Genomic DNA, 56167 nt, shown 5'->3' on the forward strand with positions numbered 1-56167 from the left:
CGAGGACCGTCTGACCGAGCGCCGGAGCAGGATGCGGAAGGCGCGAGGCAGTCGATAGGAGGGCCACACGGATGTGGCCCGACGAATGTGTCCGAGTCCGACGGTGAGCGGCATCCGTCACAGTCTAGTGAGTTTAAGAAGCAGACGCACGTCGCACTGGGGAGAGCCGTCGACTGGCTTCTTTACCAGCAAAACGAGGAGGGGTGGTGGAGCGGCGAGCTCGAGACCAACGTGACGATGACCGCCGAGCACGTGCTGCTCTTTAAATTCCTGGGCCTGCCGATCGACGAGTTCCGTACCGGCGCGATCGCGCACATCTTCAACCATCAGCGCAGCGACGGTTCGTGGGCGCTGTACTACGACGGACCCGCGGATCTGAGCACGACGATCGAAGCGTACGTTGCGCTCAAAGTGCTCGGCGTCGATCCCTCGCGCGACGAGATGCGCCGCGCTCTCGAGGTGATTCTCAAAGCGGGCGGTGCCGTGAAGGCGCGGGTCTTCACAAAAATTTGGCTCGCGCTCTTCGGCATCTATCCGTGGTCGGGCGTGCCTTCGCTGCCGCCCGAGATCGTGTACTTTCCGCTGTGGATGCCGTTCAATCTCTACGATTTCTCGTGCTGGGCTCGCGGAACGGTTGCGCCGCTGACAATCGTCGTTTCGCTGCGGCCGATTCGCCCGCTCGGAACCGACGTGAGCGAGATCATTGCGCCGGGCACCGAGAAGGAGCTCGGGCGCGTCACCGGACCGCGCCACTGGCTGATGGCCGTCGAGCGCCTGCAGAAGCTCTACGAACGCCTGGCTCGCCAGCCGGGGCGCACCGAGGCGCGCAAACGCGTCGCGCAGTGGATCGTCGAGCGCCAAGAAGCCGACGGAAGCTGGGGCGGGATTCAGCCGCCGTGGGTCTATTCGCTGATCGCACTCAATTTGATGGGCTACGAGCTCGACGATCCGGTGATGCGCAAAGGGATCGCCGGCATGAAGCGCTTTACCATCAACGATCGGGAAGGCTGGCGCTTTCTGGCGTGCATGTCGCCGGTCTGGGACACCGCGTGGGCGGTGCGCGTGCTGGCGCTCGCGGGTTTTGAGCGTACGCATCCGGCGATGCAGCGCGCGGTGCGCTGGATACTGCGCGAGCAGATTCCCGACGACGCTCCCGGCGACTGGCGGATGAAGTGTAAGGAGACCGGCGGCAACGGCTGGGCCTTCGAGTTCGATAACGACGCCTATCCCGATATCGACGACACCACCATCGTCGTGCTCTCGCTGATCGAGGGCGGCGATCGCACAGCGGTGGCCGATGCGGTCGAACGCGCCCGGCGCTGGACGCTCGCGATGGACTCGCGCAACGGCGCGTGGGGCGCCTTCGATCGCGACAACGACCGCCAGCTGCTCTATCGCATGCCGTTCTCGGATTTCGGAGCGATGATCGATCCGCCAACCGAAGACGTCACCGCGCACGTGCTCGAGATGCTGGCCGCACTCGGTGAAGGCTTCGATCATCCCGCGGTAGCGCGCGGCATGGCGTACTTGCGCGAGACGCAGAAGCCGTCGGGCTCCTGGTTCGGGCGCTGGGGCGTCAATCACATCTACGGAACCTGGTGCGTCATCTCGGCGCTGCGCGCGCTAGAGACCGGGCAAGAGATGATGGACCGCGCGGCCGCGTGGCTGCTTTCGGTGCAAAATCCCGACGGCGGCTGGGGCGAAAGCTGCCACTCGTACGTCGACGAGTCGTTTGCCGGGATCGGCGCGAGCACGGCCTCGCAGACCGCGTGGGCGATTCTGGGGCTGCAGCTTGCCGGCCACGCGCAACACCCGGCGGTCGCGGCGGGTCTGGAGTACCTGTGCAAGCGCCAGCGAAGCGACGGTACCTGGGACGAGCGGGAGTGCACCGGCACCGGCTTTCCGCGTGATTTCTATATCAACTACCATCTGTACCGGCATCTCTTTCCGACGATGGCCCTTGCGATGAGCGCGAAAAGCTGCCATTCTGACCGAGAGACCGACAAGGAGCCAGCAACCAACCTATGAGCATGCCCCTCCAGCAGAAGATCGCCGTCGCCAAGTACGTTGCCGGCAAGCGGCTGCGCGGCGAGAAGAAGTATCCGCTCGTCCTCGAGCTCGAACCGCTGCTGCAGTGCAACCTGGCTTGCGCCGGCTGCGGCAAGATCCAGCACCCCGATGAGATCCTTCGCCAACGCTTGAGCGTCGAAGAGTGCATCGCCGCGGTCGAAGAGTGCGGCGCCCCGATGGTCTCGATCGCCGGCGGCGAACCGCTGGTCCACGAGCAGATGCCGCAGATCGTCGAGGAACTGGTCAAGCGAAAGAAGTTCGTGTTTCTTTGCACCAACGCGCTGCTGCTCGAGAAGAAGATCCATCTCTTCAAGCCGTCGGTCTACTTCGTCTGGATGATCCACCTCGACGGCATGCGCGAGCGCCACGACGAATCGGTTTGCCGCAAAGGCGTCTTCGATAAAGCCATCGCCGCCACCAAGGTGGCTAAGGAGCGAGGCTTCCGCGTCTTCACCAACACGACGTTCTTCGATCAGGACGGCCCCGAATCGGTCCGCGAGGTGCTCGATTATCTCAACGACGATCTGAAGGTCGACATGATGCAGATCTCGCCGGCCTACGCATACGAGAAAGCCCCCGATCAAGGGCACTTTTTGGGCGTAAGCCGCACGCGCGAGGTCTTCAAGGAAGCCTTCGCGGGCGGTAAGCGCAAGAAATGGCGCCTGAATCACAGCCCGCTCTATCTCGACTTTCTCGAAGGGAAGGTCGACTTCGAGTGCACGCCGTGGGGCATCCCGTGCTACACGGTTTTCGGCTGGCAGCGCCCTTGCTACCTGATGAGCAAAGAGGGCTACGCCCGCACGTACAAAGAGCTGCTCGACGAGACCGACTGGTCGAAGTACGGCCGCGGCAAGCATGAGTCGTGCAATAACTGCATGGCGCACTGCGGCTACGAGCCGACGGCGGTGATTCGCACGACGGCCTCGCTGCGTGAATCGGTTCGCGCGGCCTTCAGCGGCTAAAGTTCGTCCGTTCCATGAGGCGCGGCGCGATCGGGCTGCTGGTTGCGTCGTTTGCACTTGCGGCTTGCGGCGGCCACGATAGCGGGCCCGTAACGCCGCTTCCCGGAGCGCTGGCCGTTGCGCCCGGAGCCGTCGCGCGCCCGATGTCCGGGCGTGAACTTCCGGAGCCGCCCCTGGTCAAGTCGGTCAGCGGCGTCGCTAAGGTCGATCTCGAAGCCGCGCAAAATTATGCCGACGGCATGCCGACCTTCGACTACCAAGGCGCCAACGACGTCGCGCCGACGATCGAGGTGCAGCCGGGCGACACGATCGTCCTCAATCTCCAAAACAATCTTCCCGACGTTCCGCCGCCGGCGGCGGTGCAGGGCGGCATGCAGATGGAAGGCATGAAACCGGATACGGGGGCGCAGGAAGATATGAACCTGCACTTTCACGGACTCGGCAGTTCACCGAAAAAGCCGGGCGACGACGTGCTGACGATGCTCGCGAAGCCGGGGCAGTCGCTGCATTACGTCGTGCACGTGCCGGCCAATCAGGAACCCGGACTCTACTGGTATCACCCGCACGTTCACGGCGAGACCAACTTCCAGGTTGGCGAGAGCGGGATGTCGGGCGCGATCGTCGTCGACGGCCTCGAGCGGCATCTGCCGGGCCTGCGCAAGATGAAGCAGCGGGTGATCATCGTGCGCGCCACCGGCCTCGGCGGGGACGACGCGCGCCCCGACGGCAGCAACAGCGCGCCCTGCGTAACCAAAGACGGCGTGACGACCTCGCTCAACAACGCCGTCAAGCCGACGATCACGATCGCGCCCGGCGAGAAACAGTTCTTCCGGCTCGTCAACGCGACCGGGCATCGGACGCTGAAGCTGAAGATCCCGGGCGAGCGGCTCGAGCTCGTCGCGATCGACGGCTTTGCGCTCGATACATATCCCGGAACGCCGGCCACGAAGATGGTTTCCTCGATCACGATTCCGCCGGCGGCCCGCGCGGAGTTCGTGGTCACCGGACCGTCCGGCGGCCACGCGCTTTTCCGTTCGCTCTGCTACAACACCGGGCCCAACGGCGACCCCGATCCGCCGCTGGTCCTGGGAGATCTGCGCGCGCCCAGGCACGGCGGTCACATCGCGCACATCGCATCGCCCTTACGCGTCGGCGAGCCGCTGCCGCGCAACGTCTACACGACCCCGCTGCCGCCGCCTTCGGTCAAGCGAGTCGTGATCATGAGCGAGAACGGCAAACCGCGATTCTTTATCAACGGTAAGGCTTATTCGGTTCACGCTCCGCCAATGTTCGTGGTGCATACCGGCACGACTGAAGAATGGCAGATCCAGAACGTCACCGAGGAGATTCACGACTTCCACATCCATCAAACGCACTTCGTCGTCGAGAAGATCGACGGGGTCGCCGTCGAGCATCCGCACTGGGCGGATAGCGTCGTCGTGCCGCACCGGCGCACCGTCGGCGGCAAGACCGTTCCCGGCACGCTCACGCTGCTGATGGACTTCCGCGACCCCACGATCAGGGGCGAGTTCTTGTTTCACTGCCACATCCTCGATCACGAAGATCTGGGGATGATGGCAAAGATCGAAGCCATTTAACGCCATAACGGTATTGAGGGGTTTGCATGAGTATGGGAGCACCCGAGGCTAGCGTCACGGCGATCGACATCGCTCTGGAACCGGGCACCGCGATGATCGAGCACGCGAACGCAGCCAACGCCGAGCTGCTCGGAGTCTTCCCCAAAGGCTTTGCTCTCGACGCAACGCACCGGCCGCACATTACCGTCGTCCAACGGTTTGTTCCCGCGGCAGCGCTCCCCGAAATCGGTGCTAGTGTCGGCAAGGTATTACATTCCAGCCGGGCCGATCGGGCTTGGGGGCATCGTCGTCCGCCCGACGCCCGAGTTGCTCGAACTGCAGCAGCAAATCATCGCCGCCGTCTCGCCGTTTACGCTCGCTACGGGGACCGATGCAGCCTTCTACGAGCTGGCCGGCTCGGGCGACCCGAAGCTAAACGCCTTCATGATCGACTACGTCGCGACGTTCGTTCCAAAGGCCAGCGGCGACCATTTCAATCCCCACGTCACCATCGGCGTTGGTCCATCTGCCTACCTGGATAAAATGCTCGCCGAACCGTTTGAGGCGTTTACGTTTTCTCCGGTTGGGGCGTCCATCTATCAACTCGGCGAATTCGGAACCGCGCGCAAAAAGCTTGCCGCTTGGGAGCTCGGGGCGTCGCACGCGTAAGCTCGGCCCCCTCTTTTTGCTGCCAGCTTTTGCGGAGTACGACCGTCCTTTGACAAGCTCAGGATGACACCGAGGTGGGGTTAGCCGAGCGCAGACGCGGTTAGCCGCCGCCGGGGTATTTATACCTCAAGACTTTGTCGAGGTTCTTCCCGCGAATAATGCCGTGGGAATGGTACGTGAGCCCCCACGAATCGATCGACGACATATCCGGGAAGATGCAGGCCTCGAGCGTTTCATCGATCGCGCCCTTGAGGTACCAGCCGCCGCCGGCGCCGGTCGACCCGCCGAACTGGTCGGAACCGCCGAGCTGCGAGCAGTAGCACGACGCCGGATTGCCTTGGCACGTACCCGTCGGATAGGGTGCGAGGATGTAGGCCAGCGCCGCGAGCGTCGGCTTCTTCGTGTAGAGCGTGTTCAGCAAGACGTGAATGCGCGAGCCGCTGGGCCCCTTTTGCGTATACTGGCAAAAGTTCGCCGTACGGGCGAGGAAAAGCAACGATGTGCCGTTGCTGCCGTACACGGCTTGGCGATGCTCGACTATGCCGTGAGTCCGCGTGCAATACGCAGCAGCGGCATTTTCGGATGCATCCGGTGAGACGGCCGCTCCAGCTGCCGTCGAGGCTGCTCCGGCGGGCGCATTGGCGACGGGTACCGACGAGGCCGTCGATCCCGCACTGCAACCGGCAAGGAGGGTTGTGAGGGCGGCAATTGCCGCAACGGAAAACTTCATACTCTCGAAGTACCGTGCGCCTGCCGGATAGCCCTGGTGCGGCAGGCAGAATCGTATCGCCGCTCGCAATGTGCTCCATGGCTAGCGGCGAGCGTGTTTTTCTCACCGGCGCGACCGGCTTCGTGGGCTCGCACATTCTGCGCGAGTTGCTCGATTCGGGCTACGCCGTACGCGCCTTGGTGCGTGACGGGAAGCGCGTCGACGACCGAGCGGAGCACGTCGTCGGCGATCTTCGCAACGTCGGTGCGTTTGCATCGGCCTTGCGCGGCTGCCGATATCTCGTGCACTGCGCGGCGCTCTACACGTTCTCGCCGCGGGCGGCGCACGAGATCGCCGCGGTCAACGTCGAGGGCACGGCGAGTTTGCTGCTCGCCGCACATCTCGGCGGCGCCGAACGCGCCGTGCTGACCTCGAGCTCGGCAACGCTCGGGCACGCCGAAGGACGCTACCATCGCTCGAAGCTCGATCAAGAACGCACGGCCTTTGCCGCGCGCATTCCAACCGTCGCGCTGCTCCCCACCGCGCCGGTGGGGCCAGGCGATGCCAAGCCGACTCCCACGGGAAAGCTCGTGCGCGACTTCGCGCGCGGGAAGATCCTCGCGAAAGCGCCGGGCAGCGGCGGGATGAACCTGGTCGCCGTCGAGGACGTCGCACGCGCGCACGTCGCCGCGCTGCAGCAAGGACGCGCCGGCGCGCGCTATCCGATCGGCGGCGAGAATCTGAGCATGGACGAGATCTGGGCGATGCTTGCAGAGATCACCGGCAAGCCGATGCCGGCGTGGCGCGCGCCCTACGCGCTCGCATACGTGGCGGGATGCGCCGATGAGTTGCGCTCCCGGATCAGCGGCGCCGAGCCCGACGTTCCGCTCGAGGGAGTGCGCCTTTCCCGCGAGCGGATGTACGCCGATTCGTCAAGCGCGCAGCGCGATCTCGACTACCGCCCGACGCCGGTGCGCGATGCGCTGGTGCGCGCGGTCGCGTGGTTTCGCGAAAACGGCTACGTCGACGGATCGATGCAGCGTGACGATGCCGCTGCCGGCTAATCCGGGCGTCGTGCTGATTGGCGCGACGGCGCTGGAGTGTAAGGCGCTGCGAAGCGCGATGCCGCGCGCGCGCATCGTGCAGACTGGAATCGCGCTGGCCGGTCTAAAGGAACCACTCGGCGATACGGTCGTGAGCTGCGGCCTCGCGGGCGGGCTGCGCCGCGGCTTGCCCACCGGGACGGTCGTGATTCCGCGCGAGGTGCGCCGCCCCGACGGCAGCGTGCTGCACTGCGACGAAGAGCTGACCGGTGCGTTGATTCGGGCCGCACTGGGATTGCGCATCGAGCCGGTCGTCGATCCGCTCCTGACCGCGGAGGCCATCGTCAACGGAGCGGCCCGCGGGCGCTGGGCGGCGCTGGGCTACGCGGCTGTGGATATGGAGACAGGGCGTTTGCGCGCCGAGCGCGTGGCGGCGGTTCGGGTGATCCTCGATACGCCCGAAAACGAGCTATCGGGCGACTGGACCAATCCCGTGCGCGCGATGCTGCGCCCCAGAAACTGGCGGCAAGCGCGCTGGCTTGCAAAAACCGCGCCGCGCGCCGCGGCCCTCTGCGCCCGCATCGTTGCGGCAACGCAGGGCATCGGCGCGTAGCTTCGTATAACCGCGCCAATGATCATCGAGCGGATCGACTCACCGGCCGACGTCAAACGTCTCAAACGCAGCGAAATCGATGTCCTGGCAAGTGAGATTCGCGACCTGCTCGTCCGCACGTGCGCCGTCAACGGCGGCCACCTCGCGCCGAATTTGGGCGTCGTCGAGTTGACCATTGCGCTGCATAAAGTCCTCGATCTGCCGACCGATAAGCTCGTGTGGGACGTCAGCCATCAGACCTACGTCCACAAGATTCTCACGGGCCGGCGCGACCGTTTCTCGACGATTCGCAAGGGCGGCGGCCTCTCGGGCTTCGCGATGCGCAGCGAATCGCCGTACGATCCGTTCGGGGCGGGCCACGCCAGCACGTCGGTCGCGGCGGCGCTGGGCATGGCGCTGGCGCGCGATCTGGTCGGCAGCGACGAGTGCGTCGTCGCCGTACTCGGTGATGGCGCGCTGACCGGCGGCCTGGCCTACGAGGCGCTCAACAACGCCGGAGCGCTGCGGACGCCGTTTATCGTGATCCTCAACGACAACGAGATGTCGATCGCGCCCAACGTCGGCTCGATCGCCACCTATCTCTCGATGCTGCGCACCAAGCCGTTTGCGAACTTCGTGCGCCGCACCGGCCGGGAGGTGCTCAAGCGCATCCCGCTGGGCGGCGCAGCAAAGCGCGCGATCGAGGGCGCGGAGATCGGCGCGATGCACTTCATCGGCCCCGCGGAGAAGACGGCGGTGATCTTCGAGGAGCTCGGTTTTCGCTATATCGGCCCGGTGGACGGCCACAACTACGACGTACTGCTCGATGCGCTGCAGACGGCGAAGGACTTCGACCGCCCGGTGCTGCTGCACGTGCGTACCGTCAAGGGCAAGGGCTACGAGCCCGCCGAGCGCGATTCGCGCACGTTCCACGGCATCGGCGCCAACGCGTTCGAACCTAGCAACGGCAGCAAGAAAACCTCGGCCGGCGGGCGCCCGAAGTTCCAGGACGTCTTCGGCGACGCGATGATCGCCGTTGCGCAGAAGGATCCGCGCGTCGTCGGCATCACCGCGGCGATGCCCGACGGCACCGGCCTCGCGAAGTTCGGCAAACGCTTTCCCGAGCGCTATTTCGATGTCGGCATCGCCGAGGCGCACGCGGTCTGCTTTGCGGCGGGTCTAGCGTCGAGCGGCCTGCGGCCGGTCTGCGCGATCTACTCGACCTTCCTGCAGCGAGCGTACGATCAGATCGTGCACGACGTCGTCGTGCAGAATCTTCCCGTCGTCTTCTGCATGGATCGCGCCGGCTTCGTCGGCGACGACGGCCCGACGCACATGGGGCTCTACGATATCGCCTACCTGCGCACGCTGCCCAACTTCACGCTAATGGCGCCGCGCAACGAGGCCGAGCTGCTGCCGATGCTCGAGCACGCGCTGACGCTCAACGGGCCGACGGGGATTCGCTACCCGCGCGGCTCGACCAGCGGCCGCCACGACGAGCCGCTCGCGCCGCTGATTCACGGGAAGGCCGAAGTGCTGCGCCGCGGCCGCAAGGTGGCGATCCTTGCCTACGGCACGTCGGTCGACATCGCGCTCGACGCTGCGGCGCTGCTCGGCACGAGTCCGGAGAGCAGCCCGGTCACGATCGTGAACGCGCGCTTCGCCAAGCCGCTCGACGAGGCGCTGCTGCTCGATCTGGAACGCGACCACTCGCACGTCATTACTCTGGAAGAACACTCGCTGGCCGGCGGATTCGGCACCGCCGTGGCGGAGTTCGTCTCCGACCGCGGCCTCAATTTGCGCGTCGAGCGGATGGGCGTTCCAAACGTGCTGGTTCAGCACGATTCGCAGGATAAGCAGCGCGCGCTCTTCGGGCTCAACGGCGAGGCGCTGGCAGCCCGCGTCCGTCAGATCAGTGAATCGAAATCGGAGAAGTCGGTAGTCCGAGCTCGCTGAGGCCGCGCAGCTCGAGCAGCCAGCGCATATAGGCGATGAACGTTACATAGTAAAGGTACACCACCCCGAGAAACGCGATCGGGCTGAGGACGACTGCGCCCGACGGGAAGACCCACGCCAGCGCGAGCGGCAGGCCAAGCAGCACGAGTTCGATGAGCCCCACGAAGATCGAGAGCACCACCATGAAGCCGAGCGTCTGCCAGAAGTGCCCGGTCGTGAGCGCCCACGACTCGCGAAACGGATTCGTCCCTGGGTCGAGCAGATAGGCGTAGGTTGCAAAGCTGAGCTTGACCGCGACCCAGATGCCGGGCCAGATCAGCAGCACGAAGCCGATCTCGGTGGCGATTCCGACCACCAACCCGATGCCGATGATGGCCAGCACCAGGATGAAGGTCATCTTGAAGGCCGGCCGGACGAGGCGGATCACCTCGGGCAAAATGAAGAACATCGCGATCGCGGCGAAGGCCGCGACCGGCTGCGCAGCGATCTCGAGGTGCACCGCCTGCTGGTCGGACGGGCCGGCGAACTCTCCCAGCCACATTCCGAAAACGACGCCGAGCGCGGTCAGGGCGGCCAGGATCCAATAGACGAACATGCGCCGCTCCATCAGCGGCCAGGCGGCTCGGAAGGCCGAGCCGATGATCCCCATGATGTCCGGCTGCGCTGTCGTCACCGAGGCAAGCATTCAAGTGTCGCCTAGCTGACCCCCGCCGCCGCGCAAGCGGCGCCCGCCTGCTCCCTCCGAGGAAGGTTTCCTTGACGCTCGTGGCGACGGGTGATAAACTCGTTTCCTATGCCCCGGGGCGCATGACAGTCGCCAAAAGAGAAGGGCGAGACACCTCCGGTAAACGGAGCCCGTGTTTCGTCTTTTTGGTGTGCCCGGAAGGCTGTAGTGCCCCACGAAATTATTAACTAAATATTTTCAACCGTACAGAAAGAGAGTAATGGCGAAGACGACGGCTCCGAAGTCCCCCGCGAAAGCCTCAGGGGACGCCAAGAGCAAGCCGAAGCGATCTGCTGCCTCAAAGATCGCATTGGCAGGAAACGGCGCTTCCAGTGTAATGCCGTCCACGTTCCCGATGCCCACCGGCGCGTTCACCATCGAGCAGCGCCCGGAGCCGGGCCCCAAACGGGATCGGTTTTCCTTTGCCAAGATTCCGCACGTGCTCGAGATTCCCAACCTCATCGAGCTCCAGAAAGCCAGCTTCAATTGGTTCAAGACCGAGGGCCTCGCTGAAGCCTTCGCCTCGATCTCGCCGATCAAAGACTTCACCGGCAACCTGATCCTGGAGTTCGGCGAGCACTCGCTGGGAGAGCCGAAGTACTCGATCGAGGAGTGCCGCGAGCGCGACATGACCTACAGCGCGCCGCTGCGCGTCCGGGTTCGTCTGATCACGGCGGAGTCGGGTGAAATCAAAGGCATCCCCGACCAAGAGATCTTCATGGGCGATTTCCCGCTCATGACCGACAAGGGCACCTTCATGATCAACGGCGCCGAGCGCGTGATCGTGAGCCAGCTCGTGCGCTCGCCGGGCGTCTACTACAGCCAGGACGTGGATACGAACTCGCGCCCCACGTACAACGCGACGATCATTCCGAACCGCGGCGCCTGGATCGAGTTCGAGACCGACAACGGCACGAAGAACGACGAGACCGAGGGAACGATCGGCGTCCGCATCGACAAAAATCGCAAGATCTACGTCTCGACCTTCATCCGCGCGCTCTCGCGCCCGGATCTCGGCTGCGACTGGGAGAGCGACGAGGCGATCCTCAAGCTGTTCGACGACAGCCCGCTGGTCCGCAACTCGATCGAGAAAGACCGCGACATCAAGACGCGCGAAGACGCGCTCAAAGAGATCTATAAGAAGCTGCGTCCGGGCGAGCCCGAGAACGCCGAGAACGCCGAGAAGCTCCTCGAGTCGCTGTTTTTCGACGAAAAGCGTTACGATCTCGCCGGCGTCGGCCGCTACAAGCTCAACGCGAAGTTCCATTACCGGATCGAGAACCCGGACGTCGACGCGCGGGTCGATCACCCGTACGTCGTCATCGACGAGTACGCCGATGCCGGGCTCGAGATGCCGCCGATCGGCGCGAAGTGCCTGAACCGCTCCGACATGGTCGCGGTCATCCGCCGCTTGATCAAAGTCGCGACGCGGATCGTGCCCAAGGACGACATCGACCACCTCGGCAACCGCCGCGTCCGCTCGGTCGGAGAGCTGCTGCAGAATCAGTTCCGCGTCGGCCTGCTCCGCTTGGAGCGCGTCGTCCGCGAGCGCATGACCGTTCAGGATATCGAGACGGTCACGCCGCAGGCGCTGATCAACATTCGCCCCGTCGTCGCGGCGATCAAAGAGTTCTTCGGCTCCTCGCAGCTCTCGCAGTTCATGGATCAAACCAACTCGCTCGCGGAGCTCACGCATAAGCGGCGTCTCTCGGCGCTGGGGCCGGGCGGCCTCTCGCGCGAGCGCGCCGGCTTCGAAGTGCGCGACGTTCACCACTCGCACTACGGACGGATCTGCCCGATCGAGACGCCGGAAGGCCCGAACATCGGCCTGATCGGTTCGCTCGCGACCTACGCGCGCGTCAATAAGTTCGGCTTCATCGAGACGCCGTACCGCGTGGTGCGCGACGGCATCGTGACCGACGAGATCGTCTACCTCACGGCCGATCGCGAAGACGAGTACATCATCGCGCAAGCGAACACGCCGGTCGACGCCCCGAGCGGAAAGATCACCGCCGACTCGGTGGTCTGCCGTTATGCGGAAGAGTACATCGAAGAACCCGCCGCGCGCGTGCAGTTGATGGACGTCTCGCCCAAGCAGATCGTCTCGGTGGCGACCGCGCTGATCCCCTTCCTCGAGCACGACGATGCGAACCGCGCTCTGATGGGCGCGAACATGCAGCGTCAGGCCGTGCCGCTGCTCCGTCCGGACGCGCCGATCGTCGGCACCGGCATGGAGTATCGCGCCGCCAAGGATTCGGGCAGCCTGGTCGTGGCCGACGAAGCCGGCGACGTTACCGCCGTCGACGCCAAGGGCGTCACGGTGCGCAATACCGACGGCGTCGAGAAGACCTACGAACTGCTGAAGTTCGTTCGCAGTAACGCCGGCACGTGCATCAATCAGCGTCCGATCGTTGCGGTCGGCGATCGCGTGGGCGCGGGTCAGGTGATCGTCGACGGACCGTCGTCGGAACAAGGCGAGCTCGCGCTGGGACAAAACGTCCTGGTCGCGTTCATGCCGTGGGAAGGCTACAACTACGAAGACGCGATCCTGATCAGCGAGCGCATGGTCAAAGAAGACCGCTTCACCTCGATTCACATCGAGGAGTACGAGTGCGAAGCGCGCGACACGAAGCTTGGGCCCGAAGAGATCACGCGCGACATTCCCAACGTCGGTGAGGACGCGCTCAAAGATCTCGACGAGCGCGGCATTATCCGCGTCGGCGCCGAAGTGCGCCCGGAAGACATCCTCGTCGGCAAGGTCACGCCCAAGGGCGAGACCGAGCTGACCGCTGAGGAACGGCTGCTGCGCGCGATCTTCGGCGAGAAGTCGCGCGAAGTGCGCGACACGAGCCTCAAAGTGCCGCACGGCGAGAAGGGCAAGATCATCGACGTCAAGGTCTTCTCGCGCGAGAACGGCGACGAGCTCTCGCCGGGTGTCAATCATCTCGTGCGCGTCTACGTCGCGCAGAAGCGTAAGATTCTGCAGGGCGATAAGATGGCCGGGCGCCACGGCAACAAGGGCGTCATCGCCAAGGTGCTCCCGGAAGAGGATATGCCGTACCTGGAAGATGGTTCGCCGGTCGACATCGTCCTCAATCCGCTGGGCGTGCCGTCGCGCATGAACCTCGGACAGATCATGGAGACACACCTCGGTTGGGCGGCGCGCATGCTCGGCATGAGCGTGGCAACGCCGGTCTTCGACGGTGCGCACGCCGAGGATATCGCGGAATGGCTGCAAGACGCCGGCCTGCCGGCCGACGGCAAGACGTGGCTTCGCGACGGCCGCACGGGCGATCGCTTCTCGCGGCCGATTACCGTCGGTTTGATCTACATGCTCAAACTGGCGCACTTGGTCGACGACAAGATCCACGCGCGTTCGACCGGCCCGTACTCGATGATCACGCAGCAGCCGCTGGGCGGCAAAGCACAGTTCGGCGGCCAGCGCTTCGGCGAAATGGAAGTCTGGGCGCTCGAAGCCTACGGCGCGGCGTACACGCTGCAAGAGCTGCTGACCGTGAAATCGGACGACGTCGTCGGACGCGTGAAGACGTACGAAGCGATCGTCAAGGGCGAGAACGTCATGGAACCCGGCGTTCCGGAATCGTTCAAGGTGCTCATCAAGGAGCTGCAGTCGCTCGCACTCGACGTAAAGGTCCTCACCGAGAACCGCGAAGAGGTCGAGATCCGGACGCCTGAAGACGAGATGGGCGAGACGGAGCGCCGTGAGTACGGACTCTTGATGGGCGACGAGCAGAACGTGGTATCGCAGACCGCGGTCGCCACGCGGGAGGCTGCGGCCGAGGTACCGGCCGAAGCCGCCGAGAGCCCGAGCGAGGTCGAGGAAGAGGAAGAGGAAGAGATCGACGACAGCAAACCGCTTGACGCCGTCACGCCGATTCCCGCTCCGCCGGCACCACCGCGCGCCGCCGAGATCGATGCCGAGGAGATCTTCGAAGCAGAGGAAGATACCGCGGACGAAGAGGTGGAAGGCCCGCAAGGCTACGAGCTCGAGGAAGAGGACGAAGAGTCCAACTACGAGGACGAAAAACCCGCCTACGAAGGCGACGAAGAAGAACCGTCGTCGTTCACCGAGAGCAACCAGGAAGAAGAAGGCTACTAACTCTACGCCGGCAGCCGAAAGCGAAAAGCGCGAGAACGATTCGTTCTCGCGCTTCTCTTTTAGCGGGAAGAGCCGGGGATTAGTTCTTGGTGCAAACGGTCGACACACTAACGTGGCGTCCGGTCTTGGTTTCGGTAAAGGACGACGTCGACGTGAGCTTCGTGGGGCTCACCTTTGTCGTCGTCGTATCGGTCTGCGCGCTGATGTCGGGTCCCGGTGCAAACGAAACGTCGTGCCAAACGATCTGGTCGCCGACCCAGCCCTTTGAAAACGCGAGGCCGTAGGCGCCGCCGTCACCCCACGAAACGTCGACCCAGCGTTTGCTGTCCGAATCGTAGGTGATGCGATCCATCGTCGTGAGCTGCTTGGAGACCCACGAGGTCTTCGCCGTCGTGGAGGTTTGGTTGATCCAATAACCCGTCGGGTCGAGGGTGTAGGTCGACGTCGTTACGTAGACCGCCGGGCGCCGCGCGCTTTTGGTTTTGCAGGTCCAGTTACCGAGCAAGAACTCCTCCGATGAGAAGTTCGGTTTGTTTGGGGCCGGGATCGGCGTGCTCTCAACTTGTGCCGAGGCGAAGGTCCTCAGACTCGCCCCGATCAGCACCACCGCGGCGGCCAATGTTCGCTTGAAATGCAATTTGAGATCTCCTATATGGAGTAGCGTGAGAGATATTAAGGGAAGTGAGGCGGCCGTTAAGCGGTGTAAAGGGATGATAGCGTACTTCCCCATTCTAGTTCGGCCGCTTGGGGTGTTTGCCGGCAGGCTGCTGCTCGCCTCCTTGCAGGTTCGCTGGGCCGAGAGCAAGCATAGTCTCCGTCCCTGATATGAGCACGCTGCAAAAGGTCGGCATCGTCGGGACCGGGCGGATGGGTTCGAACATCGCCAAGCGCCTCAACGACGCCGGCTATCCGATCGTGGCCCTCTACGATCTCAACCCCGAATCGGCCCACGCGACCGCCGCCGAGACGGGCGGCGAGGTGACCGCCTCGCTGCCGCGCGTCACGGCGCTCGCCGACGTCGTCGTCACGGTCGTCACCGACGACGCCGCGATGTACGAGATCTTTGCGCCGCCGGAGGATTCGCTGCTCACCGGGGCCGCGGGGAAAGTCTTCGTTAACTGCGCGACCGTTTCGCCGCACGTGCACGTCGACATCGAAAAGCTTGCACGGGCAGCGGGCGCCGACGCGCTGGAAGCCTGCATGGCCAGCTCGATTCCGCAGGCGCGCAACGGCACGCTCTACTTGATGATCGGCGGCCGGCGCGCGACCTACGAAAAGCTCGAGCCGATGTTTGAAAAGATGAGCGCATCGCTGCGGTACATCGGCGAGGCGGGGCGCGCGGCCCAGGTCAAAGCGCTCGTGAACATGGTGATGAACATTAACACCGCGGGGCTTGCCGAAGGGCTTGGCCTCGGCGACGCGCTCGGCCTCGATCTCGATATGCTGCGCGAAGTCTTTTCGCAGACGGGTGCAAACTCGCGCGTGCTTGAGACCGACGGCGCGGACATGCAGAACCGCGACCACGACGTCTACTTTTCGGCCGCGCACGCTGCTAAAGATAGCGGCATCGCGCTGGCACTCGCAAAGCAAGCCGGGCTGGAGCTGCCGCTCGCAGCGGCAACCTTCGAACAGTACGAACGGATGAAGACTCTCGGATTGGGAGAACTCGATAAGTCCGGCATTTCCGAACTCACTTTCAAGTCTAGGAGGACTCGCAATGGCGTCTGATTCTCAAACCACCGTCGTTCCATTGGTCAGCTCGGGGACCGCGGGTCCGCTGGGAGCGATCCATCTCCCCCGTCTGTGGCTGAAGCTCTCGCTCGCGGCGCGCGACGCTTTGCCGGCGGGCTACGACGAATGCGGCGCCGGCTTCGACGCGATGACGCTCGGCGCGCTGGGGCTCGACCGCGACAAGACGATCGAGTTCGTGCGCACCGCCAAGCCGCGCTACATGGAGTTCGAAAAGTGGGTCATCGCCAACGGCAAGACCGACAAGGCGACGATCGAGGCGCACAACGCGGCAGTCCGCGGCTACAACCACGGCGACGAGCTGGCCGGCTCGATGCGGGCCTCCTGCGGGGTGGACAACTCGGCCGTGAAGGATGCGGTGACGCTCAACACGGTGGAAGATCTCGACGAGATCTACACGCGCTCGCTGCACTAAGAACTCATCCACTTTTAACGGCTCTCTAACTAAGCGCCCGCTAACTGATTGCGGATGGATTAGAATCGCCCGTGTAACTCCGTTTGCAGAGTTACACAAGTTGACGGTCGCTGCGTAGACTCCGACAATTGTTGCATACCGCAATCTTGCGGTTCTTTGCCTTTGAGGAGTTTATGATGCGCAAAGCGCTCGTTACTTTGAGCATTCTGCTTGCCGCTTCGCTCCAGATAGCGCGAGCCGATTCCCCGACAAGCGCCGCGCCGGCAGATGAATACTTCGGTCCATCTAGCCAGAGCGTGCTCGAAATTAGAAACCGGTTAGACGACTACGACAAACGCGACGTTCGCGACATGCTCAACCCCGACACCTCGACTTCGTTGAATCACCTGGAGCTGGCGATTCTCGACTGGCAGCACCGTTATCCGCGCGATCCGTGGCTGCCGCGGACGATGTCCCACCTGATGCGCGAGTACTGGCGCTGCGGCCAGTCCTCGAGTGCAGCCGGCGTCGCGACCATCTCGGTGCTGCGGTCGGCCTATCCGGACTCGCCGTGGACGACGGCGGCCGTGACGATGGTCTACGGCTCGAACGGAACGCTGAACGAGGTCGCCCGCGACAAGGCGCCCTACGAAGAAGAAGCGCCGGCCCCGGTTCCGGACCAAGCGGCCTACTACTATCCCGCCCCGGCGGACCAGGGAATCCCGAGCTATGCGACGCCGATCGCCGCCGCGGCGCTCCCGCAGGGCAACGCCGGCCCGACCGTCGCCGCCTTCGACGTCGCCCCGCCGGCCGATGAAGCTGCGCAGGGCGAGCAACCTCAGGCTCAGGACGATCAGTCCCAACAGAACGATCAGCCGCAGCAGAACGATCAGCCGCAACAGAACGATCAGACCCAGACTCAGCAGGACGACCAGACACTGCAGGCCGACGCGGCGCCGCAGGAACAGCAGCTCGATCCGCAAGAGGCTCCCACGCCTCCGCCTGCCAGGTAACCCCGCGCGCGCGATGCCGAATGAAGATGGGAACGCTCGATTTGCCCGAGCGCTCCCGCCTTCGGTGGTATCATACGGCGATGACGACCAAAAGCGCGATACAAGACCCGACGATTCACGAGTACATCGTCAAGACGATGGCGCCCGAGCATCCGGTGCTTAAGGACCTGCGTGATGAGACGTCCAGGCTCTCCGACTCGCGGATGCAGATCGGCCCCGAGCAGGGCCGTCTAATGCAGGTGCTGGCCCACGCGATCGGTGCGCGCCGCTACCTCGAAATCGGCGTCTTTACCGGTTACAGCTCGCTGGCGATGGCTTTGGCGCTGCCGGCGGACGGCTATGTTCTTGCCCTCGACGTCAATGCCGAGACGACGGCCCTCGCGCGGCGCTACTGGCAGTCGGCGGGCGTGGCCGAGCGCATCGACCTGCGCATCGGTCCGGCTTTGGAGACGCTCGAAAGCGTGCGCTCGCAGGGCATCGAGCCGTTCGACATGGCCTTCATCGATGCGGACAAGCAGCGGGTCAACGAATACTACGAGCTTGCGCTCGAGCTCGTGCGCCCGGGCGGATTCGTGCTGGTCGATAACGTGCTGTGGGACGGCGCGGTCGCCGATCCTGCAAACGACGATCCCAGCACGCGGGCGCTTCGCCTCGTGAGCAAACGAGCGGGGCGCGACGATCGCGTCGACGCGGCGCTTATTCCGATCTGCGACGGTTTGCTCGTCGCTTTGAAACGCTAGCGTACTAGAGCGGCGGGCGCAGTGAGTTAAAGCGCGACCACGCCCCGCCGTTGCTCGGCGGCTGCTGCGCCTGCGCCTGCGGCGGTGCTGCCGCCCAGCCCGGCGAGTACTGCGCGACATCGAAACAGATGCGCTTGCGCGGGTAGTCGACGGCCATCGCGTGGACGCTCGAAAGATTCGTTTCGATGATCCCGTTGTAACCGTCGGGACGCCGCGGTTCGGTGCAGATCGGCATCGATGTTTCGGGCGCACCCGCCGCGTACCGGATCCACGCCGAAGCGCCGCAGGCAAAGCCGTTGCGAACCGCGGACTGATTCGTCGTGTAGTCGGCACTCGCAATCAGCGGCCGGCTCAAGCGCGAGCGCACGCCATCCCACAGTGCACCGCCGCCCGCCATTCCCGAATCGAGCACGACGTCGTCGAGCCACGTGCCGTTGATTTCAACGGTCGCCAGCGGTACGCGCGGGGCGAGCGCAACCGGCAGACAGTGCAGGTGCGCGACCTTCGACGCGGACGGGAAGAGCGTGACCGTGCGGTGGTAGCGGTCGATCAGGGTCGGGAAGTGCGCAAAAAAATCGTAGCCGCAGAGCGCGCTCGAGCCGCTGAGATTCGCGGAGATCAAAGCCGGGACGTTGCGCATTACGCTGCCGGCGACCGTGAAGCGGCCGACGACGGTCTGACGGTCGGCATAGGTGCGGCCGTCCGGCGCAATCTCGAAGGTTCCGCCTTGGCTCTGCAGCCCGGCCTCGCGGGCCAGCGCCGGCGAGACGAGCATCACCGAACTGCCGGTGTCGAGAACGCACGAGGCGCGCACCCCCTCGACGGTCACGGGAATCGTCGTGCGCGTCTCGTTGAAGCCGCTCGCCAGCGTCACGGAAGCGGCGGCCTGCACGGGTCGCGCGCCGGCGCCGAAAACCAGGAGCACGGCGAACGAGAATAGACAGAGGGCCAGCGCAGTAGATCTCATCGCGTCGAGGCCAGCGTACCATAGGGGGCGGGATTCGTCTGCGGCTCTCACCAAAGTGTAAGCAGGTGCGCGTGACCTGTATCGGCGGTGGACCCGCCGGCTTATATCTCGGAATACTGCTCAAAGCGCGCTTTCCCGCGTGGCCCGTCCAACTCTACGAGCGCAATCGCCCTCTCGATACCTTCGGCTGGGGCGTCGTCTTTTCCGATGCGACGCTGGAGAACTTGCGAGCGGCCGACGAACCGACGCAGCGCGAGATCACGCAGGCCTTCGCCCACTGGGACGACATCGAGATCCACTTCGAGGGACATACGATTCGCTCCGGCGGCCACGGGTTCTGTGGTATATCGCGCAAGACACTGCTCGCTATCCTGCAGCGGCGAGCGGCGGAGCTCGGCGTGGAGCTGCACTTCGAGCAGGAGATCGGCGACGTCGAGAAGCTGCGCGAGAACTGCGATCTTCTCGTCGGAGCCGACGGGGGGAACAGCCGCGTGCGCCAGACCTACGCGGGCACCTTTCAACCGGTGCTGCAGAAGGGGCGCTGCCGTTTTGTGTGGCTGGGCACCACGCTTCCGCTCGACGCCTTCACCTTTATCTTCGAGCGCACCGAGCACGGCTGGTTCACGGTGCACGCGTATCGTTTCGACGACGATTGCAGCACCTTCATCGTCGAGTGCCGCGAGGAGACCTGGCTCGCGCACGGCCTCGACGGCGCCGGCACCGAGCAGACGATCGCGTTCTGCGAGCGGCTCTTCGAGCCGTATCTGCACGGGCATCGCCTGATGGCCAACAGCGCGCACCTGCGGGGTCGCGACTGGCTCAACTTCACGCGCGTCGGCAACGAACACTGGACAGACGGTAACGTCGTACTCGTCGGCGACGCGGCGCACACCGCGCACTTCTCGGTGGGTTCGGGTACGAAGCTGGCGATGGAGGACGCGATCGGGCTGGTCGACGCGCTCGTCACCCTCGAAGGCGATCTCTCGCGGGCGCTGCCGCAGTACGAGGCAGCGCGAAAGATCGAATTTCTCAAGCTGCAGAACGCCGCCCGCAACTCGACGGAGTGGTTCGAGAACGTCGCGCGTTATGCGACGCTGCCCCCCGAGCAGTTCGCCTACAGCCTGCTCACCCGCAGCCAGCGCATCGGCCACGAAAATCTTCGCCTGCGCGACACGACCTACGTCGGGCGCGTCGAACGCTGGTTCGGCGGCGCGCCGATTCCCCCGATGTTCGTTCCTTTTCGCTTACGCGAACTGGAGCTGCGCAATCGCATCGTCGTCTCGCCGATGGATATGTACAGCGCCGTCGACGGAACGCCCAACGATTTCCACCTCGTGCACCTAGGCTCGCGCGCGCTCGGCGGCGCCGGTTTAGTCTTTACCGAGATGACCTGCGTGACGCGTGAGGGACGCATCTCGCCCGGCTGCACCGGAATGTATCTCGACGAGCACGTCGTCGCGTGGAAACGGATCGTCGATTTCGTCCACGAGCGTTCGGGTGCGAAGGTGTGCTTGCAGCTGGGGCATTCGGGGCCGAAGGGCTCGACGAAGCTGATGTGGGAGGGCAGCGACGAGCCGCTCGACGACGGAAACTGGCCGCTGCTCGCGCCGTCGGCAATTCCCTACGCGCCCCGGAATCAAGTGCCCGAGGAGCTCACGCGCGCGCAGATGGATGAGATTCGCGAAGCGTTCGTGCGGGCCGCGCGGATGGGCCTCGAGGCCGGCTTCGATATGCTCGAACTGCACTGCGCCCACGGCTATCTGCTCTCGTCCTTCATTACGCCGCTGCGCAATCAGCGCACCGACGAGTACGGCGGTTCGCTGGAGAATCGCTTGCGCTATCCGCTGGAAGTCTTTCGCGCGATGCGCGCCGTATGGCCGCAGGAGCGTCCGATGTCGGTGCGGATCTCGGCCACGGATTGGGTGGCGGGCGGAGTCGACGGCGACGCAGCGGTCGAGATCGCGCGCGCCTTCAAAGGCGCCGGCGCCGATCTCATCGACGTCTCGGCCGGGCAGACCTCGCCCGATGCGGCTCCCGTCTACGGGCGGATGTTTCAAACGCCGTACTCGGACAAGATTCGCAACGAGGTCGGCATCGCGACGATGGCGGTCGGGAACATCACCGATACCGATCAAGTCAACGCAATCGTCGCGGGCGCGCGCGCGGATCTCGTCGCGTTGGGGCGCCCGCATCTGGCCGATCCCTTCTGGACGCTGCACGCCGCGGCGCAGCTCGGCTACGAAGATGCTCAGTGGCCGGTGCAGTACGTCGCCGGGAAGGAGCAGCTCGAACGTTTGATCGCGCGAGCCCGGGAAACCGCGTGAGCGCCGCAGGCAAACACGCCGTCGTCACCGGCGCTTCGCGCGGCATCGGCCTCGCGGCCGCCACACAACTGGCGCAGGCGGGGGCGCGTGTAAGCATCATCAGCCGCTCGGCGGTCGCCGAAACACCGTTCTTTCACGCGCGCGCCGACGTCGCAAAAGAAGACGAGGTGCGCCGCGCCTTCGCGCAGTGCCGCGAGGCCAACGGCGAGGTCGCGATCCTCGTCAACAACGCCGGCGTTGCCGAGACGGCGACGCTCTCGCGCACGACGACGGCGATGTGGGAACGCATCCTTGCAACCAACCTCACCGGCACGTTCCTCTGCACCCGCGAAGTCTTTGCCGAGATGGCGGCGGCCGGCTGGGGACGGATCGTCAACATCGCCAGCACCGCGGGACTGGCGGGAGCGCCGTACATCGCCGCGTACTGCGCGAGCAAGCACGGCGTCATCGGCTTAACGCGCGCGCTCGCCGCCGAGTCGGCCGGCAGCGGCGTTACCGTCAATGCGATCTGCCCCGGCTACACCGAGACGGCGATCCTGCACGGCGCGATTGCAAATATCGTCGCCAAAACCGGACGAAGCGAGGACGAGACACGTGCGCTGCTCGCGCAGGGCAATCCGCAAGGGCGCTTCGCGACCGTAGAGGAGGTGGCGCAGGCGGTCGTCGATCTCGTCAACGGCTCGCGCACCGGCGTCGCGCTGACGATCCCCGGCTTCGCTGAAGCGTAGCCTTTGAGCCGGCGGCCGAGCCGGCAAGGTACGCTGCGCGCAAGTCGTCGAACGTAAATCGGGCCGGCCGATACGGAAGCGATGGGGTTGGCTCGGCGGTGAAGGAGCGGTACATGAGAGTTGGAAGCGTCCGTTTTCGTAGTTGCGCTCTGGTGCTTTCGGCAGCATTGGCGGGATGCGGCGGGGCGGGAAGTCTGCCGGCGCAAAACGGCGCGCCGGATGGCAGCCAGATCGCGAGGAGCCACGGCCGCTCCTACATGTCCCAGCATTTCGCGCGGCAGTGGCTGCTCTACGTTTCCAATAGCAACGGTATCGTGAACGTGTATGAATACTGGCAGCACGCCTTGGTGGGCGTGCTGACGAACTTCGAGCAGCCTGCCGGCGCGTGCACCGGGAACTCCGGCGAGGTCTACGTCGTCGACTATCAAGCCAAAACGATCAGTGAGTTTGCGCATGGCGGCACGAAGCCGCTCGAGGTTATCCAAGATTCATACCAGCCGCTTGCGTGTTCGGTCGATCTGACCACCGGAGACCTCGCCGTCGCAAACTACGGCGAGACGTACGCCAATGGCGGACCTGCGTACGAGGGGGACGGCAACCTCGCGATCTACATTCACGGCAAGGGCAAGCCGACGTATTACGGCACTCGCGACGATCATTTCTCGGCGTGCGCCTACGACGACCGGGGCGACTTATTAGCGGCCAGCAGTAACGGCTACAGCGGCTATTACTACGGCGACTTCGCCTATCTCCCGAAAAAGAGCAAGAGCATCATCGCCATGAATCTCCCCGGGCCGAACTCGACCTCGAGTTGGAACTGGGGCTTCGTCGACGGAATCGCGTACGACGGCAAGGACTGGATCGTAGACGATCACGTTCTGTATCGGTATAAAATAAATATCAAGGCGGAGTACGTCGACACGATCAAGCTCACGGTAGGCTCCGGCGCCGGCGGGATTGCCGTTTATCGGCGAACGCCGAAGTCACCCGTCACCCAGTTCGTCGGCGCGATCGGCGACTACAGCGAAACGACCGACGTGGGCTATTGGAAGTACCCGGCGGGCGGCGCACCATACTACGAGATCACCAGCAATCTCGATCAGCCCGACGGCGTCGCAATCAGCCGGCGACAGAAATGATGAGCCCCTCAGTGCGTGCGGGCCTCGTCCTCGCGATCGCCTCTGCGCTGTGCGCGTGCAGCGGTGGTCTTTCCACGGCGCCCTCTGCCGCGGCGATCCCCGGACGTGCGTCGACCTCGGTCGCGCGATGGTCCAACCTCGCCCATCCCGACCGGCGTCCGTCGTGGATCTCGCCGGAAATAGCCGCCGCGAAATCTCCCTTGCTCTTCGTTTCGGACGCCGGGACCGCCGACGTCTACATCTATCGTATGCCCGGGCTCAAGCTGCTGGCGCGGATTACGGGTTTTTCGCAGCCGCAGGGCGAGTGTTCGGATAACAAGGGAAACGTCTGGGTGACCGACACCAACGCCGACGCCGTCTACGAGCTCTCCCACAGCGGCCGTCTGGAAAACGTGTTGAAGAGCACCGCCGGCCATCCCGACGCGTGCGCGTGGGACTCGACGACGGGAAACCTCGCCGTCATGACGCTGTTCAGCGGCAGCGGCAGCAGCGGAGCGGTGGTCGTCTACCGAAAAGGCTCCGGAACGCCCGATCAATATGCCAACCCCAAGCAAGTGTACTACAACTTCGGCGGATACCAAGACGGAAATCTCTTTTTTGACGGGCGCGATGCACACGGAAAGTTTATGCTCTCCGAGTTGCCCAAGGGCGCGAAGGCCGCACATACGATCGTGCTGAGCGGAGGGACGATTTACTTTCCGGGAATGGTCCAGTGGGACGCAAACGCAAACGACCTGATCGTTGGGGATCAGGCCTGCGGTCAGACGTATACGAGCTGCCTGTATCAGGTGAACACGGCTTCGAAGACCGGCACGATCGCGGGAACCACGGATCTCGAAAGCTCCTCCGGCGGTGAGGTTTGCGATCTGGTTCAGGGGGTGGAGTACGACGGTGAAATTGCGGGGTCGGATAACGACTTTTGCGGATCGGCGGCCGGCACGACGTACCTGTGGGCGTACCCGGCCGGAGGAGCGCCGACGAACGAGAACGATCACGTGGATACTACTCCCGTTGGGGCGACGATCAGCCAATGAAAATGCAAAAGTTCATCGCGGCGTCATGCTGCCTGATGGCGGCGAGTTTAGTCTCGTGCGGCGGCGGAGCGCCGGTTGCCGGCAGCGCCCTGGGCGCCATGACCGAGACACAGCCGCATGCTGCCGGCGGTCGGAGCAAACAAGACTTAATCTACGTTGCCAACGGCAACAATGAAGTGACGGTCTACAGTTACTCGTCGCAGCAGCTTGTGGGCGTTTTGACCCAGTTTACCAAGCCGGAAGGCGAGTGCGTCGACGGCGAAGGGAACGTCTATATCACCGACGCCTCCGCGAACCGGATCCTCGAGTTTGCGCACGGCGGAGCGAAGCCGATTAAAACCTACGATGATTCTCCCGACTCACCCTACGCCTGCGCGATCGATCCCGTTTCCGGCAACCTTGCGGTGGCCAACGACGACGGATCGTCGGGAAACATTGCGATCTGGTCGAAGAGCAGCGGCCAGCGGACGACCTACAGCGACTCCGCACTCGGTGTTTTTCAGGGCTGCGCCTACGATTCCAACGGAAACCTCTTGGTCACCAACGGCTATCTCGGCTATGCCAATCCGTCGCTCTTTGCGTGGCTTCCGGAGGGAGGTACCCGGCTGACGAACGTCAAGGTTCCGGGCCCCAATGGGAGTCGGACGTGGCACTACATTTTAGGGATCCAATGGGACGGCAAGTTTTTCGTACTGGACGACGGCCAGACGATTTATCGGGTACTGCTGATCCACGGTCAAGCGTACTACGTCGGCGATACCGAGTTATACTACGGGAGCGGCCAGTTCGGATTCTACAGCAGCAAGAAGGGCTTTCAAGCGACAGTCGTCGTCGGCCCAGGGGATTCCGAGAGTTCCAGTTCGGTTTACTATTGGAACTATCCGGCGGGCGGCCAACCCGTTACCGAGATATCCCACGGCGTCGACTGGCCGGTAGCCGTGGTCGTGAGCCTAGCCGCGAAGTAGCGCGCTGCAACCCGTTAGGCGCCGTACCAGCGCAGGCTCGGCCAGATCGCGTCGAGCGGTGCGACGGGATCGCGGCAGAGGTAGATCGGCGACGGGCCTTCGACGATCCATTTGAGCGGTTCGCTCGAAATCCGCACGAGCCTGACGCTGCGGTAGTAGCGGCGCAAGAGAGCGATGCGCGTCGCCCCGATCGCGATCAGTTCGCGTCCGTCGTAGCCGCGCGTTCCCCAAAGGTAGTAGTTGTTCTGGCTCGAGATCGCCGGCGGCAATCCGTAGCGCGGCCCGAAAAAGTCGATCGCGCCGGCGTCGGCGTAGGTGTCGGCGTAGATCGCGGTGCGCGCGCGGACGTTCGGCGGCAGCGCACCGTAAACCGCGGCGACGTCGCTCGCCAAGCGATCCCAGCCAAACTCTTCGGCGAAGACCGGCTGAATCAGATGCGCGGGCGCGCCGTTGCGTCCGGTCAACCCGAGCGCTTGCGTGTACGAGATTAACGTTTGCACCGGCAGCACCGGCAGCGAGAGCGGCAGCGAGACGAGCGCGACCGCACCCAGCGCGAGCGAGAGCGCCGTGCGCAGCCACGCTGCGGCGCGTTCGAGCGCGACCGACCCGGCGGCGAGCAGCGCTGCGTAGATGCCGACGATGTAGTAGCCTTTGGCGGCGAGCGCCACGGCGACGATGAAGACGACGGCGTACGCCACGCCGGCAAAGCGCATCTCTCTGAGCGATCCGAGCCTGAACGGCGCGATCGCGCCCGCGAGCCAGAGCGGTGCGGCGAGCGGATTCGTGTAGATCAGCTGCTCGAGGGCAAAGGCTTTCGCGTTGCTCGCGAGGTCGTAGTACTCGAGCGCGAAACCGTTGGCGAACGCCGGTCGATGCGCCGCATCGCCGCGGATCACCTCAAGGAAGGGCCAGCCGTGCAGCCCCTGCCACAGCAAATTCGGTAGCAGCAACAGCGCCGCCAGCGCTGCGGCCCCCAGCGCGTACTTCGAGAGCAGCACGTCGCGCCGTCCGGTGAGCAGCAGGCCGGCGATCGAGGCAACGACGAGCAGCAGCATCGAATACTTTGCATAGGTCCCCAGCGCCACCGTCATCGCCAGCGCGAGCCAAAGAGCAGGCAGCATTCTCGGCGACGCGCGAAGTATCCGCACGGTGAGATAGATCGTTAGCGTCCAAAAGAAGGGCTCGAACGAAGTCGTCGTCAGCGTCGAGCCGAGCAGCAAGTACGCCGGCAGCAGCATCGTCGCGACGCCTGCTAGCAACTGCGCGAAGCGCCCACCGCCGAGTTCTTTGGCCAGCAGCGCGCTGAGATAGACGGTTCCGGCGGCGGCCAGGACCGGCAGCGCGCGCAGCGCGAGCAGTTGATATCCGGCGGGCGCGGAGAGCCAGGCGGCGAGCGCGACGAGCGGCGGCTGATCGACGTAACCCCAGGCCAGGTGCTTCGAACACGCGATGAAGTAGAGCTCATCGCGGAAGTAGCCGTAGCGCCAGGCGGCCGCGCAGTGCAGCAGCAGCGCCGCACAGAGCAGGCCCGCCGGAATCATGCCGGGCGGCGAGCGAGAATCAGCAGGCTGAGGGCAAACCCGCAGACGCCCGACCAGATCCACGAGCCGAGCGCGATGTTCCAATCCCACCAAATTCCGCCGTACGCGGCCGTTCCCAGCAGATAGACGCCGATGTACGTCATCGGAATGGCGGCGGCGAACCAGCGAAAGGCTCGAGTCTTTCCGCGAACCGGGTGCGGATCGTAGAGGCGCACGAGCGTGTCGGCAAAGAGTCCCGTAATCAAAGACTGCGCGAGCGTGACGGCCAGCAGCGGCGTTTGATTGGTAAAGGCCGCCGCTGCGGGCAGGTTGCCGAGCAAGAGGATCGCCGTGAACATCCCGGGGCTCGGGTGCATGCGCGAGACCAGCCAGAGCGCGAAACCGGCAATGAGCGTGCTCTGGAAGATCACGATCAAGACGCCGCTGGCGATCTTGTAGTAGCCGATCGAGAGCGCCGTGAGATAGTCGGGCGTGAAGGGCGCGATCGGCGGCGGCGCGTTGGTTTTTCCAGCGGCCGGATCGAAGCCGTACGCGGTGCCGAAGTGCGCCAGGACCAGCCACGTGGCCAGCCCGAGCGCGAGCGGCAGCTGGCGCCCCAGCGTCAGCGCGCCGCGATCGGCGAGCACCGAGCGGATCGGGGCGCTGGCCAGAAAGAAGATGCCCAGCCCGAGGAACTGATGCGTCGGGCTCAAGAGCGCGTCGACGCCCTCCTCGATGCCGTAGAGGTGATGCCAGAGCATGTCGCCGAGCCCCGCCCCAACGAAGACCGGGATGCCGACGAGCGCCAAGCGATAGGGCCGTGGGAAGCTCTCCGCCCAAGCGTAGCCGCGCGCGTGCGCTTGCAGAGCAAAACCGACGAGGATCAGCGCCAAGGCGAGCATTCCGGAGTAGAAAACGGCGTGGTATGGCGTGAAGAACGTGTCGACCAAAACGTGCCCGTGGGCCCAGGCGTCGAGAAAGAAGCCGGAGGATATCCAGATGCCGCAGATGCCGACCGCGTAATCGAGCGCGAGGCTTCGCGGGACCGCGTTCTGCATTCCCCGAGCCTTACGAGCCGATGCTTCGAGGTGCCTTCCGTCGAGAGCAGGTGGCGTCGCGAACGAGTCCGTACGACCTCAAGCGTGCTTCATCGCATCGGCGCGTGGTCGTTGACAGTGCTGCTCGTTGGATGTGGGTCGCGGGTACCGGAGACGCCCGCAAACGTCACCGTCGGCAGCGCGACGATGCCGACGCCGCCGATCGAGCGCGACGGCGCGCCCCCGAAGATCCTGGCGATGCGATTCTCTTCGCTCGACGTTCGCCGCGGCGAACGCTGGTCGGGATCGTTCGTGACCGGGACCAACGTCGCGAGCATCGAGGTTCGAACCAACCTCTTTTCAATCAACGTGCCGCACATCAAGCCCGGGCGCTTCGCCTTTACGATCCACCTGCTCGATACGCCGCCGATCTTCGTGCGCGCGTACCGCCTGCGCGTGATCGCCCGCAACAGTCCCGGCAACGCCTATGAAGAGGATCTGCCATTCCGTATCAGATGAGCGCCGCGCGAGCGCAGCTCGAAGAGCGCGTGCTGACGATCACGCTCGACCGGCCCGCTCGAAAGAACGCGCTGACCTTTGCGCTCTACGGCGAGCTGCGCGAACTCTTTACCTCGCTGCGCGCCGACGCGAGCGTCAAAACGATCGTGCTGTCGGGGGCGGGCGGCGACTTTTGCTCGGGCGGCGACGTCAACGAAATTATTGGGCCGCTGACGCAATCGACACCCGCGCAGCTCTTGGAGTTCACGCAGATGACCGGCGACGTCGTGAAAGCGATGCGTGCCTGCCCCCAGCCCATCGTCGCGGCGATCGACGGCACGTGCGCGGGGGCAGGCGCGATCTTGGCGATGGCGAGCGACCTGCGCCTGGGCACCGAACGTTCGCGGATCGCGTTTCTCTTCGTGCGCGTGGGGCTGGCGGGATGCGATATGGGCGCCTGCGCGATGCTGCCGCGCATCATCGGGCTCGGACGCGCGAGCGAGCTCCTGTACACCGGGCGAACGCTGCAAGGCGCGCAAGCCTACGACTGGGGATTCCTCAACGAACTCTGCACGCCCGACGGATTGGCGGATCGTGCGCGAAAGGTCGCGCAATCGTTGGCCGACGGGCCTACGCTGGCGCACGCGATGACAAAACGGATGCTGCGCGAGGAGTGGTCGCTGCCCCTGGACGACGCGATCGACGCCGAGGCGCGCGCGCAGGCGACCTGCATGGAGAGCAACGATTTCCGCCGCGCCTACGATGCGTTTTCCGCCAAGCGTCCCGTGCGTTTCGAAGGCGACTAGACGTGCTCGAGCTGCCGCTCTTCGACGAAGAGCACCGCGCCTTTTGCGCCGGACTCGAACGCTGGCTGGCAACGGCGCCGGTTCGTGAAAACGAGGCGGACGCGGCGCAGAGCTGCCGCGACTGGGTTGGCGCGCTGGCCGGCGGCGGATGGCTGCGCGCGTGCGTGCCGGGTGCTTACGGCGGCATCCGCGCGGAGCTCGACGTGCGAACGCTCTGTTTGGCGCGCGAACGGCTCGCCTATCACAGTGCGCTGGCCGATTTCGCGTTTGCGATGCAAGGCTTGGGCGGCGGTCCGGTGGCGCTCTTCGGCAATGCCTCGCTCAAGAAACGCTATCTCCCGGAGATCGTCGCCGGCCGCTGCATCGCCGCCTTCGCGCTTTCGGAGTTGGAGGCCGGCTCCGACGTCGCCGCGCTTGCAACGACCGCGACCCGGCGCGCCGGCGAGTACATTCTGGACGGGAAGAAGACGTGGATCTCCAACGCCGGCATCGCCGATCTCTACATCGTCTTCGCGCGCACCGGCGAACGCGGCGCCAGAGGCCTCAGCGCGTTTGCGGTCGACGCGGCCGCCGCCGGCGTTCGCGCCGAGGGAAGCATCGAAACGATCTCGCCGCATCCGCTCGGCACGCTGGAGCTCGAGCGCGTCGTCGTTTCGGAATCTGCCCGCATCGGTGCCGAGGGCGAAGGTTTTAAGGTTGCAATGAGCGTGCTCGACGTCTTTCGCAGCACGGTTGGAGCGGCGGCCAACGGTTTCGCGCGCCGCGCGCTGGACGAATCGGTGGCGCACGTCAAGCGGCGGCAGCTCTTCGGCGCGCCGCTGAGCGCGCTGCAGCTGACGCAAGCGGCGCTGGCGACGATGGCAACCGATCTCGACGCCGCAACGCTGCTCGTCTATCGTGCGGCCTGGAGCAAAGATCGCGGCCGCGCTCGCGTGACCCGCGAGGCTGCGATGGCGAAGTGGTTCGCAACCGAAGCGGCGGGACGAATCTGCGACCGCGCCGTGCAGCTCTTCGGCGGACGCGGCGTTACGCGCGGCGAGATCGTCGAACGGCTCTACCGCGACGTTCGCGCGCTGCGGATCTACGAAGGCGCCAGTGAAATTCAGCAAGTCGTGATCGCCAAAGCGGTCTTGGAAGGGTAAGGTCTTGCGCTTCACCGGCCACACGGATACGTTCGCCGAGGACCGGCTGCCGGCGAGTGCCGAGATGCCCGAGCTGCGCTTCGAGCTGCCCGAACTGCGATATCCCCAGCTGCTCAACGCGGCCACGAACTTATTGGACGAACGCGTCGCCGGGCACGAAGACGCTCGCTGCCTCCTGGCTCCCGGCGGCCTTTGCTGGAGCTACGGCGAACTGCTGGCGACCGCGAACCGCATCGCGGGCGTGCTTGTCGACGAGATGGGCCTCGAGCCGGGGAATCGCGTGCTGCTGCGCGCCCCGAACACGCCGATGCTCGCGGCCTGCTGGTACGCAGTGCTCAAGGCCGGCGGAATCGCCGTCACGACGATGCCGCTCTATCGCGCGAACGAGCTGCGTTTCATGATGGAAAAGGCGCAGGTCAAACACGCGCTCTGCGACGTGCGGCTGCGCGCCGACTTGGAGAGCGCCTGCAGCAGCTACGGCGGCGTGCGAACCCTCTACTTCGGCGAGGGCGTGCACCCCATCGCGTCGCTCGAGCAGCGGATGCGCACGAAGCCGGCCACGTTTGCCAACGTCGAGACGGCGGCCCAAGACGTCGCGATCATCGCCTTCACTTCGGGAACGACGGGCACGCCGAAGGCCGCGATGCACTATCATCGCGACTTGGTGGCCTGCTGCGACGGTTACGGAACGCGCGTGCTGCAGCCGCGCGCGAGCGATCTCTTTTGCGGAAGCCCGCCGCTGGCGTTCACGTTCGGGCTCGGCGGCATACTGCTCTTTCCGGTCTACGCCGGCGCGGCGGCGCTTTTGCTCGAAAAGGCCGGCCCGGCCGAACTGCTCGAGGCGATCTCGACGCACGGCGTAACGACGCTCTTTACCGCGCCGGTCGCGTACCGTGCGATGGCGGCTCGAGCGCACGAGTTCGATCTCTCGAGCCTGCGAACGTGCGTCTCCGCCGGCGAAACGCTGCCGCGCGCCGTGTGGGAGCAGTGGCACGAACAGACGGGCATCGCGATCCTCGACGGCATCGGCAGCACCGAGATGCTGCACATCTTCGTCGGCTGCTCGCAAGACGAGGTTCGCGCCGGATCGACGGGGCGCGCCGTCCCGGGTTACGTTGCCGAGATCCACGACGAGGATGGAAACCCGGTGCCGGATGGGACGATCGGCCGGCTCGCCGTTAAAGGCCCCACGGGCTGCAAGTATCTGCAAGACGAGCGCCAGCAGATCTACGTTCAGCACGGCTGGAACTATCCGGGCGACGCCTACCGCCGCGATGCCGACGGATACTTCTGGTACGTCGCGCGCACCGACGACATGATCGTTTCCTCAGGCTACAATATCTCCGGCCCCGAGGTCGAACAGGCGCTCATCGCGCACGCCCACGTCAAGGAGATCGCCGTCGTCGCCAAGCGCGATCCGGCCCGAGAGACTAACGTCGTCAAAGCGTTCATCGTCCTCGTCGACGGATGCCCGCCTACCGACGCCAAGGCCGACGAGCTTCGCGAGTTCTGCAAAATGCAGATTGCGCCGTTTAAGGCGCCGCGCGAGATCGAGTTCGTCAGCGAGCTTCCGCGCACCGAGACTGGGAAGCTGCAGCGCTACAAACTGCGTAGCTGAGCCTCACTAGCGTAGCAGCGCCGCGGAACGCTTCGCCATCGAACCGCTCGTCGCTCCGCATCCTGCTCCGCTCCTGCTGCTCGGCCTCCTCGCTCCGCCATCCATGGCTGCGCTCGTCGGTCCGAGCTTCTCCGGCAAAGCGTTCCGCGGCGCCGCTACGTACGGTGACTCGCTCGCACGCGCTTGTAGGCGCTGCGCGCGAGGATGAAGAGCGCGGCTGCGAAGCAGAGCGCGAGAAATGCGGCGATGAACGGTGCGAAGAACGCGAGAATCGTTGCGACGATCGAGCCGCCGTCTTCGACGGTGCTGATTGCCGGATTGGCGATGCCGGCGGTCGTGAGCGTCGACGCGCCGCGTACTGAGGCGACCGCTGCGTGAATGCCGAGCGCGTTGAGCGCGCCGAGCACCATGAGCCCGGTGAGGACTTGCGGCGACTGCGCGTGCACCGATCCTCCAACTAAAACGGCGGCCGCGGCCGGTTTTACCGCGACGCCGATGACGTGCATTAGGCTGTCGACGATCGGCACTTTATCGGCGATGAGTTCGAGCACGGCGATGCCGATCAGCGGCCACGTCACCTTGGCTCCGCCAAGCCACGCAAATCCCGGCGGCGAGTGTAGGAAGCCGAGATGGATCACGACGGCGAAGGCGGCCAGCGGAAGAAGGGCGCGTACGCCGGCGGTCGTCGTTAGCGCATACGCGAGCGCGTATTGGCTTGCCGCATCCACGCCGGAAGCTTCCTTGCCTTGCCAAGCCTGTCCCCCGCTTGCGGCGCCTTTTGAAGCAGGTCGGACCTCGCGTCGTCTCGGGGTACTGCTACGAGCGGATCGGTTTACCCGCAACCTGAGCGTCGTTCGTCGGCGCAACCCAAAGATTCAGCGAATCATTGGCAAATAGGGAACGCCAGACATGAACAACGACCACCCTGATATCCAGACCGAGCCGGCCTCGGTGGCGCCTCTACCGCCTCCGCCCTGGCGCTGGCAATGAGAATTAAGTTCCCGAACTACACGCGCGCAGTTACACTTGCACTCGCCTTTGTCTTTGTGCTGTGCGCCTCGGCGCAACAAGCTGATGCGGTTGAGCGTAGCGGCGTCTTTGTCGTTGGCTTGGAAACGGACAGGTCGACCTATGCGCTGGGACAACCAATAAAGCTTCGATTCACAATCCGCAATGTAACCGATGGCCCAATCTTTGCTACGACCAATGTTCCCTGGGCGATGTTTAGCCTATCGGTCGTGGATTCCGGAAACCAGCCACTCTCTACAGAGGGAACCGAGGGTTATCGCATCTCGTCAGCCGATCACCGAAGGTACGCGTCAGGCACGACTATCACCGTCCACTACACCGATCGAAACACCGGCCTAACCACGGCATGGGTTCCCATTAGCTTCTGGGGCTACAACTTCACAACCCCTGGCAGATACGTGATAACGGCTACTCCGCATCTTTTGGGAATCCCGGAAGGCCCTGCCCCGCAGCAGTGGTTTACGACGTCGAGCGACGATCGGTCTAATCCTGTCGTGATTACGATAAGTCGCTAGCTCGTCAAGCACTACGCCTTCCATGGGCCGATCGTTTGGGTCTTTAAGATGTGGGCGGCTTCGCACACTGTAGCCTTGAGGGCGCGTTTACGAAGCCGGCGGCAAAATCGCCGTGGCCTCGATTTCGACCTTTGCACCGTCTTCGAGCAGGTCGGCCACGACGACGAGCGCCATTGCGGGATAGACCGCGCCGATGATCTCGCGATAGGCGCTCCCGAGCGCGGAGAGGCTCGCGCGATACTCATCTTTGTTGGTGACATACCAGGTAAGCCGCACGAGGTGCGCGGGTTCGCCGCCGGCGGCGCGCAGCACCGCGACGATGTTGCGCAGTGCTTGGCTCGCCTGTTCTGCAAAATCGCCCGAAACGAGCTCGTTGCGTTCGTTCCAGCCGATCTGTCCCGCGATCGCGAGATAGCGGCCTTCGCTTAAGACGCCGTTGGCGTAGCCGCTCGGGCGCGGCCACCCTTCTGGATCGATCCTGTTGCTCACGTTGTGCCTCGCTTGAGAAGAAGTGTGAGTACGGCGCTCACCGCCAGGTTGAGCGCCAGGGAGTAGAGCGCGATGAAACCGGTTAGCGCACCGCCGAACGCGTGCAGCGCGTAGTTCGCGCTAAAGCCGCTCGCGTAGGCCATCGCGCAGCTGGCGATAAGACCGCAGGCCCAACCGGCGAGCAGCGCCTTGGGGTGAAACCAGCGCGTCCATAGGCCGAGCACGAAGGCGGGAAAGATCTGCAGCATCAGCGCGCCGCCCAAAAGCTGAAAGTCGATCGCGTACGGAACGGGGACGAAGAAGATGAAGAGCAGCGCGACCGCGCAGATAGCCAGCGTCAGCCGCTTCGCGATGACGGTCTCGACCTGCGAGCGCTGCAGCGAAAATTCGCGAAAGACGTTGCTTGCGAAGAGATTGGCGGCGCCGATGCTCATGATCGCTGCGGGGACGAGCGCGCCGATCGCGATCGCGGCGTCGGCCACGCCCACGAACCAGTTGGGAAAGAAGCGCGCGAAGAGCTGCGGTACGACGCTCGTCGTGTCTTTCGTCGAGATGCCGGCGGCCAGCGCGCAGTAGCCCAGCAGCGCGAGCAGTCCGAGCAGCAGCGAATAGATCGGCAGCAACGCCGCGTTGCGCCGAATCACCTCGCGGCTGCGCGCGGCGAGTACGCTCGTGATCGAGTGCGGGTAGATGAAGAGCGAGAGCGCCGAGCCGAACGCCATCGTCGCATAGGTGAAGTACTGCGGCGGCCCGAGGAAGATCGACGACGGTTTCGGACGGGCGGCCAATGCCGCCGCCGAGAGCGAGAATATGTGCCCCCAGCCCCCGAGCCGTGCGGGGATGACCGTGATCGCGGCGATGACGGTCACGTAGATCAGTATGTCCTTCACGAAGGCGATCATCGCCGGTGCGCGCAGGCCGCTCGTGTACGTGTAGGCGGCCAGCAGAACAAAGGCGACGGTCAGCGCGGGGAACGCGTGCATTGCTCCCAGCGTGCTGAACTGGCTGAAGACTGCCCGCATGCCGACGAGCTGTAAGGCGATGTAGGGGAGTGCCGCGACTACTCCGGTAAGCGCAATCGCGATCTCGAGCGCGCGGTCGTTGTAGCGATCGCGCACGAAGTCCGCGGTCGTCACGTAACCGCGATCTCGCGCGATGGTCCAGAACTTCGAAAGCACGATCAGCGCGATGGGATACGCGACCGTCGCGTAGGGCACGGCAAAGAATCCGAGCGCACCGACGCCGTAGACGAGCGCCGGAACGGCGACGAACGTGTAGGCGGTGTAGAGATCGCCGCCGAGCAAGAACCAGGAAACGATCGTTCCGAAGCTGCGCCCGCCCAGTGCCCACTGTTCGAGGTCGCGCAGGTTTGCGCCGCCCCATCGCGCTGCGACGAAGCCGAGCGCCGTTACGCCCGTTACCGAGACGCCGAGGATCAGCGCCGCGCTAGACACGCCCGTCTCTGGTCATCAGCACGACGATTCCGAGAAGGCCGGCGGTCACGAGGACCCACGCCAACTGATACCAGTAGAAGAAGGGCATCCCGAAGAGCGCGGGGGCCGCATGGTTATACAGCGGCGGGATGAGCGTCCCGATAAACGGCAAGACCAGCAGCAGGTACCAGCCGCGACGGCGCATCGGGCGCCTTTCTGCGTGAAGGTCGAACGTCCCGGCGAAGCAAAGCAAGGCCTGCAAGCTCGCAGATGCGTTCCAATGAGAAAGGGTCAGCCTACATGTCCGTAACCCCTCCAGCAAAAGATACTCCGTTCGGGTTAGAGCCGAACGTAGCGGCGGGACTCGCGTATCTTTTCTGCCTGCTCGGCGGCATCGTTATGCTCGTCGGCGGTGGAACCAACAAGTTTGTGAAGTGGGCCGCAGCTCAATCGATCACGATGTGGGCTCTCTACTTCGTCCTCTGGGTCATTTTGGGGTTCATTCACCTTCGGATCCTGTACCCGATCATCTGGCTTCTCTGGATCGTGCTCTGGGTCTGGACCACCGTGACAGGCTTCCAGGGTAAAGAGGTTCGCGTTCCCGGAATCGCCGAGCTCACGACCAGCATCTTCAAGGCTGCACTCTAACCGGATTGCGCGCCCCTCGCGGGCCGCGTATCCGCAGCAGAGGCCGTTCGAAACAGTAGGTCGTTACCGTCGCGAATGCGATGGTCGCCGCAAAGGCAAGTTCGGTATATCGGACTTGCCATTGCGTGTCGTAGTGCGGGTCCCCCCGATACGAGGGGATCTGATGCCATATCATCTCCCGGGCAATCATTTGATGGTAGAGGTAGAGATTGTACGAGATCGTCGCGAGAAAACGCAGCGGCGGATTGTCGAGCAGCACTTGCCACCACTTCGGGCTGAACAGCGACCCCAGCGCGATTAACGCAAAGGCGAGGCCGAAGAGCGCCCGCCCGTGGATCTGCCAGACGCCGGCCCACTGGTCGGCAAAGCGAAAGTCGAAGACGCTCTCCAGCAACATCCAGAGCATCGCGAACCCGCCGAGCGCGACAAGCGGCGCGAGGTTACGCCGCAGCGCCGGCTTCGAGCGGGCGCTGAGCCCGACGAAGAGCTGCGCGCTGAGCATTCCGAAGGCGAAGATATCGAGATAGCCCGGCAGGTTCTCTTCGTACGTGGGAAAGAGCGTTGAAAAACAGCAGTGCGCCATCCAGACGCGCCACGCCCAGGCGATCGCGATCATCGCGCCGGCCGTAACGTACGGACGCCGAGCGAAGCACCACCAGATCAACGGGAAGACGCAATAAAATTCGACCTCGACGGCGAGCGTCCAGAGCACCCCGTTGATCGTTCCGAACCGTTCGGGAAACCAAGTGTGCACGAAGAGAAGGTGCGTCACCAGATCGGGCAGCGGCGCCGCTGAAGGTTGTACTTGCGCGTACCCGACGCAATAGGCGACCGCAATCGAGAGCACGTACGACGGCACGATCTTCATGAAGCGCCGCCAAGCGAAGTGCGCCCACGAGGGCCGCGGTGCGCCGCTGGCCCGCGATCGTACGAACGGATACGAGATAACGAAACCACTCAAAAAGAAGAAGAGCGTAACGCCGGCGAAGCCGGTCGCCGGCAGAAAGGCCAGCGACGGCGGCGGGCTGAGCCAGGAAAACTCCCAGACGTGGTACCAGAGCACGAGCAGAACCGCGAGGCCGCGCAACCCGTCTAAGACGCCGAGTCGCGCCTCCTCGCGAAGGGTTCCGCTTGCGGCCATGCCGCGAAATACGGTCGAACCTCCGGTCGGTCATTCTCAGCACCGTGTCATCCTGAGCCTGTCGAAGGATTGTCGAAGGACGCGTTTTGAACCAATGGGTTGACACAAAGCCGGCCTTTGTATTAGGGTGATGGTACAATGATTCCGCCACACCACCACCACCCCGAGCTCATCCGCCTCACCATGGGACTGGCAATGGCTGCGACCGGCGTCGCCGCGTTGCGCTGGCCGCGATGCTTTGCCGGCATCGCCGGCACGTTCACCTGTTGGGCTGAGATGGGCGACGCGCAGCGCGAGCGGCTCGACCGTGTCGTGGCGGCGCGAGAACAGGCCGAAGGGGTCTCCCGCAATTACGGCCGCGCCTTAGGCGTGAGCGCTTTCGCCTTGGCGGCGCTGGAGGCCGTGCCGAGCGTCCCGTTCGTGCTGCCCTATGCGCTCTTCTGTCTGGCGGGGTCGGCCGTCGCGCTGCTGGCCTATCTGCAGTTTCGGCGGGCGACCGAACAGCGCGTCGCCCCGCTGATCCGCCGTTCTCCGTTTTCCGCGCTGCCGCCGTTGCTGATCGCCTGCATCGCCGCGAGCTTCATCGTCGCGGTGCTCTTTGCGATCGAACCTCAGAATCGTATTGGGGCGATCGTCGTCGCGGCGTCGACGCTCGTGCTCGGATTCGTTGCCTGGCGAATCGCCGCGGCGCCCGCGCTGCTGCTCGGCGTCGATCCGCAGTACGAATACGCGCTGGACGAACGCCTGCGCCTCGGCCGGGCGCGCAACGTTGCCGTGTTGGCCTGCGCGCCGGTGCTGGTTTTCTCCGCCCTTTCCGAACCCGGGCTACCGGAACAGTACGGCCTTTTCGGAACGGTCGCGATGGCGATTCTCATTGCCGCCTTCGTGGTAGCGCTCGCAGCGAGCATTCTTCCCCACTTCGGACGCGTGCGGGTGGCGTGAGTCCGCTCTATCTGGTCGTCGATGCGGCCTTGGAGACTCCGCCCTACCAACAGCTCGCCGCGCAGATCCGCGCGGCGATCGAGCGAGGAGAGCTGCCGCCGGAGGCACCTTTGCCAACTGTCCGCCAGCTTGCCGGCGATCTCGGCCTCGCACCCAACACCGTGGCGCGCGCGTACGGCGAACTGCAGTCCGAAGGCTGGCTCGTCGGCGATCGGCGACGCGGGACTCGGGTCGCGGGCGAGATCCCCGTCAACCGGCCGGCACGCCTGCGCAGCCTGCGGGAAGCGACGGAGAAATTCGTCACCTCCCTGCGCCACCGCGGCTTTTCGAGTGACGAAATCGCCGTCGAGTTGGCGCGTGCGGGCGTCGCCGGCCAGGAAATTTAGGCGCGCGCCGCTCGCTCGGCATTTGACGCCCCCTGGGCGCCTTGATATAGTTGAGGCTCGGTCCCACCTGCGGGTGAGGCCGTTTCTGTGTCAGCGTGAGGAGCTTGTAGTTTTTGCCGACCATCAACCAATTGGTGCGCCGCGGGCGTGAGAAGACCGAGCAGAAGGTCAAGACCCGGGCATTTCGCGTCATCTTGACGGGGCCCAAGCCGGGCCATCCCGATCTCCCGACGCGACAATTCGAAGTGACCGGCAATCCGCAGCGCCGCGGCGTCTGCACTCAAGTGAAAACGGTTACTCCCAAGAAGCCAAACTCGGCGCTGCGCAAAGTCGCTCGCGTTCGCTTGACCAATGGGGAAGAGGTGACCGCCTATATCCCGGGGATCGGGCACAACCTGCAGGAGCACTCGGTCGTGCTGGTCCGCGGCGGGCGCGTCAAGGATCTGCCGGGCGTCCGCTACCACATTATCCGCGGCACGCTCGATACGGCCGGGACGGCGAACCGCAAACAAGGGCGCTCGAAATACGGCGCCAAGCGCGAGAAAAAGAAGTAAAGGATGCCACGCAAAGGACCCGCTCCCAAACGTCAGATTCTTCCGGACGGCAAGTTCAACTCGAAAGTGCTGGCGCGCTTCATCAATAAGGTGATGCTGCGCGGCAAGAAGTCGACGGCCGAGGGCATCACGTACGGTGCGCTCGATCTCGTCGCCGAGAAGACCGGCCGGGATCCGATGGAAGTTTTTTCACAAGCGCTCTCCAACGCGATGCCGCTGGTCGAGGTTCGTCCGCGGCGCGTCGGCGGCGCCACCTACCAAGTGCCGATGGAAGTGCGTCCCGATCGCCGTCAGGCGATGGCGATGCGCTGGCTGATCGGTTTTGCCCGGGCTCGCGGCGGCCGCTCCATGGAGGAGAAGCTGGCCGGCGAGCTCCTCGACGCGTCCAACAACACCGGCGCGACGATCAAGAAGCGTGAAGACACGCACAAGATGGCCGAAGCGAACAAAGCTTTTGCCCATTATCGCTGGTAGAATTTCAAACTAAGAACACCATGGCTGCTAGGGAATATCCGCTCGAACGCACGAGGAATATCGGCATTGCCGCGCACATCGATGCCGGCAAGACGACCTGTACCGAACGTATCCTCTTCTTTACCGGACGCGTGCACAAGATGGGTGAAGTGCACGACGGCGCGGCGACGATGGACTGGATGGTTCAGGAACAGGAACGCGGCATTACGATCACCTCGGCCGCGACCGCCACGACCTGGCGGGATACGCGCATCAACATCATCGACACGCCGGGGCACGTCGACTTCACCGTCGAGGTCGAGCGCTCCCTGCGCGTGCTCGACGGCTTAGTCGCGCTCTTCGACTCGGTGGCCGCGGTTCAGCCGCAGTCGGAGACCGTCTGGCGTCAAGCGAACAAATATAAGGTTCCGCGCATCGTCTTCGTCAATAAGATGGACCGCATCGGCGCCGACTTCTTCAACGTCGTCGAAAAGATTCGCGAGCGCCTCGGCGCCCGCGCCGTACCGATTCAGGTGCCGATCGGCGCCGAAGATAAGTTTAAGGGCGTCGTCGATCTGTTCACGATGAAGAAGATCGTCTACACCGACGACCTCGGCTCGACGATGGCGCAAGAAGAGGTCGACGGCGAGCTGCGCGAGCTCGCGCTGGAATGGCGCCAGCACCTCGTCGAAGCGATCGCCGAACAGGACGACGAGTTGCTCGAGATCTTCTTCGAGGGCAAAGAGCTGCCGATCGACCGCATGAAGGCGGCGCTGCGCAGGGCGACGATCGAGGGCACGGTGCTGCCGATGCTCTGCGGTTCGGCCTTCAAGAATAAGGGCATTCAGCCGCTGCTCGACGCGGTGGTCGAATACATGCCCTCGCCGCTGGAAGCCAAGCAGATCGTCGGACGCGATCCGAAATCGGGCGGCGAGATCACCCGCAAGGCCGCCGACGCCGAGCCGTTCTGCGCGCTGGCCTTCAAGATCGCGACCGATCCGTACGGCAACCTGACGTATTTCCGCGTCTATTCCGGCGTGCTCAACAAGGGCAGCTACGTGCTCAACTCGCGCTCGGGGCGCAAGGAGCGCATCGGCCGGATCCTGCGGATGCACGCCAACCATCGCGAGGACATCGATTCGATCGGCGCGGGCGACATCGCGGCCGCGGTCGGGCTCTCCGACACGCGCACCGGCGACACCCTGTGCGACGAGAAGTCGCCGATCGCGCTTGAGTCGATCACGTTCCCGGAGCCGGTCATCCACCAGGCGATCGAGCCCAAGAGCAAGGCCGATCAAGACAAGCTCGGCTTGGCGCTGACGCGCCTCGCGCAGGAAGATCCGACCTTCCGGATGCGGACCGACGAAGAGACCCAGCAGACGATCATCGCCGGCATGGGCGAACTGCACCTCGAGATCATCCTCGACCGGCTCCGCCGGGAGTTCAAAGTTGAGGCCAACGTTGGTAAGCCGCAGGTTGCTTACAAAGAAGCGATTACAAAGACCGTTGAAAAGGAAGGCCGTTTCGTGCGGCAGTCGGGCGGCAAGGGCCAGTACGGCGACGTCTGGCTGCGCGTTCAACCGCAGCCCCCGGGAACGGGCTTTGTTTTCGAGTGGAAGATTGTCGGCGGCGCGGTTCCAAAAGAGTACGCCAAGGCGGTTCAGGAAGGCATCCGCGAGTCGGCCCAAAACGGCGTGCTCGCCGGCTTCCCGGTGATGGACTTCAAGGCCGAAGCCTTCGACGGTTCGTTCCACGAGGTCGACTCGTCGGAAATGGCCTTCAAGATTGCCGCCTCGATGGCGTGGAAGGAAGCGAACCGTTCCGCGGGCCCGATCCTGCTCGAGCCGATCATGAAGGTCGAGGTGACGACGCCCAAAGAGTACATGGGCGCCATCAACGGCGACCTCAGCCGGCGCCGCGGCGCGATTCACGCGACCGAAGAGGCACCGGGCGGAGCTCAGGTGATCACGGCGCACGTCCCGCTCTCGGAGATGTTCGGGTACGCTACGGATATGCGCTCGGCAACACAAGGGCGAGCGACGTACACCATGGAGTTCTCGCATTACGAAAAGGCGCCGAAATCCGTCGAAGAAGAGATCGTCGCTAAGGCGGTCGGCAAGAAGTTGGCCCCCGCCTGACCCGAGCACGGTCCGTTGACATTCGCGGGTTTTGCTTGATAATATTCCGGGGTTGTGGCGCCCCCTGCGATGGGGGCGTTTACCGCGTAAGGCGGAAAAGAGGCAACTAATACGCCTGGGTCCGTGTACTAGAGTTTAGCCCCAAGGCGGGGTTTGCGCGGCGTAGTCCGCGCGGGGCGGCAGCCCCAAGGCGTTCCGCGAAGTGGAGCGCGTACTGAAAGGAAAGAGATGGCCAAGCAAAAGTTCGAGCGCACCAAGCCGCACGTAAATATCGGAACGACCGGACACGTCGATCACGGAAAGACGACGTTGACGGCGGCAATCATGCATTGCCTGTCGACCGAAGGGCTCGCGCAAAAAGTCGGCGTCGATCAGATCGACAACGCTCCCGAAGAGAAAGAGCGCGGCATTACGATCGCCATCTCGCACCAGGAGTACGAGACGCCCAAGCGCCACTACGCGCACGTCGATTGTCCCGGCCACGCGGACTACATCAAGAACATGATCACCGGCGCGGCCCAGATGGACGGCGCGGTGCTCGTCGTTGCGGCGACCGACGGTCCGATGCCCCAGACGCGCGAGCACATTCTGCTGATGCGCCAGGTCGGCGTTCCCCGCATCGTCGTCTTCCTGAACAAGGTCGACATGGTCGATGACGAGGAGCTGCTCGAGCTCGTCGAGATGGAGATTCGCGAGCTGCTCTCGAAGTACGATTTCCCTGGCGACGACACGCCGATCATCCGCGGTTCGGCGCTCAAGGCGCTCAACTCGGGCGGCAAGCGCGGCGAGGCGGAAGCCGATCCGATCTTCAAGCTGATGGACACGATCGACGATTACATCCCGCAGCCGGAGCGCCAGGTCGACAAACCGTTCCTGATGCCGGTCGAAGACGTCTTTACGATCACCGGCCGCGGCACGGTCGGCACGGGCCGCGTCGAGCGCGGTCAGGTGAAGGTCGGCGAAGAGGTTGAGATCGTCGGGCTCAAGGAAGAGACGAAGAAGACCGTGGTGACGGGCATCGAGATGTTCCGCAAGCTGCTCGATTCGGGCATCGCCGGCGACAACATCGGCGTACTGCTGCGCGGCGTCGATCGCAACGAGATCGAGCGCGGCCAGGTGCTCGCCAAGCCGGGCTCGGTCAAACCCCACAAGAAGTTCAAAGCCGAGGTCTACGTCCTCTCGAAAGAAGAGGGCGGCCGCCACACGCCGTTCTTCGGAAACTATCGCCCGCAGTTCTACTTCCGCACGACCGACGTCACCGGCACGATCAAGCTGCCCGACGGCGTCGAGATGGTCATGCCCGGCGACAACGTTCAGATGGACGTCGAGCTGATCACCCCGATCGCATGCGAAGAGGGCCTGCGCTTTGCGATCCGCGAGGGCGGCCGCACCGTCGGCGCCGGCGTCGTTACCGCGGTCGCCGAGTAGAGATTTAACTCATGGCGAAACAAATGATCCGCATCCGCCTCAAGGCGTACGACCACAAAGTGCTCGATCAGTCGGCGGAACGGATCGTTGAGACCGCCAAGCGTACCGGCGCGTTCGTTAGCGGGCCGGTCCCGCTGCCGACCGAGATCAACCGTTTCTGCGTGCAGCGCTCGACCAACAACGATAAGAAGTCGCGCGAGCACTTCGAAATGCGCACGCACAAGCGTCTCATCGACATTCTTCAAGCGTCGCCCAAGACGATGGACGCGCTGATGCACCTCGACTTGCCCGCCGGCGTGGATATCGAGCTGAAGGCCTAGCCTTCTCGCTCCCGCCGAGCGTCCCAACGCGCCCGCAAAGAGGAAACCTTCGTTGACGCGTTAACGCGCCTGTGCTACGTTCACCGTACCGAGCAGGTGTAACGGCGGTCTCGAGCCGGTCGTTACCGTGACGCGCTGTTCGTCGTCGGCCTCCGCGAACAGGCCCGCGTCAGCGGATCGGGCCGGGTCAAGCATCCGGCCCGCTCCTCGTTGGCGGTAATGCCCCGTTGCCGGAACGAAGAGCCACGGATGGAAGTGAAGTCGAGCTACATCGGTACCATGATCGGTCTTGCGACGGTGGCCTTCGGCCTGATCGCCGCCGGTGCGTGGAACAAGTTCATCAGCGACGTCATCGCGCTCTTTCTCAAGCCCGGCAGCGGGGTCGTCGCCGAGTTGGTCTATGCGGTCGTGATTACGATCATCGCGATCGTCGTCGTCCAGAGCCTCGCCAAGCTCGCCGAAAAAGAGGCGGAGCTCACGGCGAAGCTTCCGTTCTCGAAGAAGCCGCAGGAGTAGCGCTAGCCCTCCGCAGCGCCGTTCGATCTCTTCGGCGGCCTCCCCGAACGGATTCGGAACGCCAGCTCCGGGCGGTGCTGCAGCGGCGGATAAACGTGCGCCCGCACCTCGAAGCCTTTCTTTTCAAGGCCTAATCCCAGCGCGGCTTGCTGGATGCCGTGCAGGATCGCGGCGTTGAGCGTCTCGTCGGCGACGCTTAAATCCATCAGGCTGTCGATGTGGCGGCTCTTCGTCAGCAGCGTGAGCCGGATCTCACCGGGAATCCGCTGCGACTCTTGCTCTTCGTCGAGGGGATCGTGAAAGACGACGACGTGGCGATCCTCATAGACGACCTCGTTGCCGGCGACGAGGTGCTCCCATGCCTTGCGCTCCTTGATCCAGCGCGGCTGCGCTCCCAGAACGTCGACGGGCGCAATGCCCCGCTTTAAAGCATCCTCGCTCATGCATTTGCCGTTCACCCGTTTTGCAGCGATTGCCTGCCGCCAAAGGACGTTGCTCGCCGCGTCGGAAAGCCAGCCTGACCAATGACACGTTGGCTTTCAGAATTAATCGGCGGTCCCGAGCAGTCGGTGTGGGAAAAGCCCGACCCCAACCACACGTTCCGCGGACGGCTCGACGGTACGCGGGCAAAGGCCGATGAAGTCGTCTACGAAGACGACGAGGTTTTTGCCTTTCGTCACAACATCGACCCGAGCAAAGAGGAATGGTGGGAGATCCACGTCGTCATCATCCCGAAGAAATGGGTCCCGACGATTCTCGATATCTCGCTGGGCGACGCCTACATCTGGCACCGCCTGATCGGCGGCATTCAAAAGGTCGCCCTCTCCTTGGGCCTCTACGAAACGGGTTTTATGATTCGGATGGGCGTCCTGCCTCCGTATCAGCACACGGAGCACGTGCACATCCACATCCTCTCGGGTAAACACCGCTCCACCGTCGTCGACGGGCCGCTTCCGGATGTCAGCTGACGCGCGGCCGTCGCTGACAAGCATCGCGTTCGCCTTTGCCAGCATCTCCGCCACCTCGTTCGGCGGCGGCCAGAAGGCTTCGATCCGCCAACAGGTGCTCGCGCGCGGCTGGATGGACGCCGATGGTTTTCTCGACGGTTTGGAGATCGCGCAGGTGCTGCCCGGGCCGAACCTGCTCAACCTCGCGATCTACTGCGGGCAGAAAGTTCGCGGCGTGCCGGGAGCGCTTGCCGCGTTCTGCGGCGCAAGCGTACCGCCGTTCGTCATCGTACTAATAGCCGGCGCGCTCTACTTTAAATACGCGGCAAATCCGTTCGTCGCGGGCGCTCTGCGCGGCTGCGCCGCCGGCGCGCTCGGATTAACGATCGGCAACGCACTCGAACTGACCTGGGACGAACGCAAGAGCTGGTACGCGATCGCGCTGGTCGCGATTACCGCGGCCGCCGTCTCGCTGCTGCGCATGCCGCTGCTGCTGGTGCTCGTGGTCTTCGGCGGGGCCGGCGTCGTTTTCGAAACGCTGCGAAGCCGGCGAGAAGCACGTGGCTGACACCTTTCATTCGGTGCTGCAGCTGCTCTGGGTCTTCGCGCAGCTCTCGGTGCTGGGCTTCGGCGGCGGAAAAGGGATCATCCCGCAGATGCACACCGACGCGGTGGCGACGCACCACTGGGTTTCGTCGCAGCGGTTCACGCAGTTCTATACGATCGGCAAGCTCGTCCCCGGCCCCACCACGATCTTTGCGGCATTGATCGGCTACGCGGCGACGCCCTCGCGCCCGCTGCTGGGCGCGGCCGTCGCCACTATCGGAATGTTCGTACCCTCCAGCCTGATCATGATTGCGTTTGACGCGCTGTGGCGGCGCTTCGCCGCATCGCCGTGGCGCGCCATCATCTCGCGCGGCCTCGCTCCGGCGATTGTCGGGCTCGTCTGGTCGAGCGTGATGACGATCGCCCGCGGCGCGCCATCGTCGGTTATAGCCTACGTGACGGCGGCGGTGGTGGTCGTACTGATGCTGCGCACGAAGATCAGCGCGCCGCTGCTCATCCTCCTCAGCGGTGGCGTAGGGGTCGTCGCGCTTCGATAAGCGAACGAACGGCGGATGCCCATCGACCTTCACGAGCTCCGTTCGCGCTCGTTCCACGGCACGAAACGCCGCATCTACCATTTGCTCGAGGAGATGGGTACCTCCGGCGATCAGATCTGGCCGTTTGCCTCGCAGCCCTTCATGCGCTCTCCGGGCCCGCTGACGCCGGGGCGTACCGAAGAGTGGCACCTCGGCATCCATAGTATCCTCGAAGAGGCTGTTCCCGAGGAGCGGATCGTGTGGCGCTTTCAAAACGAGGGATTCGACGGCACGCACGCGTTCGTCTTGGGAACGCTGGGGAAGGAGACGGTCGTGGAGTACCGCGTCGATGCGACGCTCTCCGATACCGACGGACGTCTGCTGTGGCGGCGCTTCGAAGATCAGTTCGAACGATCGATCGAAGCCCTCTTCGACAAGCTTGCGCGCGTCCTCAAGCGCTAACCGTCCGTAGCGATGCCTGATCCAGTCGACTTCATCGACGTTTCGGGTTTGCTCTCCGACGAAGAGCGGCTCGTTCGCGACACCGTCCGCGCCTACGTGCGCGAGCGCATCACGCCGCAGGTCGCGCAGTGGTTCGAAGAAGGAATCCTACCGCGCGAACTGGGGCCGGAACTCGGCCGGCTCGGCCTGTTGGGGATGCATCTCGAAGGTTACGGCTGCGCGGGCGCGAGCGCCGTCGCTTATGGCATCGCGTGTCTCGAACTCGAGGCCGGCGACTCGGGCGTGCGCAGCTTCGCCTCGGTGCAGGGGTCGCTTGCGATGTATTCGATCTGGCGCTGGGGTGACGAAGCACAAAAGGAGCGCTGGCTTCCGGCGATGGCGCGCGGCGAAGTCATCGGCTGCTTCGGCCTTACCGAGCCGGATTTCGGCAGCAATCCCGCCGGCATGCGCACCTCCGCGCGGCGCGATGGACCGGACTGGGTCCTCGACGGCACCAAGATGTGGATCACGAACGGATCGATCGCCGATCTGGCGATCGTTTGGGCGCAGACCGCCGACGGCATTCGCGGGTTTATCGTTCCGCGCGACACGCCTGGCTTTAGCGCTTCTGACATTCACAAGAAGCTTTCGCTGCGGGCCTCGGTTACGAGCGAGCTCGCGCTGAACGGATGCCGGCTCCCGGCCGACGCGCTTCTGCCCAACGGCGGAGGACTGGGCGCCCCGCTCTCGTGCCTGAACGAAGCGCGCTACGGAATCATCTGGGGCGCGATGGGCGCCGCACGCAGCTGCTACGAAACGGCGCTGGAGTACGGCAAGACGCGCGTGCAGTTCGACCGGCCGATCGGGGGCTTTCAGCTCACGCAGGCCAAGCTCGTGGACATGCTGCTCGAACTGAACAAAGGTACGCTGCTCGCACTGCATCTTGGCCGCGCGAAGGACGAGCACCGGCTGCATCCCTCGCAGGTCAGCTTCGCGAAGCTCAACAACGTCCGCGAGGCGCTTGCGATCGCTCGCGCGGCGCGCACGATCCTCGGCGCAAACGGCGTGACCCTCGAGTACCCGGTGATCCGGCACATGAACAACCTCGAGTCGGTGCTGACCTACGAGGGAACCAGCGAGATGCACGCGCTGGTCGTCGGCAAAGAAGTTACCGGCATCGCCGCCTTTACATAACCGCAGGCCTACACGTAGTCCGCGAGCTTGAGGTTGACGTCGCGCTCGCCCGTTGCATTGCGCACGTGCAAGTGGACGACGGTGCCCGCCGATCCCGAGAGCAGACCGCGCAGTGCCGCGAGCGACATGCGCGAAGCCGGTCCGCCGTCGACGCTGACGATCACGTCGTCCTTGGCGAGCCCGGCAGCGGCCGCCGGGGAACCCGCGATCGCCGAAAGCACCGTGAACTCACCGGCGCGATCGATGAGGAAGAGGCCCGAGCGATCGTACGGGAAGCTCGAATCGAACGCGGCGCTCTTCACTAGATACAGCGCGTGCTTGCCGTAGTCGAAGGTGACGACGAAACGCCGCCAGACCCCACCGCCGAGGTTGGCGGGATTATAGGGATTCGAAAACGCGCCCGACTTGTCGCTGGTGAAGTCGGCGATGCTGTTGGCGATCGTGAACGGTCCGATCGTCAGGTTGGGAATCCGCCCCAGACGCCCGAACGACGGACCGCCGACCCCGAAGCCCGTTACTCCTACTGGCGTCTTGGCAAGCGCGGCGATCGTTGGGTTCTGCGCGAGGAACGGAGCAGCGAGCGTCAGCGCGGCGCGGCTGCCGGTGTCGACTTCGGCGCTCGTCGTCACGCCGTCGACGCCGACGTCGATGCGCGGGATCGTCCCGTCGATGATGAAGGGAAGGCTGGCGCTGCCGGCAGGCGGCGACGCGCTTGCGGGCATCGTCAGCGTCATCTTCGCGTTTGCGTAGTCGATCGTCGTGACGTAGCGCGCCAAGAACTGGTAGCCGAGCATCCCGTCGATCTGCATTCCCTCGCCCATTCCGAATCCGGTGGCGATCGGGAGCACGAGCACGTATTGATTGCCGACCTTCGCGCTGCCGACGCCGATCGAATCGATGCGCGCGAAGGCGGCGCCCTCGGTTTGGCTGCCGACTCCGCCGAGCTGCGCCTCTCCGGAGGTTTTCGCGCCCAGGCGTCTGGCGAGCTCGGGCGTCACGATGTAATCGCCGCCGCTATCGAGCACGAACGTGTAGGGGCCGCGCCCGTTGAGCATTACGCTGACGTAGAGGTGGTTGTTGACGACCTGGACTGGTACGGTCGCGGTAGTTGCGCCGGCAATCGAGAAATCGTGGAGGTGCTGCGCCGGAAGATTCATCCGCTCGCCGATCGGCTCGTTGAGCACGAGGGCGCCGGTGCGACTGCTCGTCGCGTTTCCTTCAGAGGTCCTCGTACTGGTGAGAAACGGATAGGTGAGGCCGTCGACGCGGTGATAGTTGGAAAGAACCGTCGTCGCCGAGACGTTGCCGAAGCTGGTATTCTCACGCGCGATGAGGTGTGTCTGCTCGTCGAGCCAGAGGTCGATCTCGCTGCCGTTCGCCGGGGTCACCGCGAGCACGTCGTAAGTGCGGCCGTTGTCGCTTCGGCTGCCGGCGTAGACGACGACGGCGCCGCCGGCGCCGGGCTTGAGATAGCCAAGCGTCGCCAGATAGGCTTGATCGATCGCCTGCTGGCGGCCGGGGATTCCGCCGTCCACCGTGACGAGGCCGGAGTAGTCCTGGTTCCAGGCAACGCTCCCGGTCCAGCCGCTTGCTCCGGTGAGGGCCCCGCCGGCCTGCGAGCTGTAGAAGCGACCGGCGCGGACGTCGTCCCACTCCGCCGCGGTCGCGCGAATTCCCACCGCCTCCATGCTGCCCGTGGTATGAATCGAGGTGATCGAGCCGATCGGGCGGCCGAGCGTCGCCTTGCGCAAAGCGTCGAGCAGCGCCGCCGTCGGCGTGGCGGCTGCCGCCGGGGCCGTCGATAGCACCGCTGGCAGGTAAATTGCGGCAAAAAGAACCGAAATCCGGCGATTGCGCGGCATGCGGGCTAGTACGAGGGCGCTGCGCCTTGACCTCGCGCTACGGCCCTGATACACTGCCGAAGTTGCGGTTGAGGCCGGTACGCTTTTTCATGATGCGGACCGGCAAAAAAGATTTACCAATACGCCTGGCCCCGTGGCCTCGCACTCTCTAAGAGAACGGACGAATGAAGAACATCCTGGGCCGTAAAGTCGGGATGACCAGCATCTTCACCTCTGACGGGCGTTCTGTCCCGGTGACGGTGATCGCTGCCGGTCCCTGCACGGTCGTCGATCGGCGGACGAAGGAAACGCATGGCTACGAAGCCGTGGCGCTGGGTTTCGAGCCGCGCAAGCGCGGCTCGGTGACGCGCCCCATGGCCGGCTACTTCAAGAAGCAAGGCGTCGAACCGGTCCGGTTCGTGAGGGAGTTTCGCGGCCCGCAGGAATGTGAAGTCGGCGATACGGTGACGGTCTCGGGCTTCGAGCCCGGCGATCGCGTCGACGTCTCCGGGGTCTCGAAGGGACACGGATTCTCGGGCGGCATCAAGCGGCATAACTTCCGCGGCGGCGGCGCGAGCCACGGATCGATGATCCATCGCCAGCCCGCGTCGAACGGCGACACCAACGCCGGCCGGACGGTCAAAGGCAGCCGCCGGCCCGGCCACTTCGGCGTCGACCGCACCACGTTACAGAATCTCGAAGTCGTCCAAGCCGACGGCGAGCGCAATCTGCTGCTCGTCCGCGGCGCGGTCCCCGGCGGCAAGAACGCGCTGGTGATTGTGACGCAGAGCGTGAAGACGCGAGGGAAGGCCTAATGCCCAACGTGATCGACGCTTCGGGCAAGGTCCTTAAGGAAGTGCAATCGCCCGCCGCGCTCGGCGGCGACTACGCCGATAAGCTTTCCGTGGTCTATCGCGCGGTCCATCGCGAGTTTGCCAACCCGCGGGCCGGCACCGCCTCGACGCTCAAACGCGACGAAGTCTCGGGCGGCGGCCGCAAGCCCTGGCGCCAGAAGGGCACCGGACGGGCGCGCCAAGGCTCGATTCGCTCCCCGCAGTGGCGCCATGGCGGCGTCGTCTTCGGACCCCAGCCGCGCAGCTACGTCGAATCGCTCAATAAGAAGGAACGCCGCGTCGCCTTCCTGGCGGCGCTTGCAGACCGCTTCCAAAACGACGCCGTGACCCTGCTCGACAGCAGCGAGTTTCCGATCGAAAAGACGGGCGCGTTCGCCAAGCTGCTCTTCGGCAGTGCCAAAGCCGCGCGAGTCGGCCCCTCGACCCTGATCGTCTGCCGGCGCGGTGAAACGCACGCCGGCGCGATCGAACGGGTCGGCCGCAATCTTCAGCGCGTGGCCGTAACCGACGACGGAGCGCTCGACGTCAAGGACGTCCTGCGCTACGAGCGCCTTTTCTTTACGACGGCCGCCTACGAAGCATTGACGGAGCGTCTCGCCCCCAAACAGGAGACCGCCGATGGACGCCCGTGACGTCATCGTCGCGCCGCGCATCACCGAAAAGTCGATGGCCGACGCGCAGATCAACCAGTACACGTTCGTCGTCCACCCGCAGGCGACCAAGACGCAGATCCGCCATGCGATCGAGGAGATCTTTCACGTCAACGTCCTCAACGTGAATACGGTCAACGTACGCGGTAAAGCGCGCACCTTCGCGCGCAAGGGCGTGCGGACTCGCGGCCAGCAGAGCGATTTCAAGAAGGCCGTCGTTACGATCAAGGCCGGTCAGAAGATCGAGCTCGGTGGAGTGAACTACTTTGAACAGTAAGCTTTTTGGGGAAATCGCGTGCCGGTAAAGAAATATCGCCCCACCTCACCCGGTAAGCGCTTCATGACGACCATCGACTTCTCGGAGCTGTCGAAGGTCGCGCCGGAGCGTTCGCTGACCGAAGTGCGCAAGAAGCACTCCGGACGGAACAACAACGGCCATATCACGGTTCGCCATCGGGGCGGCGGAACGCGCAAGATCTACCGGATCATCGACTTCAAACGCTCGAAGGACGGGGTTCCGGCGAAGGTCGCGACCGTCGAGTACGATCCGAACCGCTCGTGCCGCATCGCGCTGCTGCACTACCGCGACGGCGAGAAGCGCTATATCCTGGCGCCGCTCGGATTGCGCGTCGGCGAACTGGTAGAATCGGGCCCGGCGGCCGACATCAAGATCGGCAACGCGCTGCCGATCAAGAACATTCCGGTCGGCACGGTCCTTCACAACATCGAGCTGCGTCCCGGCGAGGGCGGCAAGCTCGTCCGTTCGGCCGGCGTCTCGGCGCAGTTGATGGCCAAGGAAGACGAATACTCGCAAGTGCGCATGCCCTCGGGCGAGGTGCGGCGGATCCACATCAACTGCCGCGCGACGATCGGCCAGCTCGGCAACATCGAGCACGAAAACCAGATCATCGGCAAAGCGGGGCGTTCGCGGCATCTCGGAAAGCGCCCGAGCGTCCGCGGTATCGCGATGAATCCGGTCGATCACCCGCACGGCGGCGGCGAAGCGCGCTCGACTTCGGGTCGGCCGCCGACGACACCGTGGGGTCAGATGACGATGGGCAAAAAGACTCGGCGCAACAAACGCACGAGCAAGATGATCGTTCGCAAGAGAGGGTCTAAGTAGATGGCGCGGTCGCTAAAGAAGGGGCCGTACGTTGCGGACCACCTCGTCAAGAAGGTCGAGAAGCTCAACGAGACGCGCGAGCGGCGCGTGATCAAAACGTGGAGCCGCGATTCGACGGTGCTGCCGTCGATGGTCGGCCATACGATCGGCGTGCACAACGGCAAGACCCACATTCCGGTCTACATCAGTGAGAACATGGTCGGGCACAAGCTCGGCGAGTTTTCGCCGACGCGGCATTTCCGCGGCCACGGCGGCGACAAGGCCACGGTGAAATCGTGAACGAGCGCGTCCCCCAGGCCGTCGCTCACCTGCGCTTCGTACGCCAGGGTCCGCGCAAGCTTCGCCGCGTCGCCAACGCGATTCGCGGCAAGAGCGTCCGCGAGGCCCTCGTGCTGTTGAAGTTTGCCGAAGTCTTTGCCGCCGAGCCGATCGAGAAGCTGGTTCGGAGTGCCGTCGCCAACGCCGGCAACAACCACGACATGAACGTCGACGAGCTCTACATCTCGCGCATCACCGTCGACGGCGGTCCGGGCGGCCGCTTTACCAAGCGCATCGATCCGCGCGCCCAAGGGCGTGCGGCCTTCAAACGCAAGCGGTTCTCGCACGTGACGGTCATCGTCAGCGAGACGCCGCCGGCCAAGCCGCCCAGAAAATCGGCCGGCGCCTCAGTTCAAGCGGCGCGCGCGACCCGTCGTTCCGCGGCGGGCGCCGGAGCGGCCAAGAAAACACCGCGAAAGAAACGCAGCACGCGTAAGCAGGCGGCAAGCGCCGCTGCGGGAGCATAGATGGGACAGAAGATTCACCCCGTAGGCATGCGCCTCGGTATCACGCGCACTTGGGACAGCCGCTGGTTCGAAAAGAAGCACTACGTCGACTGGCTGCACGAGGACGTCGCGATCCGTAAGTCGTTCAACCGCTGGATGCGCTCGGCGTCGATCAGCAAGATCGAGATCGAGCGGCGCGCCAACCAGGCACGCGTCATCGTCAACACCGCGAAACCGGGCATCATCATCGGCAAGCGCGGGGTCGGCATCGACGAGATTCGCAAGACGCTCGAGCGCCTGACCGGCAAGAGCGTGGCGGTCAACGTCATGGAGATCTCGCACCCCGAACTCGATGCACGGCTCGTTGCGCAGAACATCGTCGATCAGCTCGAGAAGCGGATCGCGTTTCGCCGCGCGATGAAGCAGGCCATCATGCGCACGATGCGCGCCGGCGCGCGAGGCATCAAAGTGCAGGTGTCGGGCCGGCTCGGCGGCGCGGAAATCGCTCGCACCGAGCACAATGCCGACGGCAAGGTGCCGCTGCACACGCTGCGTGCCGATATCGACTACTCGCAGGTCGAAGCGTTCACAACGTTCGGCCGTATCGGCGTCAAGGTTTGGATCTATCGCGGCGAGGTGCTGCCGGATCAGCCGCGCGGCGACGGCGCTATGCGCGATCGTCAGGATCGCGGCCGCGATCGCCGCGAACGCGGCGGACGCGGACGTGGACGCGACGGACGGATGCCGCAGCCCGCCGCAGCCCGGCCGCCCGCACCCGTGCCCGAAACCCTACCTGTGCCGGAGAGCGCACCCGGGCCGGAGATTACGCCCGCGCCGGTGCCGGTACTCGAGGCCGCGGTGCCCGCCGCGCAAGCGATCGTTCCGGAGGCCGCGGCTCCGATAGTGGAGGTAACCGAGTAGGATGCTTACGCCAAAGCGAGTCAAGTGGCGCAAGGTTCAGCGCGGCCGGATGTCCGGCGCGGCGCAGCGCGGCAACGCGCTGACCTTCGGCGATTTCGGTCTGCAGGCGATGGAGCCGTGCTGGATGACGAACCGTCAGATCGAGGCCGCGCGTGTCGCGATGACCCGCCACATCAAGCGTGGCGGAAAGGTCTGGATCAAGGTCTTTCCCGACAAGCCGGCCACCAAGAAGCCGGCGGAGGTACGCATGGGCTCGGGTAAGGGAAACCCGGAGTTCTGGGTCGCGGTCGTACGGCCGGGGCGCGTGCTCTTCGAGCTCTCCGGCGTCGCGCCGAACGTTGCTCGTGAAGCGCTGCAGCGCGCGGCGGCCAAGCTGCCGATCGGCACGAAGATCGTCTCGCGCGAGGACACACCGTGAAGAAAAACGACTTAGACGGGCTGCGCGTTCTCAGCGTCGCCGAACTGCAGGAGAAGGCCCGCGACGCAAAGTCCGAACTTTTCAACCTGCGCTTCGCGCTGCGGACGGGCCATCTAACCGATTTCAGCAAGATTCGTGCGATGCGCCGCTCGTACGCGCGAATCCAAACCGTGATCTGCGAGAAGCGGCTCGCCGAGGAAAAGCATGGAGCAGCCTAACGAAACCGCCGCAGTGCGCCAAGAGAAATCACGCGGTACCCGGCGGGTGAAACAGGGGCGAGTCGCCTCCAACAAGATGGACAAGACGATCGTCGTTGTCTCGGAGACGCGCGTGCCGCACCCTTCCTACGGGAAGATCGTGCGCAAGTCGGCGCGCTTCAAGGCGCACGACGAGCGCAACGAGGCCAACGTCGGCGACCTCGTGCGTATCGCGGAATGCCGTCCGATGTCGCGCGAGAAGCGCTGGCGTCTCGTCGAGATCGTGGAACGAGCGAAGTGATTCAGCAAGAGACGCGTCTGAAGGTCGCCGACAACAGCGGAGCCCGGGAGCTGCTCGTGATTCACGTCTCGGGCGGCGGCCGTCACGTCTACGCGCACGTCGGCGACATCATCGTCGGCACCGTCAAGAGCGCGATCCCCGGTGCCGCCGTGAAGAAGGGCCAGGTCGTCAAGGCCGTGGTCGTGCGCACGAGTGCGCCGATCCGGCGCCTGGACGGCTCGGTCGTGAAGTGCGACGACAACGCCTGCGTGATCATCAAAGGCGAAAAAGACAATTTGGACCCGCGCGGGACGCGCGTCTTCGGTCCGGTCATGCGCGAGCTGCGCGATCGCGGATTTTTGAAGATCGCGTCGCTCGCACCCGAGGTACTCTAGTGGCTACGAAAGCAAATATCATCAAGGGCGACACCGTCATGGTGCGTCGCGGCAAAGAGCGGGGCAAGCGCGGAACGGTCCGCGCGCTGCACGGCAGCTCGGCCACGGTCGAGGGGATCAACGTCGTCAAGCGCCATACGAAATCCGGAACGAAGTCGTCGAACATCGGTGCTTCCAGCCAGACGGGCGGCATCGTGGAAAAAGAGGCTCCGCTGCCGCTTTCGGCGCTGCAGTACGTCTGCGAAAAGTGCAAGGCGCCGGCGCGTCTGCGCCGTGGGCGCACCGCCGAGGGCGGCTTACAGCGGATCTGCGCGCGCTGCGGCGAGCCCGCGCGCGAATCGGCGAAGGGAGGGTAGCGCGATGGCGGAGCGTTTGCGCGAGCGTTACCGGCAGCAGGTTCGCAAGCAGCTGCAGGAGCGTTTTGGTTATAAGAACGTCAATCAGATACCGCGGCTGGAGAAGGTCGTCGTCAACATGAGCGTCGGCGAAGCGATCGTCAATCCGAAGGCGCTCGATGCGGCGGTGAGCGAGCTCACGGCGATCACCGGGCAGAAGCCGGTCATCGCGAAGGCAAAGAAGTCGATCGCGGCCTTCAAACTGCGCGCCGGGATGAATATCGGCGCGAAGGTGACCCTGCGGGGCGACCGGATGTACGTATTCGTCGATAAGCTCTTTAATGTCGTGCTGCCGCGTATCCGCGATTTCCGCGGGCTTCCCGCAAAGTCGTTCGACGGGCGCGGCAACTACAACTTAGGGCTGAAAGAGCAGCTCGTCTTTCCGGAGATCAACTACGACAAAGTGGATAAGACCCGCGGCATGGACGTGACGATCGTCACGACCGCCAAGACCGACGAAGAGGCCTCCGAGTTCTTGACGGCGATGGGTCTGCCCTTACAGAAAGCGCGGAATTAATGGCTAAGACCAGTTTGATCATCAAATCGCAGCGTGCGCCGAAGTTCTCCGTGCGCCGGC

At 64.4% G+C, this 56167-nt stretch carries 61 protein-coding genes and 1 pseudogene (1 of these 62 cut by a window edge); 49 read left to right on the top strand and 13 right to left on the bottom strand.

All coding sequences use genetic code 11. From position 1 onward, the window contains the following. Window positions 1-87: 87 nt before the first annotated feature. The 4 genes from shc to VGG51_03385 all read left to right on the top strand — a co-directional run bounded on the left by shc (window position 88) and on the right by VGG51_03385 (window position 5278). Window positions 88-2028, top strand: coding sequence for a squalene--hopene cyclase (gene shc / locus VGG51_03370; protein HEY1882066.1), 1941 nt, complete (start codon window positions 88-90; stop codon window positions 2026-2028). Further along, on the top strand, window positions 2025-3032 hold the full coding sequence (gene hpnH / locus VGG51_03375; protein ID HEY1882067.1) for an adenosyl-hopene transferase HpnH: 1008 nt from the start codon (window positions 2025-2027) through the stop codon (window positions 3030-3032). The genes shc and hpnH overlap by 4 nt, the downstream gene beginning before the upstream one ends. A 14-nt stretch (window positions 3033-3046) precedes the next feature. Continuing rightward, window positions 3047-4630 (top strand): multicopper oxidase domain-containing protein, encoded by a 1584-nt coding sequence (locus tag VGG51_03380; GenBank protein HEY1882068.1) that lies wholly within the window; start codon window positions 3047-3049, stop codon window positions 4628-4630. Between the two features lie 228 nt (window positions 4631-4858). After that, window positions 4859-5278 (top strand): hypothetical protein, encoded by a 420-nt coding sequence (locus VGG51_03385; GenBank protein ID HEY1882069.1) that lies wholly within the window; start codon window positions 4859-4861, stop codon window positions 5276-5278. A gap of 100 nt (window positions 5279-5378) precedes the next feature. On the opposite strand, the gene VGG51_03390 is transcribed toward VGG51_03385, so the two are convergent. After that, entirely contained in the window at window positions 5379-6008 is a 630-nt protein-coding gene (locus tag VGG51_03390) for a hypothetical protein (GenBank protein ID HEY1882070.1), read from the bottom strand. 77 nt (window positions 6009-6085) lie between these two features. Here VGG51_03390 and VGG51_03395 point away from each other — a divergent pair, with 77 nt between their 5' ends. The 3 genes from VGG51_03395 to dxs are packed head-to-tail and all read left to right on the top strand — an operon-like array spanning window position 6086 to window position 9578. Further along, complete coding sequence (locus VGG51_03395; protein ID HEY1882071.1) at window positions 6086-7051, top strand: NAD-dependent epimerase/dehydratase family protein; 966 nt, start codon at window positions 6086-6088, stop codon at window positions 7049-7051. Next, window positions 7035-7643 (top strand): hypothetical protein, encoded by a 609-nt coding sequence (locus VGG51_03400; protein ID HEY1882072.1) that lies wholly within the window; start codon window positions 7035-7037, stop codon window positions 7641-7643. Before VGG51_03395 ends, VGG51_03400 begins: the two co-directional genes overlap by 17 nt. 18 nt (window positions 7644-7661) lie before the next feature. Continuing rightward, complete coding sequence (dxs, locus tag VGG51_03405; protein HEY1882073.1) at window positions 7662-9578, top strand: 1-deoxy-D-xylulose-5-phosphate synthase; 1917 nt, start codon at window positions 7662-7664, stop codon at window positions 9576-9578. Here dxs and VGG51_03410 read toward each other — a convergent pair. Continuing rightward, window positions 9535-10251, bottom strand: a complete 717-nt coding sequence (locus VGG51_03410; GenBank protein HEY1882074.1) for a hypothetical protein — start codon at window positions 10249-10251, stop codon at window positions 9535-9537. The two genes, dxs and VGG51_03410, sit on opposite strands and share 44 nt — an antisense overlap. 388 nt (window positions 10252-10639) lie before the next feature. On the opposite strand from VGG51_03410, the gene rpoB reads away from it, so the two are divergent. Continuing rightward, complete coding sequence (rpoB, locus tag VGG51_03415; GenBank protein HEY1882075.1) at window positions 10640-14422, top strand: DNA-directed RNA polymerase subunit beta; 3783 nt, start codon at window positions 10640-10642, stop codon at window positions 14420-14422. Between the two features lie 79 nt (window positions 14423-14501). Here rpoB and VGG51_03420 read toward each other — a convergent pair whose 3' ends face one another. Further along, window positions 14502-15059 (bottom strand): hypothetical protein, encoded by a 558-nt coding sequence (locus tag VGG51_03420; protein HEY1882076.1) that lies wholly within the window; start codon window positions 15057-15059, stop codon window positions 14502-14504. A 188-nt stretch (window positions 15060-15247) separates the two neighbouring features. On the opposite strand from VGG51_03420, the gene VGG51_03425 reads away from it, so the two are divergent. From VGG51_03425 to VGG51_03440, 4 genes are all read left to right on the top strand, one after another. Beyond that, the gene (locus VGG51_03425) at window positions 15248-16150 is read left to right on the top strand and encodes an NAD(P)-dependent oxidoreductase (GenBank protein HEY1882077.1); all 903 of its coding nucleotides are present in this window, start codon (window positions 15248-15250) and stop codon (window positions 16148-16150) included. Then, a complete protein-coding gene (locus VGG51_03430) occupies window positions 16140-16586 on the top strand; it encodes a hypothetical protein (GenBank protein ID HEY1882078.1) in 447 nt (148 codons plus the stop codon). The genes VGG51_03425 and VGG51_03430 overlap by 11 nt, the downstream gene beginning before the upstream one ends. Window positions 16587-16759: 173 nt before the next feature. Further along, window positions 16760-17578: a hypothetical protein gene (locus tag VGG51_03435; protein HEY1882079.1), complete on the top strand. Its 819-nt coding sequence runs from the start codon at window positions 16760-16762 to the stop codon at window positions 17576-17578. Window positions 17579-17658: 80 nt separating this feature from the next. Beyond that, a complete protein-coding gene (locus tag VGG51_03440; GenBank protein HEY1882080.1) occupies window positions 17659-18318 on the top strand; it encodes a class I SAM-dependent methyltransferase in 660 nt (219 codons plus the stop codon). Window positions 18319-18322: 4 nt separating this feature from the next. On the opposite strand, the gene VGG51_03445 is transcribed toward VGG51_03440, so the two are convergent. Next, window positions 18323-19285, bottom strand: coding sequence for a retropepsin-like aspartic protease (locus tag VGG51_03445; protein ID HEY1882081.1), 963 nt, complete (start codon window positions 19283-19285; stop codon window positions 18323-18325). Window positions 19286-19350: 65 nt separating this feature from the next. Between VGG51_03445 and VGG51_03450 the strand changes: the two genes are divergently transcribed. From VGG51_03450 to VGG51_03470, 5 genes are all read left to right on the top strand, one after another. Beyond that, on the top strand, window positions 19351-21609 hold the full coding sequence (locus tag VGG51_03450; GenBank protein HEY1882082.1) for a bifunctional salicylyl-CoA 5-hydroxylase/oxidoreductase: 2259 nt from the start codon (window positions 19351-19353) through the stop codon (window positions 21607-21609). After that, the gene (locus VGG51_03455) at window positions 21606-22337 is read left to right on the top strand and encodes an SDR family NAD(P)-dependent oxidoreductase (GenBank protein HEY1882083.1); all 732 of its coding nucleotides are present in this window, start codon (window positions 21606-21608) and stop codon (window positions 22335-22337) included. Before VGG51_03450 ends, VGG51_03455 begins: the two co-directional genes overlap by 4 nt. 152 nt (window positions 22338-22489) lie before the next feature. Continuing rightward, window positions 22490-23476: a hypothetical protein gene (locus VGG51_03460; GenBank protein HEY1882084.1), complete on the top strand. Its 987-nt coding sequence runs from the start codon at window positions 22490-22492 to the stop codon at window positions 23474-23476. Then, window positions 23473-24510, top strand: a complete 1038-nt coding sequence (locus VGG51_03465; GenBank protein ID HEY1882085.1) for a hypothetical protein — start codon at window positions 23473-23475, stop codon at window positions 24508-24510. The genes VGG51_03460 and VGG51_03465 overlap by 4 nt, the downstream gene beginning before the upstream one ends. Next, window positions 24507-25475: a hypothetical protein gene (locus tag VGG51_03470; protein ID HEY1882086.1), complete on the top strand. Its 969-nt coding sequence runs from the start codon at window positions 24507-24509 to the stop codon at window positions 25473-25475. The genes VGG51_03465 and VGG51_03470 overlap by 4 nt, the downstream gene beginning before the upstream one ends. A gap of 14 nt (window positions 25476-25489) precedes the next feature. Here VGG51_03470 and VGG51_03475 read toward each other — a convergent pair whose 3' ends face one another. Both VGG51_03475 and VGG51_03480 read right to left on the bottom strand, forming a co-directional pair. Beyond that, window positions 25490-27016 carry a glycosyltransferase family 39 protein gene (locus tag VGG51_03475; protein HEY1882087.1) on the bottom strand — a complete coding sequence of 509 codons (1527 nt, stop codon included), beginning with the start codon at window positions 27014-27016 and terminating at the stop codon, window positions 25490-25492. Then, window positions 27013-28053: a hypothetical protein gene (locus VGG51_03480; GenBank protein ID HEY1882088.1), complete on the bottom strand. Its 1041-nt coding sequence runs from the start codon at window positions 28051-28053 to the stop codon at window positions 27013-27015. The genes VGG51_03475 and VGG51_03480 overlap by 4 nt, the downstream gene beginning before the upstream one ends. An 84-nt stretch (window positions 28054-28137) precedes the next feature. Between VGG51_03480 and VGG51_03485 the strand changes: the two genes are divergently transcribed. The 4 genes from VGG51_03485 to VGG51_03500 are packed head-to-tail and all read left to right on the top strand — an operon-like array spanning window position 28138 to window position 32096. Then, window positions 28138-28551: a hypothetical protein gene (locus VGG51_03485; protein HEY1882089.1), complete on the top strand. Its 414-nt coding sequence runs from the start codon at window positions 28138-28140 to the stop codon at window positions 28549-28551. Next, window positions 28548-29336: an enoyl-CoA hydratase family protein gene (locus VGG51_03490; GenBank protein HEY1882090.1), complete on the top strand. Its 789-nt coding sequence runs from the start codon at window positions 28548-28550 to the stop codon at window positions 29334-29336. The genes VGG51_03485 and VGG51_03490 overlap by 4 nt, the downstream gene beginning before the upstream one ends. 2 nt (window positions 29337-29338) lie before the next feature. Further along, window positions 29339-30478: an acyl-CoA dehydrogenase family protein gene (locus VGG51_03495; GenBank protein HEY1882091.1), complete on the top strand. Its 1140-nt coding sequence runs from the start codon at window positions 29339-29341 to the stop codon at window positions 30476-30478. 4 nt (window positions 30479-30482) lie between these two features. Continuing rightward, the gene (locus VGG51_03500; GenBank protein ID HEY1882092.1) at window positions 30483-32096 is read left to right on the top strand and encodes an AMP-binding protein; all 1614 of its coding nucleotides are present in this window, start codon (window positions 30483-30485) and stop codon (window positions 32094-32096) included. A 155-nt stretch (window positions 32097-32251) separates the two neighbouring features. Here the strand turns inward: VGG51_03500 and VGG51_03505 are convergent, their stop codons facing one another. From VGG51_03505 to VGG51_03520, 4 genes are all read right to left on the bottom strand, one after another. Further along, window positions 32252-32824, bottom strand: a complete 573-nt coding sequence (locus tag VGG51_03505; GenBank protein HEY1882093.1) for a DUF4126 domain-containing protein — start codon at window positions 32822-32824, stop codon at window positions 32252-32254. A gap of 903 nt (window positions 32825-33727) precedes the next feature. After that, entirely contained in the window at window positions 33728-34129 is a 402-nt protein-coding gene (locus VGG51_03510; protein ID HEY1882094.1) for a RidA family protein, read from the bottom strand. After that, window positions 34126-35583 carry a sodium:solute symporter gene (locus VGG51_03515; protein HEY1882095.1) on the bottom strand — a complete coding sequence of 486 codons (1458 nt, stop codon included), beginning with the start codon at window positions 35581-35583 and terminating at the stop codon, window positions 34126-34128. The genes VGG51_03510 and VGG51_03515 overlap by 4 nt, the downstream gene beginning before the upstream one ends. Beyond that, window positions 35576-35767 (bottom strand): DUF3311 domain-containing protein, encoded by a 192-nt coding sequence (locus VGG51_03520; GenBank protein ID HEY1882096.1) that lies wholly within the window; start codon window positions 35765-35767, stop codon window positions 35576-35578. Before VGG51_03520 ends, VGG51_03515 begins: the two co-directional genes overlap by 8 nt. 95 nt (window positions 35768-35862) lie before the next feature. On the opposite strand from VGG51_03520, the gene VGG51_03525 reads away from it, so the two are divergent. Then, complete coding sequence (locus VGG51_03525; GenBank protein HEY1882097.1) at window positions 35863-36210, top strand: hypothetical protein; 348 nt, start codon at window positions 35863-35865, stop codon at window positions 36208-36210. Here VGG51_03525 and VGG51_03530 read toward each other — a convergent pair. After that, window positions 36194-37351 (bottom strand): acyltransferase, encoded by a 1158-nt coding sequence (locus tag VGG51_03530; GenBank protein HEY1882098.1) that lies wholly within the window; start codon window positions 37349-37351, stop codon window positions 36194-36196. The genes VGG51_03525 and VGG51_03530 overlap by 17 nt on opposite strands. Window positions 37352-37489: 138 nt before the next feature. Between VGG51_03530 and VGG51_03535 the strand changes: the two genes are divergently transcribed. From VGG51_03535 to VGG51_03570, 8 genes are all read left to right on the top strand, one after another. After that, window positions 37490-38293, top strand: coding sequence for a hypothetical protein (locus VGG51_03535; GenBank protein ID HEY1882099.1), 804 nt, complete (start codon window positions 37490-37492; stop codon window positions 38291-38293). A 29-nt stretch (window positions 38294-38322) separates the two neighbouring features. Beyond that, window positions 38323-38679, top strand: coding sequence for a GntR family transcriptional regulator (locus tag VGG51_03540; protein ID HEY1882100.1), 357 nt, complete (start codon window positions 38323-38325; stop codon window positions 38677-38679). A gap of 113 nt (window positions 38680-38792) precedes the next feature. Continuing rightward, window positions 38793-39233 carry a 30S ribosomal protein S12 gene (gene rpsL, locus VGG51_03545; protein ID HEY1882101.1) on the top strand — a complete coding sequence of 147 codons (441 nt, stop codon included), beginning with the start codon at window positions 38793-38795 and terminating at the stop codon, window positions 39231-39233. A 3-nt stretch (window positions 39234-39236) separates the two neighbouring features. Beyond that, entirely contained in the window at window positions 39237-39707 is a 471-nt protein-coding gene (gene rpsG / locus VGG51_03550) for a 30S ribosomal protein S7 (GenBank protein ID HEY1882102.1), read from the top strand. Window positions 39708-39727: 20 nt separating this feature from the next. Next, window positions 39728-41824, top strand: coding sequence for an elongation factor G (fusA, locus tag VGG51_03555; GenBank protein HEY1882103.1), 2097 nt, complete (start codon window positions 39728-39730; stop codon window positions 41822-41824). A gap of 228 nt (window positions 41825-42052) precedes the next feature. After that, window positions 42053-43252 carry an elongation factor Tu gene (tuf, locus tag VGG51_03560; protein ID HEY1882104.1) on the top strand — a complete coding sequence of 400 codons (1200 nt, stop codon included), beginning with the start codon at window positions 42053-42055 and terminating at the stop codon, window positions 43250-43252. An 11-nt stretch (window positions 43253-43263) separates the two neighbouring features. Beyond that, the gene (gene rpsJ / locus VGG51_03565) at window positions 43264-43572 is read left to right on the top strand and encodes a 30S ribosomal protein S10 (GenBank protein ID HEY1882105.1); all 309 of its coding nucleotides are present in this window, start codon (window positions 43264-43266) and stop codon (window positions 43570-43572) included. A 249-nt stretch (window positions 43573-43821) separates the two neighbouring features. Next, window positions 43822-44088 (top strand): DUF5654 family protein, encoded by a 267-nt coding sequence (locus VGG51_03570; GenBank protein HEY1882106.1) that lies wholly within the window; start codon window positions 43822-43824, stop codon window positions 44086-44088. 2 nt (window positions 44089-44090) lie between these two features. Here the strand turns inward: VGG51_03570 and VGG51_03575 are convergent, their stop codons facing one another. Then, window positions 44091-44531, bottom strand: a complete 441-nt coding sequence (locus VGG51_03575) for a hypothetical protein (GenBank protein HEY1882107.1) — start codon at window positions 44529-44531, stop codon at window positions 44091-44093. An 81-nt stretch (window positions 44532-44612) separates the two neighbouring features. On the opposite strand from VGG51_03575, the gene VGG51_03580 reads away from it, so the two are divergent. The 5 genes from VGG51_03580 to VGG51_03600 are packed head-to-tail and all read left to right on the top strand — an operon-like array spanning window position 44613 to window position 47752. Continuing rightward, window positions 44613-45056 carry an HIT domain-containing protein gene (locus tag VGG51_03580; GenBank protein HEY1882108.1) on the top strand — a complete coding sequence of 148 codons (444 nt, stop codon included), beginning with the start codon at window positions 44613-44615 and terminating at the stop codon, window positions 45054-45056. Beyond that, complete coding sequence (locus tag VGG51_03585) at window positions 45046-45603, top strand: chromate transporter (protein ID HEY1882109.1); 558 nt, start codon at window positions 45046-45048, stop codon at window positions 45601-45603. Before VGG51_03580 ends, VGG51_03585 begins: the two co-directional genes overlap by 11 nt. Beyond that, complete coding sequence (locus VGG51_03590; protein ID HEY1882110.1) at window positions 45596-46138, top strand: chromate transporter; 543 nt, start codon at window positions 45596-45598, stop codon at window positions 46136-46138. Before VGG51_03585 ends, VGG51_03590 begins: the two co-directional genes overlap by 8 nt. Window positions 46139-46153: 15 nt before the next feature. Beyond that, the gene (locus tag VGG51_03595) at window positions 46154-46579 is read left to right on the top strand and encodes a hypothetical protein (protein HEY1882111.1); all 426 of its coding nucleotides are present in this window, start codon (window positions 46154-46156) and stop codon (window positions 46577-46579) included. A 12-nt stretch (window positions 46580-46591) separates the two neighbouring features. Further along, window positions 46592-47752, top strand: coding sequence for an acyl-CoA dehydrogenase family protein (locus VGG51_03600; protein ID HEY1882112.1), 1161 nt, complete (start codon window positions 46592-46594; stop codon window positions 47750-47752). 8 nt (window positions 47753-47760) lie between these two features. Here VGG51_03600 and VGG51_03605 read toward each other — a convergent pair whose 3' ends face one another. Continuing rightward, complete coding sequence (locus VGG51_03605; GenBank protein ID HEY1882113.1) at window positions 47761-49560, bottom strand: retropepsin-like aspartic protease; 1800 nt, start codon at window positions 49558-49560, stop codon at window positions 47761-47763. Window positions 49561-49778: 218 nt separating this feature from the next. Here VGG51_03605 and rplC point away from each other — a divergent pair, with 218 nt between their 5' ends. The 14 genes and pseudogenes from rplC to VGG51_03675 form a co-directional block, all read left to right on the top strand. Beyond that, window positions 49779-50408, top strand: coding sequence for a 50S ribosomal protein L3 (gene rplC, locus VGG51_03610; protein ID HEY1882114.1), 630 nt, complete (start codon window positions 49779-49781; stop codon window positions 50406-50408). Beyond that, window positions 50408-51079, top strand: coding sequence for a 50S ribosomal protein L4 (gene rplD, locus VGG51_03615; GenBank protein ID HEY1882115.1), 672 nt, complete (start codon window positions 50408-50410; stop codon window positions 51077-51079). The genes rplC and rplD overlap by 1 nt, the downstream gene beginning before the upstream one ends. Further along, on the top strand, window positions 51066-51374 hold the full coding sequence (gene rplW, locus VGG51_03620) for a 50S ribosomal protein L23 (protein HEY1882116.1): 309 nt from the start codon (window positions 51066-51068) through the stop codon (window positions 51372-51374). Before rplD ends, rplW begins: the two co-directional genes overlap by 14 nt. Before the next feature lie 18 nt (window positions 51375-51392). Continuing rightward, complete coding sequence (gene rplB, locus VGG51_03625) at window positions 51393-52220, top strand: 50S ribosomal protein L2 (protein HEY1882117.1); 828 nt, start codon at window positions 51393-51395, stop codon at window positions 52218-52220. Continuing rightward, entirely contained in the window at window positions 52221-52499 is a 279-nt protein-coding gene (rpsS, locus tag VGG51_03630) for a 30S ribosomal protein S19 (GenBank protein HEY1882118.1), read from the top strand. It abuts the gene before it with no gap. After that, window positions 52496-53005 (top strand): 50S ribosomal protein L22, encoded by a 510-nt coding sequence (gene rplV, locus VGG51_03635; GenBank protein ID HEY1882119.1) that lies wholly within the window; start codon window positions 52496-52498, stop codon window positions 53003-53005. The genes rpsS and rplV overlap by 4 nt, the downstream gene beginning before the upstream one ends. Next, window positions 53006-53629, top strand: a pseudogene (rpsC, locus tag VGG51_03640) (30S ribosomal protein S3). A gap of 277 nt (window positions 53630-53906) precedes the next feature. Further along, the gene (gene rplP, locus VGG51_03645; GenBank protein ID HEY1882120.1) at window positions 53907-54323 is read left to right on the top strand and encodes a 50S ribosomal protein L16; all 417 of its coding nucleotides are present in this window, start codon (window positions 53907-53909) and stop codon (window positions 54321-54323) included. After that, window positions 54320-54541, top strand: coding sequence for a 50S ribosomal protein L29 (gene rpmC, locus VGG51_03650; protein HEY1882121.1), 222 nt, complete (start codon window positions 54320-54322; stop codon window positions 54539-54541). The genes rplP and rpmC overlap by 4 nt, the downstream gene beginning before the upstream one ends. Continuing rightward, window positions 54528-54821, top strand: coding sequence for a 30S ribosomal protein S17 (rpsQ, locus tag VGG51_03655; protein ID HEY1882122.1), 294 nt, complete (start codon window positions 54528-54530; stop codon window positions 54819-54821). The genes rpmC and rpsQ overlap by 14 nt, the downstream gene beginning before the upstream one ends. Then, a complete protein-coding gene (rplN, locus tag VGG51_03660; GenBank protein ID HEY1882123.1) occupies window positions 54818-55195 on the top strand; it encodes a 50S ribosomal protein L14 in 378 nt (125 codons plus the stop codon). The genes rpsQ and rplN overlap by 4 nt, the downstream gene beginning before the upstream one ends. Next, window positions 55195-55551 (top strand): 50S ribosomal protein L24, encoded by a 357-nt coding sequence (rplX, locus tag VGG51_03665; GenBank protein ID HEY1882124.1) that lies wholly within the window; start codon window positions 55195-55197, stop codon window positions 55549-55551. Before rplN ends, rplX begins: the two co-directional genes overlap by 1 nt. Before the next feature lie 4 nt (window positions 55552-55555). Then, complete coding sequence (gene rplE / locus VGG51_03670) at window positions 55556-56107, top strand: 50S ribosomal protein L5 (GenBank protein HEY1882125.1); 552 nt, start codon at window positions 55556-55558, stop codon at window positions 56105-56107. Continuing rightward, window positions 56107-56167: the start of a type Z 30S ribosomal protein S14 gene (locus VGG51_03675; protein ID HEY1882126.1), read on the top strand. Its footprint extends 125 nt past the window's final position; only the first 61 of its 186 coding nucleotides appear in the window; its start codon is at window positions 56107-56109; its stop codon lies off the right edge, out of view. Before rplE ends, VGG51_03675 begins: the two co-directional genes overlap by 1 nt.

Source organism: Candidatus Cybelea sp., assembly GCA_036489315.1.
GTDB lineage: Bacteria > Vulcanimicrobiota > Vulcanimicrobiia > Vulcanimicrobiales > Vulcanimicrobiaceae > Cybelea.

Coding starts and splice junctions, on each gene's coding strand:
- hpnH (HEY1882067.1), top strand. CDS start 2,025: ATGAGCATGCCCCTCCAGCAGAAGATCGCCGTCGCCAAGTACGTTGCC.
- VGG51_03380 (HEY1882068.1), top strand. CDS start 3,047: ATGAGGCGCGGCGCGATCGGGCTGCTGGTTGCGTCGTTTGCACTTGCG.
- VGG51_03390 (HEY1882070.1), bottom strand. CDS start 6,008: ATGAAGTTTTCCGTTGCGGCAATTGCCGCCCTCACAACCCTCCTTGCC.
- VGG51_03395 (HEY1882071.1), top strand. CDS start 6,086: ATGGCTAGCGGCGAGCGTGTTTTTCTCACCGGCGCGACCGGCTTCGTG.
- VGG51_03400 (HEY1882072.1), top strand. CDS start 7,035: ATGCCGCTGCCGGCTAATCCGGGCGTCGTGCTGATTGGCGCGACGGCG.
- dxs (HEY1882073.1), top strand. CDS start 7,662: ATGATCATCGAGCGGATCGACTCACCGGCCGACGTCAAACGTCTCAAA.
- rpoB (HEY1882075.1), top strand. CDS start 10,640: ATGCCGTCCACGTTCCCGATGCCCACCGGCGCGTTCACCATCGAGCAG.
- VGG51_03425 (HEY1882077.1), top strand. CDS start 15,248: ATGAGCACGCTGCAAAAGGTCGGCATCGTCGGGACCGGGCGGATGGGT.
- VGG51_03430 (HEY1882078.1), top strand. CDS start 16,140: ATGGCGTCTGATTCTCAAACCACCGTCGTTCCATTGGTCAGCTCGGGG.
- VGG51_03435 (HEY1882079.1), top strand. CDS start 16,760: ATGATGCGCAAAGCGCTCGTTACTTTGAGCATTCTGCTTGCCGCTTCG.
- VGG51_03440 (HEY1882080.1), top strand. CDS start 17,659: ATGACGACCAAAAGCGCGATACAAGACCCGACGATTCACGAGTACATC.
- VGG51_03445 (HEY1882081.1), bottom strand. CDS start 19,285: ATGAGATCTACTGCGCTGGCCCTCTGTCTATTCTCGTTCGCCGTGCTC.
- VGG51_03465 (HEY1882085.1), top strand. CDS start 23,473: ATGATGAGCCCCTCAGTGCGTGCGGGCCTCGTCCTCGCGATCGCCTCT.
- VGG51_03470 (HEY1882086.1), top strand. CDS start 24,507: ATGAAAATGCAAAAGTTCATCGCGGCGTCATGCTGCCTGATGGCGGCG.
- VGG51_03475 (HEY1882087.1), bottom strand. CDS start 27,016: ATGATTCCGGCGGGCCTGCTCTGTGCGGCGCTGCTGCTGCACTGCGCG.
- VGG51_03480 (HEY1882088.1), bottom strand. CDS start 28,053: ATGCAGAACGCGGTCCCGCGAAGCCTCGCGCTCGATTACGCGGTCGGC.
- VGG51_03490 (HEY1882090.1), top strand. CDS start 28,548: ATGAGCGCCGCGCGAGCGCAGCTCGAAGAGCGCGTGCTGACGATCACG.
- VGG51_03520 (HEY1882096.1), bottom strand. CDS start 35,767: ATGCGCCGTCGCGGCTGGTACCTGCTGCTGGTCTTGCCGTTTATCGGG.
- VGG51_03525 (HEY1882097.1), top strand. CDS start 35,863: ATGTCCGTAACCCCTCCAGCAAAAGATACTCCGTTCGGGTTAGAGCCG.
- VGG51_03530 (HEY1882098.1), bottom strand. CDS start 37,351: ATGGCCGCAAGCGGAACCCTTCGCGAGGAGGCGCGACTCGGCGTCTTA.
- VGG51_03535 (HEY1882099.1), top strand. CDS start 37,490: ATGATTCCGCCACACCACCACCACCCCGAGCTCATCCGCCTCACCATG.
- rpsG (HEY1882102.1), top strand. CDS start 39,237: ATGCCACGCAAAGGACCCGCTCCCAAACGTCAGATTCTTCCGGACGGC.
- fusA (HEY1882103.1), top strand. CDS start 39,728: ATGGCTGCTAGGGAATATCCGCTCGAACGCACGAGGAATATCGGCATT.
- tuf (HEY1882104.1), top strand. CDS start 42,053: ATGGCCAAGCAAAAGTTCGAGCGCACCAAGCCGCACGTAAATATCGGA.
- rpsJ (HEY1882105.1), top strand. CDS start 43,264: ATGGCGAAACAAATGATCCGCATCCGCCTCAAGGCGTACGACCACAAA.
- VGG51_03570 (HEY1882106.1), top strand. CDS start 43,822: ATGGAAGTGAAGTCGAGCTACATCGGTACCATGATCGGTCTTGCGACG.
- VGG51_03575 (HEY1882107.1), bottom strand. CDS start 44,531: ATGAGCGAGGATGCTTTAAAGCGGGGCATTGCGCCCGTCGACGTTCTG.
- VGG51_03580 (HEY1882108.1), top strand. CDS start 44,613: ATGACACGTTGGCTTTCAGAATTAATCGGCGGTCCCGAGCAGTCGGTG.
- VGG51_03585 (HEY1882109.1), top strand. CDS start 45,046: ATGTCAGCTGACGCGCGGCCGTCGCTGACAAGCATCGCGTTCGCCTTT.
- VGG51_03595 (HEY1882111.1), top strand. CDS start 46,154: ATGCCCATCGACCTTCACGAGCTCCGTTCGCGCTCGTTCCACGGCACG.
- VGG51_03600 (HEY1882112.1), top strand. CDS start 46,592: ATGCCTGATCCAGTCGACTTCATCGACGTTTCGGGTTTGCTCTCCGAC.
- rplC (HEY1882114.1), top strand. CDS start 49,779: ATGAAGAACATCCTGGGCCGTAAAGTCGGGATGACCAGCATCTTCACC.
- rplD (HEY1882115.1), top strand. CDS start 50,408: ATGCCCAACGTGATCGACGCTTCGGGCAAGGTCCTTAAGGAAGTGCAA.
- rplW (HEY1882116.1), top strand. CDS start 51,066: ATGGACGCCCGTGACGTCATCGTCGCGCCGCGCATCACCGAAAAGTCG.
- rpsS (HEY1882118.1), top strand. CDS start 52,221: ATGGCGCGGTCGCTAAAGAAGGGGCCGTACGTTGCGGACCACCTCGTC.
- rplP (HEY1882120.1), top strand. CDS start 53,907: ATGCTTACGCCAAAGCGAGTCAAGTGGCGCAAGGTTCAGCGCGGCCGG.
- rpsQ (HEY1882122.1), top strand. CDS start 54,528: ATGGAGCAGCCTAACGAAACCGCCGCAGTGCGCCAAGAGAAATCACGC.
- rplE (HEY1882125.1), top strand. CDS start 55,556: ATGGCGGAGCGTTTGCGCGAGCGTTACCGGCAGCAGGTTCGCAAGCAG.